General features: G+C 46.8%; 52 protein-coding genes, 3 rRNA genes and 1 riboswitch. Of the genes, 4 read left to right on the top strand and 51 right to left on the bottom strand.

Features of this window, described 5'->3' with window-relative positions; all coding sequences use genetic code 11:
* Positions 1–120 precede the first annotated feature (120 nt).
* The 13 genes from ACR32F_RS00275 to pth form a co-directional block, all read right to left on the bottom strand.
* Complete coding sequence (locus tag ACR32F_RS00275) at positions 121–651, bottom strand: S1 domain-containing RNA-binding protein (protein ID WP_053778917.1); 531 nt, start codon at positions 649–651, stop codon at positions 121–123.
* A gap of 198 nt (positions 652–849) precedes the next feature.
* On the bottom strand, positions 850–1,185 hold the full coding sequence (locus ACR32F_RS00270; protein ID WP_440115103.1) for an FtsB family cell division protein: 336 nt from the start codon (positions 1,183–1,185) through the stop codon (positions 850–852).
* Positions 1,186–1,197: 12 nt separating this feature from the next.
* A complete protein-coding gene (gene yabQ / locus ACR32F_RS00265) occupies positions 1,198–1,767 on the bottom strand; it encodes a spore cortex biosynthesis protein YabQ (RefSeq protein WP_440115101.1) in 570 nt (189 codons plus the stop codon).
* On the bottom strand, positions 1,764–2,048 hold the full coding sequence (yabP, locus tag ACR32F_RS00260; RefSeq protein WP_440115099.1) for a sporulation protein YabP: 285 nt from the start codon (positions 2,046–2,048) through the stop codon (positions 1,764–1,766). The genes yabQ and yabP overlap by 4 nt, the downstream gene beginning before the upstream one ends.
* A gap of 186 nt (positions 2,049–2,234) precedes the next feature.
* Positions 2,235–2,513, bottom strand: coding sequence for an RNA-binding S4 domain-containing protein (locus ACR32F_RS00255; RefSeq protein ID WP_440115097.1), 279 nt, complete (start codon positions 2,511–2,513; stop codon positions 2,235–2,237).
* Complete coding sequence (locus ACR32F_RS00250) at positions 2,513–2,785, bottom strand: HU family DNA-binding protein (protein WP_017691362.1); 273 nt, start codon at positions 2,783–2,785, stop codon at positions 2,513–2,515. Before ACR32F_RS00250 ends, ACR32F_RS00255 begins: the two co-directional genes overlap by 1 nt.
* Before the next feature lie 529 nt (positions 2,786–3,314).
* Positions 3,315–4,808, bottom strand: a complete 1,494-nt coding sequence (mazG, locus tag ACR32F_RS00245; RefSeq protein ID WP_440115094.1) for a nucleoside triphosphate pyrophosphohydrolase — start codon at positions 4,806–4,808, stop codon at positions 3,315–3,317.
* 246 nt (positions 4,809–5,054) lie between these two features.
* The gene (locus ACR32F_RS00240) at positions 5,055–6,836 is read right to left on the bottom strand and encodes a putative polysaccharide biosynthesis protein (RefSeq protein ID WP_440115092.1); all 1,782 of its coding nucleotides are present in this window, start codon (positions 6,834–6,836) and stop codon (positions 5,055–5,057) included.
* Positions 6,837–7,025: 189 nt separating this feature from the next.
* Entirely contained in the window at positions 7,026–7,568 is a 543-nt protein-coding gene (gene spoVT, locus ACR32F_RS00235) for a stage V sporulation protein T (protein WP_440115090.1), read from the bottom strand.
* Positions 7,569–7,894: 326 nt separating this feature from the next.
* Entirely contained in the window at positions 7,895–9,049 is a 1,155-nt protein-coding gene (locus tag ACR32F_RS00230; protein WP_440115088.1) for a peptidylprolyl isomerase, read from the bottom strand.
* The gene (gene mfd, locus ACR32F_RS00225) at positions 9,033–12,560 is read right to left on the bottom strand and encodes a transcription-repair coupling factor (protein WP_440115086.1); all 3,528 of its coding nucleotides are present in this window, start codon (positions 12,558–12,560) and stop codon (positions 9,033–9,035) included. The genes ACR32F_RS00230 and mfd overlap by 17 nt, the downstream gene beginning before the upstream one ends.
* Before the next feature lie 279 nt (positions 12,561–12,839).
* Entirely contained in the window at positions 12,840–13,070 is a 231-nt protein-coding gene (locus ACR32F_RS00220) for an anti-sigma-F factor Fin (protein WP_440115084.1), read from the bottom strand.
* A 96-nt stretch (positions 13,071–13,166) separates the two neighbouring features.
* Positions 13,167–13,727 carry an aminoacyl-tRNA hydrolase gene (gene pth / locus ACR32F_RS00215; protein ID WP_440115082.1) on the bottom strand — a complete coding sequence of 187 codons (561 nt, stop codon included), beginning with the start codon at positions 13,725–13,727 and terminating at the stop codon, positions 13,167–13,169.
* Positions 13,728–13,867: 140 nt separating this feature from the next.
* On the opposite strand from pth, the gene ACR32F_RS00210 reads away from it, so the two are divergent.
* Positions 13,868–14,068 (top strand): hypothetical protein, encoded by a 201-nt coding sequence (locus tag ACR32F_RS00210; protein WP_024633712.1) that lies wholly within the window; start codon positions 13,868–13,870, stop codon positions 14,066–14,068.
* 155 nt (positions 14,069–14,223) lie between these two features.
* On the opposite strand, the gene ACR32F_RS00205 is transcribed toward ACR32F_RS00210, so the two are convergent.
* The 13 genes from ACR32F_RS00205 to ACR32F_RS00145 form a co-directional block, all read right to left on the bottom strand.
* Positions 14,224–15,177, bottom strand: coding sequence for a ribose-phosphate diphosphokinase (locus ACR32F_RS00205; protein WP_440115080.1), 954 nt, complete (start codon positions 15,175–15,177; stop codon positions 14,224–14,226).
* Between the two features lie 100 nt (positions 15,178–15,277).
* Entirely contained in the window at positions 15,278–16,669 is a 1,392-nt protein-coding gene (gene glmU / locus ACR32F_RS00200) for a bifunctional UDP-N-acetylglucosamine diphosphorylase/glucosamine-1-phosphate N-acetyltransferase GlmU (RefSeq protein ID WP_440119625.1), read from the bottom strand.
* 356 nt (positions 16,670–17,025) lie between these two features.
* Positions 17,026–17,310, bottom strand: a complete 285-nt coding sequence (gene spoVG / locus ACR32F_RS00195) for a septation regulator SpoVG (RefSeq protein WP_017691372.1) — start codon at positions 17,308–17,310, stop codon at positions 17,026–17,028.
* 188 nt (positions 17,311–17,498) lie between these two features.
* Positions 17,499–18,326, bottom strand: coding sequence for a pur operon repressor (gene purR / locus ACR32F_RS00190; protein WP_440115078.1), 828 nt, complete (start codon positions 18,324–18,326; stop codon positions 17,499–17,501).
* 97 nt (positions 18,327–18,423) lie between these two features.
* The gene (gene ispE / locus ACR32F_RS00185) at positions 18,424–19,278 is read right to left on the bottom strand and encodes a 4-(cytidine 5'-diphospho)-2-C-methyl-D-erythritol kinase (protein ID WP_440119624.1); all 855 of its coding nucleotides are present in this window, start codon (positions 19,276–19,278) and stop codon (positions 18,424–18,426) included.
* A 149-nt stretch (positions 19,279–19,427) separates the two neighbouring features.
* A complete protein-coding gene (locus ACR32F_RS00180) occupies positions 19,428–19,601 on the bottom strand; it encodes a small, acid-soluble spore protein, alpha/beta type (protein ID WP_186328011.1) in 174 nt (57 codons plus the stop codon).
* A gap of 242 nt (positions 19,602–19,843) precedes the next feature.
* On the bottom strand, positions 19,844–20,119 hold the full coding sequence (gene veg / locus ACR32F_RS00175; RefSeq protein WP_053778931.1) for a biofilm formation stimulator Veg: 276 nt from the start codon (positions 20,117–20,119) through the stop codon (positions 19,844–19,846).
* A 153-nt stretch (positions 20,120–20,272) separates the two neighbouring features.
* Positions 20,273–21,169, bottom strand: a complete 897-nt coding sequence (gene yabG, locus ACR32F_RS00170) for a sporulation peptidase YabG (protein WP_440115075.1) — start codon at positions 21,167–21,169, stop codon at positions 20,273–20,275.
* Positions 21,170–21,228: 59 nt separating this feature from the next.
* Positions 21,229–22,131 carry a 16S rRNA (adenine(1518)-N(6)/adenine(1519)-N(6))-dimethyltransferase RsmA gene (rsmA, locus tag ACR32F_RS00165; RefSeq protein WP_440115073.1) on the bottom strand — a complete coding sequence of 301 codons (903 nt, stop codon included), beginning with the start codon at positions 22,129–22,131 and terminating at the stop codon, positions 21,229–21,231.
* Between the two features lie 4 nt (positions 22,132–22,135).
* Complete coding sequence (rnmV, locus tag ACR32F_RS00160) at positions 22,136–22,681, bottom strand: ribonuclease M5 (protein ID WP_440115071.1); 546 nt, start codon at positions 22,679–22,681, stop codon at positions 22,136–22,138.
* A 155-nt stretch (positions 22,682–22,836) separates the two neighbouring features.
* The gene (locus ACR32F_RS00155; RefSeq protein ID WP_440115068.1) at positions 22,837–24,021 is read right to left on the bottom strand and encodes a ubiquitin-like domain-containing protein; all 1,185 of its coding nucleotides are present in this window, start codon (positions 24,019–24,021) and stop codon (positions 22,837–22,839) included.
* A 272-nt stretch (positions 24,022–24,293) separates the two neighbouring features.
* Positions 24,294–24,546: riboswitch (cyclic di-AMP (ydaO/yuaA leader) on the bottom strand.
* Between the two features lie 241 nt (positions 24,547–24,787).
* Positions 24,788–25,558: a TatD family hydrolase gene (locus ACR32F_RS00150; protein WP_440115066.1), complete on the bottom strand. Its 771-nt coding sequence runs from the start codon at positions 25,556–25,558 to the stop codon at positions 24,788–24,790.
* Positions 25,559–25,895: 337 nt separating this feature from the next.
* Positions 25,896–27,173: an HD domain-containing protein gene (locus ACR32F_RS00145; protein ID WP_440115064.1), complete on the bottom strand. Its 1,278-nt coding sequence runs from the start codon at positions 27,171–27,173 to the stop codon at positions 25,896–25,898.
* A gap of 316 nt (positions 27,174–27,489) precedes the next feature.
* Between ACR32F_RS00145 and ACR32F_RS00140 the strand changes: the two genes are divergently transcribed.
* Entirely contained in the window at positions 27,490–27,744 is a 255-nt protein-coding gene (locus ACR32F_RS00140) for an AbrB/MazE/SpoVT family DNA-binding domain-containing protein (protein WP_024633700.1), read from the top strand.
* A gap of 241 nt (positions 27,745–27,985) precedes the next feature.
* On the opposite strand, the gene rsmI is transcribed toward ACR32F_RS00140, so the two are convergent.
* The 13 genes from rsmI to ACR32F_RS00075 all read right to left on the bottom strand — a co-directional run bounded on the left by rsmI (position 27,986) and on the right by ACR32F_RS00075 (position 38,312).
* Positions 27,986–28,870: a 16S rRNA (cytidine(1402)-2'-O)-methyltransferase gene (rsmI, locus tag ACR32F_RS00135; RefSeq protein WP_440115061.1), complete on the bottom strand. Its 885-nt coding sequence runs from the start codon at positions 28,868–28,870 to the stop codon at positions 27,986–27,988.
* Positions 28,871–29,638: a tRNA1(Val) (adenine(37)-N6)-methyltransferase gene (locus ACR32F_RS00130; protein WP_440115059.1), complete on the bottom strand. Its 768-nt coding sequence runs from the start codon at positions 29,636–29,638 to the stop codon at positions 28,871–28,873.
* Positions 29,639–29,735: 97 nt separating this feature from the next.
* Entirely contained in the window at positions 29,736–30,104 is a 369-nt protein-coding gene (yabA, locus tag ACR32F_RS00125) for a DNA replication initiation control protein YabA (protein ID WP_440115057.1), read from the bottom strand.
* 28 nt (positions 30,105–30,132) lie between these two features.
* Complete coding sequence (locus tag ACR32F_RS00120; RefSeq protein WP_440115055.1) at positions 30,133–30,933, bottom strand: PSP1 domain-containing protein; 801 nt, start codon at positions 30,931–30,933, stop codon at positions 30,133–30,135.
* A 117-nt stretch (positions 30,934–31,050) separates the two neighbouring features.
* Positions 31,051–32,022 carry a DNA polymerase III subunit delta' gene (gene holB / locus ACR32F_RS00115; protein ID WP_440115053.1) on the bottom strand — a complete coding sequence of 324 codons (972 nt, stop codon included), beginning with the start codon at positions 32,020–32,022 and terminating at the stop codon, positions 31,051–31,053.
* A 9-nt stretch (positions 32,023–32,031) separates the two neighbouring features.
* On the bottom strand, positions 32,032–32,475 hold the full coding sequence (locus ACR32F_RS00110; RefSeq protein ID WP_440115051.1) for a YaaR family protein: 444 nt from the start codon (positions 32,473–32,475) through the stop codon (positions 32,032–32,034).
* A 350-nt stretch (positions 32,476–32,825) separates the two neighbouring features.
* The gene (locus ACR32F_RS00105) at positions 32,826–33,155 is read right to left on the bottom strand and encodes a cyclic-di-AMP receptor (protein WP_017691391.1); all 330 of its coding nucleotides are present in this window, start codon (positions 33,153–33,155) and stop codon (positions 32,826–32,828) included.
* A 63-nt stretch (positions 33,156–33,218) separates the two neighbouring features.
* Complete coding sequence (gene tmk / locus ACR32F_RS00100; protein ID WP_440115049.1) at positions 33,219–33,866, bottom strand: dTMP kinase; 648 nt, start codon at positions 33,864–33,866, stop codon at positions 33,219–33,221.
* A 225-nt stretch (positions 33,867–34,091) separates the two neighbouring features.
* The gene (locus tag ACR32F_RS00095; protein WP_440115047.1) at positions 34,092–34,784 is read right to left on the bottom strand and encodes an LrgB family protein; all 693 of its coding nucleotides are present in this window, start codon (positions 34,782–34,784) and stop codon (positions 34,092–34,094) included.
* On the bottom strand, positions 34,754–35,104 hold the full coding sequence (locus ACR32F_RS00090; RefSeq protein ID WP_440115045.1) for a CidA/LrgA family protein: 351 nt from the start codon (positions 35,102–35,104) through the stop codon (positions 34,754–34,756). The genes ACR32F_RS00095 and ACR32F_RS00090 overlap by 31 nt, the downstream gene beginning before the upstream one ends.
* Before the next feature lie 477 nt (positions 35,105–35,581).
* The gene (locus ACR32F_RS00085; RefSeq protein WP_440115043.1) at positions 35,582–37,399 is read right to left on the bottom strand and encodes an aminotransferase class I/II-fold pyridoxal phosphate-dependent enzyme; all 1,818 of its coding nucleotides are present in this window, start codon (positions 37,397–37,399) and stop codon (positions 35,582–35,584) included.
* 465 nt (positions 37,400–37,864) lie between these two features.
* On the bottom strand, positions 37,865–38,050 hold the full coding sequence (locus ACR32F_RS00080; protein ID WP_440115041.1) for a sigma factor G inhibitor Gin: 186 nt from the start codon (positions 38,048–38,050) through the stop codon (positions 37,865–37,867).
* A 55-nt stretch (positions 38,051–38,105) separates the two neighbouring features.
* On the bottom strand, positions 38,106–38,312 hold the full coding sequence (locus ACR32F_RS00075; RefSeq protein WP_440115039.1) for a hypothetical protein: 207 nt from the start codon (positions 38,310–38,312) through the stop codon (positions 38,106–38,108).
* A gap of 329 nt (positions 38,313–38,641) precedes the next feature.
* On the opposite strand from ACR32F_RS00075, the gene ACR32F_RS00070 reads away from it, so the two are divergent.
* Positions 38,642–39,166, top strand: a complete 525-nt coding sequence (locus tag ACR32F_RS00070; protein WP_440115037.1) for a hypothetical protein — start codon at positions 38,642–38,644, stop codon at positions 39,164–39,166.
* Positions 39,167–39,784: 618 nt separating this feature from the next.
* On the opposite strand, the gene ACR32F_RS00065 is transcribed toward ACR32F_RS00070, so the two are convergent.
* The 6 genes from ACR32F_RS00065 to gyrA form a co-directional block, all read right to left on the bottom strand.
* Positions 39,785–40,222: a hypothetical protein gene (locus ACR32F_RS00065; protein WP_440115035.1), complete on the bottom strand. Its 438-nt coding sequence runs from the start codon at positions 40,220–40,222 to the stop codon at positions 39,785–39,787.
* 179 nt (positions 40,223–40,401) lie between these two features.
* Positions 40,402–40,518: ribosomal RNA gene (gene rrf / locus ACR32F_RS00060) — 5S ribosomal RNA — on the bottom strand.
* 84 nt (positions 40,519–40,602) lie between these two features.
* A 23S ribosomal RNA gene (locus ACR32F_RS00055) occupies positions 40,603–43,529 on the bottom strand.
* A 339-nt stretch (positions 43,530–43,868) separates the two neighbouring features.
* Positions 43,869–45,421: ribosomal RNA gene (locus ACR32F_RS00050) — 16S ribosomal RNA — on the bottom strand.
* The 16S, 23S and 5S rRNA genes sit together here, the layout of an rRNA operon.
* Before the next feature lie 495 nt (positions 45,422–45,916).
* Positions 45,917–47,032 carry an HD-GYP domain-containing protein gene (locus ACR32F_RS00045; protein WP_440115033.1) on the bottom strand — a complete coding sequence of 372 codons (1,116 nt, stop codon included), beginning with the start codon at positions 47,030–47,032 and terminating at the stop codon, positions 45,917–45,919.
* A gap of 221 nt (positions 47,033–47,253) precedes the next feature.
* Complete coding sequence (gene gyrA, locus ACR32F_RS00040; protein WP_440115031.1) at positions 47,254–49,806, bottom strand: DNA gyrase subunit A; 2,553 nt, start codon at positions 49,804–49,806, stop codon at positions 47,254–47,256.
* Between the two features lie 432 nt (positions 49,807–50,238).
* Here gyrA and ACR32F_RS00035 point away from each other — a divergent pair, with 432 nt between their 5' ends.
* Entirely contained in the window at positions 50,239–51,195 is a 957-nt protein-coding gene (locus ACR32F_RS00035) for a YheC/YheD family protein (RefSeq protein WP_440115029.1), read from the top strand.
* Between the two features lie 51 nt (positions 51,196–51,246).
* Here the strand turns inward: ACR32F_RS00035 and gyrB are convergent, their stop codons facing one another.
* The 6 genes from gyrB to dnaA all read right to left on the bottom strand — a co-directional run bounded on the left by gyrB (position 51,247) and on the right by dnaA (position 57,671).
* Complete coding sequence (gene gyrB / locus ACR32F_RS00030) at positions 51,247–53,157, bottom strand: DNA topoisomerase (ATP-hydrolyzing) subunit B (protein WP_440115027.1); 1,911 nt, start codon at positions 53,155–53,157, stop codon at positions 51,247–51,249.
* Positions 53,158–53,297: 140 nt separating this feature from the next.
* Positions 53,298–53,546: an extracellular matrix regulator RemB gene (gene remB, locus ACR32F_RS00025; protein ID WP_017691405.1), complete on the bottom strand. Its 249-nt coding sequence runs from the start codon at positions 53,544–53,546 to the stop codon at positions 53,298–53,300.
* A gap of 13 nt (positions 53,547–53,559) precedes the next feature.
* Positions 53,560–54,672: a DNA replication/repair protein RecF gene (gene recF, locus ACR32F_RS00020; RefSeq protein WP_440115025.1), complete on the bottom strand. Its 1,113-nt coding sequence runs from the start codon at positions 54,670–54,672 to the stop codon at positions 53,560–53,562.
* Between the two features lie 57 nt (positions 54,673–54,729).
* On the bottom strand, positions 54,730–54,945 hold the full coding sequence (gene yaaA / locus ACR32F_RS00015) for a S4 domain-containing protein YaaA (protein ID WP_440115023.1): 216 nt from the start codon (positions 54,943–54,945) through the stop codon (positions 54,730–54,732).
* Positions 54,946–54,961: 16 nt separating this feature from the next.
* A complete protein-coding gene (dnaN, locus tag ACR32F_RS00010) occupies positions 54,962–56,104 on the bottom strand; it encodes a DNA polymerase III subunit beta (protein WP_440115021.1) in 1,143 nt (380 codons plus the stop codon).
* Positions 56,105–56,324: 220 nt separating this feature from the next.
* A complete protein-coding gene (gene dnaA / locus ACR32F_RS00005; RefSeq protein ID WP_440115019.1) occupies positions 56,325–57,671 on the bottom strand; it encodes a chromosomal replication initiator protein DnaA in 1,347 nt (448 codons plus the stop codon).

Genomic DNA, 57,671 nt, shown 5'->3' with positions numbered 1-57,671 from the left:
CAAATCCGGTCTATAGTCTATATCTGAGCGGTAAACCCCACAAGTTGAAAACAAACGCAAAAAAACCGTCAGCCCAAAGGCTAACGGTTTTTCTTATATTTTATATCAGGTTGAGACAGATTAGACGCGCTTGGCACCACGGCCACCGCGTTTGCCTTCTGTATTCTTCTTGAGCGAGGAAATCCGCTCTTCGCTATCTTTCAGGAAGCGTGACATTTTATCCTCAAATGAAGGTTTGCCTGCTGCGGGCTTGAAAGAACGGCCTCCACGGTCACGGTTAAATCCACCACCACCGCCTCCGCCACGGCCTTGGCCGCCACTTGGGCCTCCACCGCTGAATCGTTCGCGATCTCCTCCACTGCGTTCCGGTCTAGGAGCTCTTGGGGGTCTAGACTGTGTTTGTTGCTCAACCGGTTTGTCAACAGCTTGCTTAATGGAAAGCCCAATCTTGCCATCCTTGTCAACGTTGATGACCTTAACAGTAACGAGGTCATTAAGCTTCAGGTGGTCGTTGACATCTTTGACATAATTGTCGGCGATTTCCGAGATGTGAACGAGACCCGTGACACCTCCTGACAGATCCACAAATGCTCCAAAATGCGTGATGCCTGTCACCTTGCCCTCTAACTTGGTGCCCACTTCAATTGCCATAGAATAAAATGATCCTCCCTTAAAAATATACAACCCGATTTTTTGAATGCCAAAATCAATGCTGTGCTAATTTAATTATACCTTATGCCGCAAACCAAGGTCAACTGAGCACTGCCCCTTAAGGCAGCCTATTTTTTCCGGTTTAACGGCTTTAGACATATAGATAACAATCCTTGCTCTGTAATGAGCCAAATTCCATCAGTTCCCTGACTCTTCAACCTGAATTGGTGTTTCCTCAGGCAGATAGTATCCTTTTTTTCGTGCCAGTTGTCCTATGTATTCGGGATCCTTCAACCGGCTGACTTCGTACTTCAACTGATCCAGCTTCTTCAATGTCTCTTTCTTTGAAGATTGCTGAGCAGCCAGATGAGAACTCTTGTCCGAAATTTGTGCATTCTGCACAAGGAACGTATATCCTGTCCAAATAATAAACACAATCATAAAAGTCATCCAGAGCATGAGACGCCTTTTTGCACCTGCAGATTTTCCTTGACCTGCTGGAGCCTTTGATTTACTCATAGATGTTTTACCCATTAACGGACCTCCTTAAAACCAGCGTTTCCACATCGCTGCAATACTTGAACCCGCACGGATCAAGAAGCGTGGCGTTACCCAATGCTTCAGGAGCGGCCTAAACATCCAGCGGAACAACTTGCCGAAAGGTACCAAACATTGCAACACCAGCTTACCCAGGAATATCAGTATTGCGAGTACAAATCCAAATAATACACGCAGTAGCTTGTAGAGCCCTTTAGACGGCATAACGATCAGGATGTTAAGGATATGTCCACACCAATGAATCAGCGTTCTTGCAAGTATTATTAACATTACCACAAAACGCTGGGTTGTAACACTTAAAAGCCAAAAATAGAAGCAAACCCCTATAATCAGCCCCAAAAAGACATAAAACCGCAGCTGTCCGTGGTTTCCAGCGTACAGCATCCGGAAGACGAACAGCGCGGAGGCAATCCAGTACAACAGATCGAGGGTATGGATGCTCCACCTCGGGAACCGCAGCTGACCGGACAGTACCCGGTAACTGTCATAGGCCATTCCCATCACGGCCCCCGAGATCAGCATCCACATCAATGTGATCCATTGAGTATCGGGGCTCATCGGAACATCTTGCCGAAGAGGCCCTTACCGTTCTTGGACTGTGAACCCGGGTCCAGGTATTGTAAAGAGCTGACTGTACCCTCGATGGATAACAGACCTTCTTCCAGGCTCAGGTTTTTGATATGTAAATTGTGCCCCCGGATGGTCAGATGCCCAAGTTCAGTCTGCAGCAAAAATTCTTCACTGTCGAAGCTCTCCACATTGGAGACACCCGTCAGATCCAGCAGTTTCCGATTCTGCATGTTCAGATGATGCTGTTTCGCCTTACCGTTCTCAACCATGGCATGTACCCCTCCTTCTTACACCTAGCTTATGGATCAGAAGTGTGGAATAGAACCAGCGTTAAGTGAAACGGGAAGGTCACTGTATATTCGGCACAAAAAAAACACCCTCCCCTATATGGGAAAGGCATTTCTCTTCATCTTACAATGAAAATGAATGGGTACAAAAGCATATCAGGCAGACTGTTACCAGTTCATCCCGTTATCCTTGGCGATCGGCTCTTCCTTAACCAAGGTGTAGAGGCTACTCGCCTCGTCCTTCTTGGTACTCTCAGCAAGACGTTCTACCTTCACAGTGACCAGCTTTTGACCGAACTGAACCGTCAGCTCGTCGCCCACTTTAACAGCGGCGCTGGGCTTTGCTTCACGTCCGTTCACCAGGACACGTCCTTGTTCGGAGACGTCCTTGGCCACAGTACGGCGTTTGATCAGCCGGGAGACCTTCAGGAATTTATCAAGACGCATTATTTTACGGCTTCTTTAAGTTTGTTGCCTGCTTTGAATGCAGGAACGGTGGACTCAGGAATCACAATTTCATTCCCTGTTTGTGGGTTACGTCCGGTACGACCGGAACGTTTGCGGGTCTCAAAAGTGCCAAAGCCGATCAGTTGTACTTTGTCTCCGCTGGCAAGTGCATCTGTAATTTCTCCCAAAAAGCCGTTTAATACGGACTCAACGTCTTTTTTAGTCAAACCGCTTTTGGTGGAGATGTTGTTAATCAGATCTGTTTTGTTCATTTTAAAAGCCTCCCAAATTGAAAAAAAAGTATCTGCGAATTCATGACAACAGATCTGCTGCCGCTGGCTTCGCGCAAGGTTACTACACATGTATTCTGGCTTGGCATCTGAATTCCTGCCTTAGGCTGCGACTTTTTTTCACTTTCTGCACGTCCTTGTTCAAGAACACTCTAAGTCCAGTACCCGAATCCGCCTATGTTTAATCACGAATATCCAACCACACAGATGAACACACGTTCGTATTAGCATAACACACCCAATGAAATCATGGAATACAATTAGCGTACGATTTAAGAACAAGAATCAATTATAGTGCGTGTTCAAAAAGTCTGTTTTTCAGTACCGAGAAGATGGAATAAAGCTAGAAATGGAGTAGCGGAGCGTAGGGAAAACGACGTGAGCAACTACAATGTTTCCGAAGGAAAAATACTTCGTAAGCATCCGCTTATTTCGGCTGAGTTTCATATTCGATGCTGATGATGCCGCTAGGCATGATTCGTAATCAAAAGCGGACTTTTTGAACAACCTCTTATAGTCCTGCTTTTTTGGCAGCCTGCCAGTACTGCTCCATCTCTTCCACATTGCTGTCAGCCGGAGTGCGACCCTGCTCATGAAGTCGTGCTTCGATATATTGGAATCGCTGAGTAAACTTCCGGTTGGTAGCGGCAAGCGCCTCTTCCGGGTCTGTATCAATAAATCGTGCTACATTCGCAGCTGCAAACAATAAGTCTCCCAATTCCAGCTTTCGTTCCTCAGCAGAGTGGTTATGCTGCACTGCTTCTTTCAACTCAGCTAGTTCTTCCTCAATCTTGGCAAAGACACCCTCCACATCATCCCAGTCAAAGCCAACCTTGGCCGCCTTCTTCTGTAACTTGTATCCCTTCATCAAGGCAGGCAAGTCGCGAGGAATGCCATCCAGCACGGAAACCTTCTGCGGATCCTGTCCCTTGCGCTTTTTCTCCTCTGCCTTCATCTGTTCCCAGTTTTGGAGTGCTTCATTCGCGTCTTCCGCCTGATTATCACCAAATACATGCGGATGACGGAAGATCAACTTGTCATTCAATCCTTCGATGACGTCGTACACGTTAAATGCGCCAACCTCTTCTTCCATCTGGGAGTGCAGCAAAATCTGCAACAGCAAGTCGCCCAGTTCTTCCTTCATGTGATCGGGATCATCCTCATCAATGGTCTCAATAACCTCATACGTCTCTTCGATCAGGTTTTTGCGAATCGACTGATGGGTCTGCTCTTGATCCCATGGGCAACCGCCCGGACTGCGAAGAATGTTCACGATCTCATGCAGGCGTGCAAAGGAGCGTCGACGCAGCGCATCATCCGTATTTTTGGGCACATAAATTAACGACAGATTACCGTATCCTTCGATCCGATCCAGGTCATGCAAAGGTACTTTTTGAATAATCTCTTGTCCCTGTACACCCAGGGCATGTCCGACAAATACTGGATAATCGTCAGGGTAAACATCCATCAGGCACAGCTTTACATCAGAAGCGGTAAACACATCGTACACTTGTCCAATCAAGGTATGAAGCTGTGGTTGGACCAACTCTGTGTTCAGGCTGCTGGCATCCAGAAGCTGAAACCCCTCAATGGGGTCAAATCCAAGACGAATGAAAGCTTCATCCAAAAAACTCTCTCCACCCATGACGCGTAATGAAATACCCATCTGTGGGCAGCGCTCTTTCAATAAGTGTACACTTGCTTCAGCCACCATGGGATGGCCTGGTACAGCGTAAACAATCTCGGTACCCGGTTCTCCCTTGCGTGTGGCCTCAATCAGCCGATTCGCGATCTCGTCGTATACCTCTGGAAACGACGCCTTCGCCTCATAGATGTCATCAAATGATGTCATCTCCAACCCTTCCTGCTTCAGATCATTCAATACGGGATGATCCAGTGTACGGACATACAGTGTGACCGCATGTTTCATTTTTTTGATAATCCCTACCGTCAGCTGGTCTGCATCCCCAGATCCGAGACCCACTACTGTCAAAGCTGCACTCATTAATTTTAAACCTCCATCCGAACCATCCTGTCCAAGCTCCATCCTCATCCTTAATACCATTGAAATGTGGATGATGCCGTGAGTAGAACAGCGCTCTATAATTACATGTATTATACCAGAATCAGACAATATCCTATAATTGCATGTTGCACTAAAGGCTCCGTCAGAAATATTTGCCCAGCTCCAAGCTGCACTAGCCTGGGATAAATGGGTGATGCGGGGATGGGTGTAGCCTCCCCGCAAGGTTTAGCGCAGAACACGCAGTCTGCGCAGCGCCTTGGCCAGGCGGGGCCCCAGCTTGGGCACAGCCGCCAGCTCCGCGGCGGTCAGCAGCCCTGTCCGGGCCGCGGCCAGCAAGAACACGGCCGAGCCTGCGGCTACGCCAAGCAGGCTCACGCCCACCGCGGCCAGCCTGCGATCGGCCGCGATTCCAATGCCGCCGAGCACCACTTCGGCGGCCCAGGCAGTGCCTATCGCCGCCAGACTCATGGCGGCGATGACCAGCGCCGGCTTCGCCAGGACGGCGCCAGGGGCCGGGCGCATGGCGGTGAGCCGCACCAGCAGCGCCACATTCAGGCCAGCCGCCAGCATATAGGCGACTGCGCCTGCAAGGGCCGCGCCGCTGATGCCCAGCGCCGGCACAAGCATGACGTTCAGCAGCGCCTTGACGCCTGCGGCGGCCAGCATGCTGAACGCGGGTGCGCGCACGGCGCCGAGGCCTTGCAGCAGCGCCGCCGCAATAATGCTGACGGTGCTGCCCGCAGCCGTCAGCGCCATGTACCGCAGAGCTTCGGTGCCTGCGGCATCTCCGTACAGCATGCGGTTAATCGGCTCTGCCAGCACCGCCAAACCTGCGGATGCCGCCAGGCCGATTAACCAGAACCAGCGCAGCGCGAGGCCCGCTTGCTGCCTGACGGCTTCCGGCCCGCCCTTCAGCCGGGCTTCGGCCATCGCCGGAATAAACAGTACAGACAGTGACGTAGCAAGCATCGTCACCAGCTGAACCAATGGCAAGCCCCGGTTGTAAATCCCGAACGAAACCATCGATTGAATTTCATCCAGCCCTTCGCGTCTTAACAATCGGGGTACCGTAAAGGTATCCACCAGATTCATCAGCGGCACGGCAAGCGAACCAAGACAGACCGGGATGGCATACATCAGCAGCGTCTTGATCCATTCACCGTTGGAGCGCTGCTGCGGTGGCAGAAGGTTAATCTCCATACTCTTGCGTCCTGTTATCTCCTCTTCTCGTATAACCTGCGGCCTTATTGTTTTCAATCCATGGTGACCTCTATCGTTGTAACGATGAGAGGATTCCGGGGTTCCTTCCCCAGCCCGCTCCGTTCTCGCACTAACCGATAGTTGTTCCCGATTTTTCCGCCGATGACGGTACACATAAACCAGCATGACAAGTAACCCTGCTAGCCCTCCAGCAACCGAACCGAACATAGCCCCTGCCGCAATCGTCTCCAAAGAAGCATCTCGCTCCATAAGCCATAACAGCAGAACAATCATAATGGTAACCCGGACCGTTTGCTCCACCACCTGGGATACCGCTGTAGGCACCATTTGCTGTAACCCTTGGAAATATCCGCGCAGCCCCGTCATCAAAGGTACAAATAGCAAGGCCAGGGAAGCTGCCCGAATGGACGGAATAACACTTCCGTTGCCGATCAGATTCCCGATAAGGGGTGCTCCTGTATACATCAATAAAGCCAATGCCAGTCCGATTCCACCAAGCAGCATGGAAGACAAACGGATAATCCGTCTGCCCTCCTCAGGTCTTCCAAGAGCGTTCTGTTCAGCTACGAATTTGGATACAGCAATGGGTAAGCCTGCAGCAGCAATGGTAATGACAAGCATGTAGAACGGGTAAACCGTATTATAGATACCAAAAACACCGTCTCCCCCGAGATTCTGTAACGGAATTTTTTGAAATGCACCAATGATTTTGGAAATAATGGCGGCAAGCCCAAGCACAAATGCGCCCTGCAGCAATCTTGAGCCTGTAGACGACTGTTGTTTCATATGTCCCTCCTGCGGTTGTCCGTGCGTTCAAGTCCTTATTTCATACCTTGTTATTATACCTGCCCGCAGGCGCTCAGACTAACTCCTCTAGGATAATCTTGTACAGGCTCATGAAATTCCCCTTGGATTATCTCCTAAAATGCAAAAAACTCCTGATTGCCCGCAGGGCACCAGGAGTTGATCTGCTGTCTATTGTTCCATCTGCTTGCCAAGGAAACCGGCAGCCGTCTCAGACATTTTAATTTCCATCTGAGACATCTTCACCGATTCATCCTTATTGAAGAGGATAACCGTTCCGATGGGGTCACCACCTGAAATAATCGGCGCAATAACGAAAGAGGATAACGTCTCGTCATGATCTTTGCTAAGCTCATAAGAACCATTGTTTGTCTCCAAAATGGTCTTTCTGTTTTCCATACAACTCTCCAGCAGTTGACCTACTTGCTTGTCCAAATATTCTTTCTTAGAACCACCTGCCACCGTAATGATTGTATCACGGTCAGAGATCATGGTTACATGACCTGTACTTTCATACAGGGATTCGGCATATTCTTTGGCAAAATCGCCAAGCTCGCCGATAGGCGAATATTTTTTTAGAATAACTTCTCCATCACGGTCCACGAAAATCTCCAGTGGATCACCTTCACGGATACGTAACGTACGGCGGATTTCTTTTGGAATGACCACACGGCCGAGGTCATCTATACGGCGGACAATACCAGTAGCTTTCATTTCACATGTTGCCCCACTTTCTCGAGAAGATTTTTCAACTACTGTTCCTTAATGGGTAGAGGAAAGTCCCAGAACGTTTAGTGTGATATCTTGACCATAGTATTCATCTGTTCCCATTTGCTTATACATACTTCAAAGAATATAGTTGTGTAACTTTTGCAGAAAGGCGACCATGTACCCAATAAGCTACATAATATACAAGGAGAAGCAAGAGGGAGGTCCTAAGTCCTCCCCTTGCTTCTCCTTGTATGGTTGTCCTTATTTTAAATAGCGCTTTGCATCCGTCTCCAGCGGATTATCCCCTGAACGTATGCCACTGCTCCTATTTACTTACCGCTTGTATCCGTACTTTCACCTGTGTTTGCATCTTTATCGGTTCCAGTGGTACCTTTTTCTGTCTTGGTATCCGTACCTGTGGAGCCATCCGTTTTGGGTTCGGTTGTTTTCTCTCCTTCAGTCCCTGTACCCTGTGTGCCTTCAGTCGTGCCTTCTTTAGGCTTGTCTGTTTTCGGCAGTTTAACTTCTTTCACGATTTTGTCCAGTTCACTCTTCATGAACGTATCAATCTCTGCAGCAGCCAGTTGGCTCTTAAGCGACCCTTTTTGCTCAGCTGTCAATTTGCTGTAATCCGCTTCTGTACGGGCTTCCACTTTCATGATGTGATAGCCATACTCTGTCTCTACAGGATCACTGATTTTATTCAGTGCCAATGTTTTGGCTGCTTCCTTGAAGGAATCCACCCAAGTAGCTACAGGTGTATCTTTATACAGTCCACCTTTATCTGCAGAACCTGGATCTTCAGAGTATTTCTTCGCAATTGCAGTAAAGTCTGCTCCGCCATCCAATTTGGCTTTGACTTCTTTCGCCAGTTTCAGAGCATCTTCTTTTTTACGCTCTTTTTGCGTTTTTGGATCCGTGAAGTTAATCAGTACATGACGAACGGAAGCTGTTGTGAACTGATCTTTATTTTTCTCAAATTCAGCCTTGATCGCATCTTCATTGATGCCCGTTTCTTTGTCCTTAATTACGGTCATAATGCGAGTCATGTAATCCTTGATGTTCTGATCCGTCAGGTTTTGAGCTTTCAACATCTCAGTCCATTGTTCTGGTTTAACTTGCGTTTTCATTTTGTCGAATTGTTCTGTTGCTGTTTTGGTACCTTCTGTTTTGGCTGCATCACTTGCTTTGCCGCTCAAATATTCATATGCAACTTCCTGTTTTACCAGGTATTCCTTGAAATCATCCATGTCCATCATTTGTGCATATTCCGGATAGAGGAATTTCATGACCCGTTGCTCCATGTCGAATTCATTAGCTGTAATTGTACCGCCATCATACGTAGCGACTACAGCACTTTTATCAGTCGATTCAGGTGCTTTTGCTTCTTCTTTCTTGCCACACGCAGCAAGCAGGGATAAGGACAGTACTGCAACCATACCCACAGATAGTACTTTCCCTACCTTTTTATACTTTGCTAACATCTTTTAGTTCCCCCTTTGATTTAAAAGCAATTTTCATGGACTCCAAACATTTCTCAACCAGCTCCATCAGTTGCTTGTCCCCAAGCCCTTTGCCCTTGACATGAATAAGCATATGGGGGCCTTGTTCAAATTGTACACGTCTTTCGAACTGATTTCCAATGTGTGCAATTTTCGAGAGCTCAAAGGCATGTTCACGACCTTCATAGAACTTCACCACAAGATCGTCTCCGCGTTGGGAAATGGACTCAATACCATAAATCTTCCCATACACTTTCAGCCTGGCAACCCCGAGCAAGTTGATCACGGCTTCCGGAAGATCACCAAATCGGTCAACCAATTCATCTTCCAGTCCCATTGCATCATCAAAGGAAGCAATAACAGCTACTTTTTTATATATTTCAATCTTCTGAATACTGTCATAGATGTAATCAGACGGCAAGTAGGCATCAATACTGAGATCCAGCGTTGTATTCCACTGATCAGAAGGCACCGGCTCTTCACCGAGCATCGTAACTTTGCGTTTGTTGATTTCTTCCGCCAGCATCTGTGAATAAAGATCGAATCCGACCGATGCAATGAAGCCGTGCTGCTCCGCTCCCAGCAGATTGCCCGCTCCGCGGATCGACAAGTCCCGCATCGCGATCTTGAAGCCCGAACCCAGTTCGGTAAATTCCTTGATCGATTGCAGACGTTTCTCGGCGACTTCGGTCAGCACTTTATCCCGTTGGTAGGTGAAATACGCATACGCAATCCGATTGGAACGACCCACACGTCCACGCAGCTGATACAGTTGTGAGAGCCCCATTTTGTCTGCATCATGCACAATCAGGGTGTTTACATTTGGAATGTCTACACCAGTCTCAATAATGCTTGTGCTGACGAGCACATCATATTCACCGTCGAGGAAGTCCAGAATGGTCTTCTCCAGCTCGGTTTCCGACATCTGACCATGCCCCACACCAACCTTGGCTTCAGGCACCAATTCAGAAATTTCTGCAGCCATCTCCTGAATGCCCTGAACACGGTTATACAAGTAATAGACCTGACCACCCCGTGCCAACTCACGCTCAATGGCCTCACGAACAAGGGCTTGGCTATGTTCAACCACATAGGTCTGTACCGGAAAACGATTCTCCGGTGGTGTCTCAATAACCGACAGATCCCGTACGCCCAGCATGGACATGTGAAGAGTACGCGGAATCGGCGTAGCTGTAAGTGTCAGCACGTCCACGTTTGTTTTCAGCTTTTTCAGTTTTTCCTTATGGGTTACACCAAAGCGTTGCTCTTCATCCACAATCAATAGTCCCAGATCCTTGAACACCAAATCCTGTGACAACAATCGATGCGTACCAATGACAATGTCTACCGTGCCTGTCTTGATACCTTTGGCTGTCTCGTTCTGTTCTTTGCGGGATCGGAACCGACTAAGTACATGAATGTTGAATGGATAACCGGAGAATCGCTCGCGGAACGTCTCATAATGCTGCTGTGCCAGAATCGTTGTAGGGACCAGTACAGCAACCTGTTTCCCCTCAATGGCGGCCTTAAATGCAGCCCGAATAGCGACCTCGGTTTTGCCATAGCCAACGTCTCCACACAATAAACGATCCATCGGACGGTTTTGTTCCATATCTTGCTTAATTTCTTCAATCGCACGTACCTGATCACGCGTCTCATCGTATGGGAACATGTCCTCGAATTCCTGCTGTTCAGCAGAATCCTTGTCGAACCCAAAACCTTTCGCAGTTTGGCGTTCCGCATAGAGCTTGATCAGATCATCAGCAATATCCTGAACGGATGTGCGGACTTTGTTTTTAACCCGTGTCCACTCATTGCCGCCCAGCTTATATATTTTCGGTTCTTTCTCTTCGGAACCAACGTATTTCTGAATCAGATCAATCTGCTCAATCGGTACAGACAGTTTGTCTCCACCCGCATAAAGAATATGCATGTAGTCTTTGTGAATGCCGCCAACCTCAAGTGTACCGATCCCTAGATACTTACCAATCCCGTGATTCTGGTGAACGACATAATCGCCCACTTTCAGCTCACTATAGGATTTGATCCGTTCGGCATTGTCCACATTACGAATCGGCTTACGCACTTTACGCTGCTTCTGAGAGAACATCTCGCCTTCCGTAACGACAGCCAGATGAATGGATGGCATCTCGAATCCAGTTTGCAGGTTACCAATAAGCATCTCGGGCTCAGGAATGTCATAATCCATGAGTACACGGCGCATCCGCTCAAGTCTTTCCTCACCGTTGGCCAACATAAGTACCTGAACTCCAGCCTTGTGCCAACGCTCCATCTCTGCCTTGAGCACGTTCATTTGTCCATGGAAATCCTGCATTCCACGGCTGATAAAATTCAGGATATTTTGCGGTTGGGTATGAGGAACCTGACGCAAAAAGATCGACATAAACAGCGTCTGGAAAGGACGCTCATATATCAGATCATCTCCATCCGCCGATAAATGCAGGTCCGGAAGAGTTTTTCCATTTTGCATCAAATGCAGATTCCATTCCGACTCGTCGCGGTCCAGTTGTTTTGATGTCTCTGCCAGCCTTGCAGGCTCATCGAGCACAAGCAGCGTATCTTCCGGCATATAGTCGTATATCGTCTTATTTTCCGGATAAAGCGGGGAAATGTATTTATACATTTCGGAGAAATAGACATGCTCACGCAGCAGCTCAATCTCCCGGTGAATTTCTTCACGCAGACGCAGCTTGGCCTGCCGATCGGTCATCTTCTCCAACTGTTGGTCCAGCAAAACAACGGCTGCATCTGCTGCCTTTTCCATGCGTTCACGGTCTGCGATTAGCTCTTTACATGGCAGAACTGTAACTTCCTCAATCCGTTCAATTGAACGCTGATCCGCTGGATCGAATGTGCGAATGGAGTCAATTTCATCATCGAATAACTCCACGCGATAAGCGATAGATGAAGTAACCGGATAGAAATCGATAATTCCCCCACGCACACTCATCTCGCCACGTGATTCCACACGCTCCACACGTTCATATCCAAGCTTCACCATCTCCAACAGGAAGGGATCCAATTGAAGTGTGTTGCCTTGTTTAATCATAATTTGAGCATTAGCCATGACTTCCGGAAGCGGAACATATCGTCTTACCCCGGAAAATGGAATAACAACAACGCCCCTGAATCCCTGGGCGCACCGGACCAACACATCAATACGCTGACCCAACGTTTCCGGACTGGAAACAGCAGCTTCAGCGGCAACAAGTTCGTTGGCAGGATAGAGCAACACCTGATCAAGTGAAAGCGCTTCCTGTAAATCTTCTGCAATTTTTTGTGCGGAAAACATATTATGTGTCACAACGAGCAGTGGCCGGTTCATCTCCTGATGTAGAGCAGCCAGCATAATCTGACGCGCTGACCCGGATAAACCCGAAACCAATTGCTCCTTCATGCCGGATTTAATGCCGGCCGTAATGGATCCGAAGTCTGGATCTTTGGAAAAAGCCTGTATAAGTGCTTGTAACAAAAGGGGCACCTCTCTTATAACTTACTTGAGTATCTCACGCAACGCGCAGGTTTATCATTTTAAAAATGGATACAAATTCCTTTTTGTCCTATTTCATCATAATAAAGGATTACTCGCAACATTGCCACATCCCATTGATGTAGCTAACTTTGATTTCAATATGTTTGTATTTTCATTCCAACTGAAAAGAAGCCTCAGCAGGCTGCCAAGGCTATAAAGGTGGAGCGGTATTCCGCAGCCGCCATCATCTGTCATCGGTTCTTGCTGCAGGCGAGAACCTTATTGAAGCGGACTCGCGAGCAGGCTGAGCTCGGGATTGTGCTCCAGAGCCTCCTTGCAATAATCACATGTAATCCGGACCGTAATATCGCCACCGGAATTATACGCTATTATATCCCTCCGCTCGTCGGGGGTCAAGAAATGAAAGCCCAGTTGTGCTTCCGTTATCCGGGCAGAATCGATTCGTCCAATAAAGGTACGGCAATGCCTACACACGTAATTCACTGACATGTTTATGCCTCCTGAACATGGTTTATACATCCAGTATGCCCAATAAGACTGAATCGAACCCGGGTGGTGACCATTCTTCCAGCTCCCGTATAAAGGTTACCCGTTGAATTTAGCCATCGTTTGTTCAAACGTGTGGGTTAAGCTATGCTCCAGTGAGTCACAGGTTTGTTCAATGGTCTGATCGAGTGCTTCCTTTTCTTTCTTCATAAATGTCGACAAAACATAATCAACAATGGCATGTCCTGGTTCTGGTCTTGATATTCCCATACGCACCCGGTTAAACTGCTGAGTACCCGTATGCTGAATAATCGATTTGATTCCGTTATGACCTCCAGCACTACCTTGGTAACGCAATCTGACTTTACCAAGCTCTGTATCCATATCATCATAGACAACAATAAGGTCATCCAGACTAACTTTATAAAAATCCATATATGCACGAACCGATTCACCAGACAGGTTCATAAACGTCATTGGTTTAATTAACACGGTCTTGACGCCGCCAATGTTTCCCTCTCCAATCAACGCCTTACATTTGCTCTGCGTAATGGAGATACTATGACGATCCGCTAATCGATCAAGTGCCATAAAACCTACATTATGACGTGTTTTGGCGTAGTTTGGGCCCGGATTCCCGAGGCCGACAATCCACTTCATCTCGTTCCCTCCTTAGGATCAGTTGAGGTGCAGCATAGACTTCGAATGTTATATTTCATATAATATCAGAAAAGTAAGGTTCCTATTTTACTGTAATTTTCACAGTTTTTATTTCATCAACCCAGGAAGGTGAGCGGGTTTTGCGCGAAGACAACGGACAACTGACTCAACATAGCGATTTTATCTATCACCTTGAATATCACGTACCTGTACAGGTATATGACCGCGATACCCATATTGAGATCGGACTTATCACACGTTTCGATAATCAATTTGTCGAAATTGCCGACACTCTTTTTCATCGGCGTCGGTTCCGTTTCATCTCCCGCCCCGGGTATTAACCATATAAGTTGAACGAGTGATTTGTGTAATTTAGTTCAACTTATATGGACTGACCAGCGTCTGTTTCACTTTTATTAAAACGGCACGCCGACAGGGGTTACATTTTCCATTGATCCGGAAAACGTAACCCCTCTACTACTTTATGCAGACATCCTTATTCAATTTCAAACAGCTTGCTAATTGACAATTCCTCATGAACACGGATAATGGCTTCTCCGAGCAAAGGCGCTACAGACAACACTTTGAGTTTGCTTGTCGGATTGGCATGCGTAATCGGAATGGTGTCCGTTACTATAACTTCCTTCAATGGTGAATTCTCCAAGCGTTCCATCGCAGGTCCGGACAATACCGGGTGAGTACAGCAAGCGTAGACTTCCTTCACGCCGCCTTCCATCAGAGCATTCGCTCCCAGCACAATCGTTCCCGCCGTATCAATGATGTCATCGATCAGAATAGCTGTCTTGCCTTCGATGTTACCGATAATGTTCATCACTTCGCTCACATTCGGCTCTGGACGACGTTTGTCGATAATCGCGAGAGGTGCATTCAGGAAGTCCGCCAGTTTACGAGCGCGCACTACGCCGCCGTGGTCAGGCGATACAACGACCGGATTTTCGATCTGTTTCGACCGGAAATATTGAGCCAGAATCGGCACACCGAGCAAATGATCGACCGGAATGTCGAAGAATCCCTGAATCTGCATGGCATGCAAGTCCATTGCAATTACACGGGTTGCACCGGCTTTTTCGATCAGGTTGGCAACCAGTTTCGCTGTAATCGGGTCACGCGAACGTGCCTTGCGATCCTGTCTTGCATAGCCATAGTACGGAATTACGACGTTAATCGTCTTGGCAGATGCTCGTTTGAGTGCATCAATCATTACGAGCATTTCCATCAGGTTGTCATTAACCGGCAAGCAAGTGGACTGCACGATATAAACGTGACAGCCCCGAACACTCTCGGAGAGTTTCACTTGGATCTCACCATCACTAAAGCTGGTCGTGTGAGATTCACCCATAGGAATTCCGATATAATCAGCAATTTGATGGGCGAGCTTGGGGTTAGAATTGCAAGTAAATATTTTTAATTTCGAATCAAAATAAGTCATAAAATAAAAACCCTCCGTGCTGGTTCATTGGAATCTATAAGCGTCTGCGACATGTCGGCACCTCCCGATATTCAGGAGGCAATCTTAATATCAATACCCCTTATTCGGGTTTGGCATTTTGTTTCTTGGCTTTGGCACGCCCGCGAATTTTCTCCGCATATCCAGGCTTATTCTCCTGGCGTGGACGAGCAATGGCAAGATCGTTCTCGGGAACAGAATGGGTAACGGTAGAGCCCGCAACAACATATGCGCCTTTTCCTACCGTAACGGGTGCAATCAGATTAACATTGCTGCCTACGAACGCATCATCTTCGATCGTCGTTACAGCTTTATTATATCCATCATAATTAACCGTTATTGCCCCACATCCAACATTTACGTTTTTTCCTATTTTAGCATCACCAATATAACTGAGATGAGCCACTTTGGAGCCTTCGTCAATTGTAGCATTTTTCACTTCGACAAAGTCGCCAATTTTTACGTTGCGACCCAGTTTGGTACCTGGACGTAAGTAAGCAAATGGACCTACAGTAGCATCAGTACCAACTTCGGCCTGGGACAATACGGAATGCTTGATCGTAACCCCATCCTGAATGATGCTGTCTTCCACATCTGCCTGAGGACCAATATGGCATGCTTCACCAATCGAAGTCGTACCTTTGAGGATAGTTCCCGGATACAATACGGTATCTGCTCCAATCGTAACATCCGCTCCGATATATGTCGATGACGGATCAATGATCGTAACACCGTTTAACATATGTCGTACAGCTAGGCGTTCACGCATGAAAGCTTCCGCTTGTGAAAGGGCGAGTCGATCATTAACTCCGATAGATTCAGCGATGTCATCCGACATGTACGCTTCAACTACTTCTCCATCATTACGGAAAATGCCAACGATGTCAGTGAGATAATACTCTCCCTGGGCATTCTGGTTCGTCACTTTCTCCAGTGCAGCGAACAATTTCGCATTATCGAAGCAGTACGTGCCTGTGTTAATCTCCTTCACAGCATCTTCCTGCTCCGTGCAGTCCTTCTGCTCCACAATCCGCTGTACCGAACCATCTTCTCCACGAATGACGCGACCGTATCCTTTGGGATTGTCCAAATGAGCCGTAAGTACCGTCGCTGCTGCTCCGCGACTCTCATGAAGCTTCATCAGACCTTCCAGCGTCTCACTGGTCACAAGTGGCGTATCTCCACAGACGACAATGGTAGAACCTGTTTCCCCGCCAAGCAGAGATTTAACCTGCTTCACTGCATGTCCTGTTCCCAGTTGTTCAGCTTGGAGAGCATACTCTGCTCTGGAACCCAAAAATGACTGCACCGCTTCGGCACCATGACCAACCACGACGACACTGCGTTCAACGCCTGCACGTAGAGCTGCATCCAGCACGTGACCCACCATAGGTTTACCACATACGGGATGCAGTACTTTGTACAATTTAGATTTCATCCGTTTGCCTTGCCCTGCAGCAAGAACAATTGCCATTCTTTTCAAAATTCACGACCTCCTATTCTGAATACCCCCATCGATAGACCTTACCTGTATATATCCGATGAGTATCGTTCAGCCGGCTCTACGCCGGTCTTGTTCATCGCCTGCTGTCTCTGTAATCACGCGTAACAACGCGGACACCATCGAATCGTGACCTATATGTATACGCCGTGTACCTGCGAGCTTAACCGAATCCCATGATTCTTAAGATGCCGCCCTGCCACCAAGCGCACGCTGCGCTTTTTTATTCTCTGCTAATAAACTCAATACTGAATATATCTTATTCCGGTCAAAAAGAAAAGAGAGCCATAAGACATGGCTCTCTTTTCCTTCGAACCCCAATAATGTTCTCAGGCACCTTCTTCAATGACTTCTTCCTCAGTTGCAGCGCGATCATACTCAGTCAATACTGCTGCCTGAATCTTTTCACGAGTACCGGAAGAGATCGGGTGGGCGATATCACGGAATTCTCCGTCAGGAGTCCGCTTGCTCGGCATAGCAACAAACATTCCGTTGTTCCCATCGATGACACGAATGTCATGAACGACGAATTCGTTATCGATGGTTATGGATGCGATAGCCTTCATTCTCCCCTCAGAGTTAACACGGCGGAGTCTGACATCCGTAATTTGCATGTGTGTGTTCACCACCTTTTTCCATCTGAACTTGGTGTATAATTCCACACAGCCTATACGAACTCCTTCTTTTTATAACCACAAAAATGTCCTAATTTCAGGAATTTTTTTATTTAATACACAATTCGACAACGTTAGTGCCAGGTCGATGGAATAGAACCTTTCCCGACATGTAATTCGTCATAATTCTACAGGTCAAAATAGTTGCCAGGTTTCACCGAAATCAGTCTGCTCTTCGCATCAACCGCTGTCAGTTTCGCGAGAGATACATAATCGGTCAACAGTCGTTCTTCAGAATCAACCGAACCCGATTCCACCAGAACCCCTACCCCGGCTACCGTTGCATTAAACTCAGCCAGTAGATCGATCATGCCTTGAACGGTACCTCCAGCTTTCATAAAGTCATCCACAATGAGTACTCTGGAGTGCTCACGCATTGCCCTGCGGGACAGGGACATGGTATGCAGACTTTTGTGGGACCCGGATACATAATTGATACTTACGGCTGATCCTTCTGTAGCCTGATGGTCCCTGCGAACGAGCACGACAGGCAGGTTTAGCTGGGCTCCAGTCGCATAAGCTAGCGGAATCCCCTTGGTCTCTACCGTCATGACCACATCAATATTCATATTGCCAAAGGCCGTCGCAAAAATCTTGCCGGCTTCATTCATCAGTGCGGGCTGTCCAAGCAAGTCGGACATGTACAGGTATTCTCCAGGCAGTATCCGATCCGGCTGCGCGAGCTGGGTCGAGAGTCGTTCGGCAAATGCCAATGCCAGTTCTCTGGATACCTTCGGAATCCATCTCACTCCCCCGGCTGCTCCGGCCAGTGTGTGCAGTTCTCCCGACCCACCTTCTTCGAACACTTCCTTGATAATCGCCAAATCTTCACTGATTGATGACTTCGCGGCTCCATAACGTTCGGCAAACGTGGTCAACGGAATAACCGTATGTGGTCTGGACAGTAAGTATTGCGTCATTTCAACCAGCCTTGCGCTTCGTTTTAATTTCTTCACAGAGATCCATCCTCACGATCACGGAAACGTCTAAATCCGAATAATTATTTAAGAATATACCACCTTTATACGTGTTTGTACATTATAAAAGCGAATTTTAAGTCAGCATGCGTACTGCATATACTTCCTTGCAGAAGCCACGCAGGCCATTGTAGATCCGTGCAACCTTAGACTCCTTCGAGATTAGTCCAAACACGGTAGGACCGCTGCCTGACATCAACACTCCATCTGCACCCAACCGAATCATTGCATCTTTCAGATGCTGAACTTCCGGATATAGCTTCAGCGTCACATCTTCAAGCACATTGCCCATCTGGTTGCATACTTCAGCAAAAGATTGGTTGCGAATGGCCTGCTCCATTTTGGCAGCACTCGGATGCCGAACAATCTTGTCACTGCGGAATCGTCCGTAGACATCCGCTGTAGACACATTAATTGGCGGCTTGGCCAAGATCACCCAGCATTGAGGAGGATTAGGCATCGGTGTCAGCTTTTCACCACGTCCTGTGGCAAGTGCTGTCCCTCCTGTAATACAGAAAGGAACATCAGAACCAAGCTCAGCTCCAAGCTCCTGCAATTCGTGATCCGGAATGTTCAGACGCCATAGGCGGTTCAATCCGCGTAGCGCCGCCGCTGCATCACTACTGCCCCCGGCAAGTCCGGCGGCCACCGGAATCTTTTTGTCGAGATGAATATGGACTCCAGTACGCACGTCATAACGATCTTTGATCAGTTTGGCTGCCTGAAAAGCCAGATTTTTCTCATCCAGCGGAATATAACCGGCCTGACTGGAGATGAAAATCGTGTCGCGTGGCAACTCCGATAGTTCCAGTCGATCCGCCAGATCGACCATCGTCATGATCATTTCGACTTCATGGAATCCATCTCTTCTTTTATGTAAAACGTCCAGCATCAAATTAATTTTAGCAGGCGCTTTTTCGTAAATTTTCAAGGCGTTCACCCGTCCTCACCTTTTCCCTAAGACAACTTAACATATTATATCAAAATGGGGCTGTCAAGTCATTTCTATTCCGTATCCATGGGGAAAAAGCGAGGGCATTCCTTACGGATTGCCCCGCTCTCCAAACCGATTGAAACGGATTACGATTTGCGTGCTGCTTGTTCGGCAAGTTGAATGGCGCGTTTCACCATGTTGCCTGCATCCTTGGCTTTAATCCCGCCCCAGCCTTCTTGCTGAACTGTATCATAGAAACCCAAGTCTTTCGCCAGCTCATTCTTGAGATCTTCCGACATCACACTTCTTCTTCGGCTCATGAACCATCCTCCTCCAAAATATATCAGTCATGATAAGTCCACTCATATCCGGGACTATATTGTCCCCAGGCCGGGCTCCATCCATTCGTTCGCGGAAAAACACCTTGGCCTGTTCAGATAGTATGCCGCTTCCTCTTCTGACTCATTCCTGATCATATATGGTTTCGTAATGAATCGAGCATTTAATCAGCCGAAAATAAAAAAGCGATCTGCCCAGGGGGCAGATCGCTGTAAAACGATGCTTACGTCTCCATGTAGGAGCTATGCGTCTGGCTGCCTGGATCAAATACCATGACTTCCACCGATTCCGTAAGTATATCAGCATAACTGTAAGATACTCGCTTGAAGGTTTCTTGCTCCTCGTCAAGCTTAACAATAAACACAGAAGGGTACGTTTCTTCCAATACACCCGTACGCTCTATGGTTTTACGGCGGCCACCATTAGCCCGCAGCATAATTTTCTGACCAATATGAGCATCGAGATTGCGTTTGATATCCAATAGCGTGTTTTTAGCCATTGTCGACGACCACCTCTTTTGTTGTCCATTATACCGGATTTTACAGTCATTGTCAAATCAAAACTAATTATTATAGCAGTATCAAAAAGTTGTTGTCAATGAATTTTTTCCAAACAAAAAAAAGCCCCTTATTAGGGCTTTTTTCTGCCATCATCAGACGGCTGATGGATTCACTTTTAACGTTGACAAATCATTTAACCCTGGCAGACCTACCCGGTAACTGCCCCGTGTCTCAACACCACCCACACCCTGGCTGCCACTGATCGTATTATGCAGAACGTCATTCATGTTCACCGTATCCCGAACCGAAGTGAAAGCCGCCTTGGCTGCCACATATACGGGATCAAGGGCATGAATAAGAATTCGTCCCGGCGAACTGGCAAAGTTTGCCCCAGCCCGCAGCAGCGCTTCAAAATGGGACTGACAGGCTCCAGCTACAATGGTGAGCGCGTCTAGGTGCCGCTCATACTGCCTTGCAACCTGAATAGCCGCCACAAAATTCTGGGAATTTTTATAGCTCCCCAAACTATATAAATCATAAGGCTGACGCGTCTTCAGCACCCCGTCGTGACCTGTAATGACCACGATATCAGGACGTACTTTAGGTAATAGACGGTATAAGGTATCTGCCATAGCCGACTCATGAACATATTGTCCTTCTGCGGGAACACGAAGCTGTTCATAGAGATTCATGCTTTTCTTCAGATAATTGGGATCGCCGTCCAAATGCAACACTTTGCCGGGCATCTCGAAATAAGCGGGGTCCTGCTGAGCAGACCATTCCTGAACCAGACCTGCGCGGTTGCGTTCAGCCTGTTCCATTCGATTCTGTTGCAAGCGCGAGAGGGTCTGATGTGCCTTCACATGCGCTTGCCTGGTCTTGGCACTTTGCGGCTCGTAGGGAACCTGTATCAAGTCGTCCATCGGGGAATCGGCTAACAGTCGGAACTCGGTCCCTTTAATGATCGCACCGTCCAACTGAAGGCCTTCTACCCGGAAAGTCACATCTCCGCCGTATGACTTCCGAACGACCAAGTCTCCGATATTCATCAACGTAATCACCTCTACCCCATCGTATGGGCAAAGACCCGGTTTGGTTCATTCGAATTTTACAGCGCTGCGCGTACCCCTGCTTCCCACAGTACGGTGCTGAGTGTAGCATACTCCTGCAGACTTAACGTCTCTCCGCGTCGGGACGGTTGAATTCCTGCCTGCTCCAGCAGTTGGTCTGCCTGTTCCCTGTTCTCCTTTGTAAAGAAGCGGGCTTTCAGGTTGTTGGAGATTGTTTTTCTCCGCTGGGCAAAAGAAGCCTGTACCACTTCAAAGTAGTGTGCTTCATCAGGAATCTCAACTGGTGGTTGCTCACGTACCTTGAGTTTAATAACAGCTGACTCCACATTAGGCTGCGGAATGAAGACCGTAGGAGGCACAATACACACGAGCTCAGGCATACTGTAGTACTGAACTGCGATGCTCAGACTGCCATAGTCTTTCGATCCCGGTGCAGCAGCCATACGTTCAGCCACTTCCTTTTGAATCATGACAACAATGCTGTCTACCGGCAGCTTCTCTTCCAGGAGCTTCATCATGATTGGCGTCGTTACATAGTAAGGCAGATTTGCTACTACACTTACTTTATCCACTGTTGCAAAATCCGTGCGGAACAGCTCGGCCAGATCAAGCTTCAGCACATCCCCATGATGCACACGTACATTCGGATATGGCTCCATCACTTCTCCTAGGATAGGGATCAAACGCTGGTCAATCTCTACGGCTGTGACAGGACCAGATACCCGAGCCAATCGCTCTGTGAGTGCTCCAATACCCGGCCCAATCTCCAGTGCCCCCTTGGACTCGTCCAAATCGGCTGCGTTAACGATTTTGTTTAATATATTTTGATCGATCAGAAAGTTCTGACCCAGACTTTTCTTGAATGAGAATCCATGTCTTTGAATAATCTCTTTGGTTCGTTTGGGCGTTGCAATTTCTATCGTTTCTTCCTTGTCCTTCATATGCTCACAATCCTTCACGTTCAATTTGCGCTAATGCTGCGGAGAACTCTTCCCGTGTAATTTGAAATACACTCAGACGTTTGTGAAACTGCTTGCCGTTACAATATCCAATACCCAGCAGATTGCCCATCTCCATGCGCCGTGCAGCCGCTTGCGGGTGTACGATAAGCCCTGCGGCAATCAGGTCCTCCCAATCGATCAGGCTCGGGGCACCCTCGTATGAAGTATGTACGCGCGCCAGAGCATGCCGAATCGCCTCCGGTGAGGCGTTCTCGATCCCAATGTCCCCTTTGCGCGTTGCATCGGCTTCCGGAATGAAGGCGTGCTTGCAGCCTGGGACTTTATTGGCAATAATTTTACGAATGCGTTCGCCGGCATGATCCGGGTCTGTCAGTATAATGACACCACGTCTCTCTTGAGCGAGCGCAATCCGCTTCAGAATGCGCTGGTTGATTGCAGATCCACCTGTCTCGATTGTATCTGCCTGGACCGCGCGACGAATGGCTACGGTGTCGTCACGTCCTTCCACCACGATGACTTCTTTTATCATGTTCCATTTCTTCCTTTCTAACGCAAAAAGAAGAGGAATATCCTCTTCTCTGCCAAACGGCGGGGGAGACTGCATTCAGACCCCTCCGCCGCATATTCCGCATGAATCAATCATGCAACTATTTTATAGCATTCCCATTTCAAAGTAAAACGAAATTAGTTCGCTTCCGGCTTCACCGGACCGATTACATAAACCGTCTTGCCTTTCTTACGTCCGAAATTCAGGGCATGCTTTACACTATCATAATACACATCAATTTTGTGGCCTTTAATCGCACCACCTGTGTCTTCCGCACGACGGAAGCCAAGGCCTTCGATATAGACCCACCAGCCAATTGGAATGATTTTAGGATCAACCGCAATGGTGCGCCCTTCCGTTACACGAGTACCGGAAGCTGTTTTAGTACCAATGCCAGGCTCTTCGGAAGAGTAGGCAGTCATGGATACGTTCTTAAGGACTTTGGAGTATTTAAAAGAAGTCCCCGATACGTTAACTACTTTGCTGCCCGAGGCAGATGTTTTCTTCGAGTTCGTTGTCGTTGCTTTTTTGGTTGTAGATGTTTTAGCCGATACCGTCTGAATCTTCGGTTCTTTCACGACTGGTTTAGCCTTGGTGCCAACAGCGATCACTTTATCAACTCGATTATTAGCAACCGATTTGCCAACCATTTTTTTGGAGACCAATTCTCCATCTTGGAACACCTTTTCAATATGCTGTACAATGGTGCCTTCTTTACCACTGACAACGACGCGATTGTCGCCTTTGTACAAGCTAGGGTCAGCCGTTTTGATCACTTTATAAGCAACCGGCTGTTTCACATCTACTGTACGCTTTGTTACACGCACTACACGGATTTTCATGTCCGCTTTAATGTTGGTCCCAAGTGCAGGATACACTTTATCTTTACTTGCAATCTGAATACCTGATTTTTGAATCGCATCTTGGACCGATGAATCGGTTGTATACAGAGTCTTGGTGTTTCCGTCTGCCGTAATATTAACTGGAACGGCCCGCTCAATAACGATGCGGTCTCCATCTGCAATGGCCCCGTTCAAGGGCATGGATACCTGATCGTGAGGGCTGACTGTGATTGACTGCTCCTCCAACATTTCTTGAAGCATTCCTGTACGAGTCTCTACCGCTTGAGCTTTGCCATCAATAACCAGTGAAATTTGCTTCCCGGCCTGACCGTAAACGACTAACAAGATCATGATTGTAAGCGCAATTGAGAAAATCGCGATCAATGCCATTTGACGCAAGTTCTCATGCTTCCACCGCAACGCGAAAGACTTACTGGATGATCGTGACTCATGGGTCTCTTCTGGTTGGAATGTGCCCACTTCTCCGTCCTCCTTCATAGCCTCGCCGTCTAAAGTAATGCATGATGTCTTTGACGTGACTATACCAAATTTTCTACAGAACACAGGTTAGACTAACATAACCGGTTCTGCACCATGAACCAATCTTCGCAACATGATGTCATCGTCCTGAATACTTACCGTATGATGACTGTCTTTCTTTTATTCAAAAACAAAAAAGCCAAAGAAAGAGTTTAAGAGGAACTCTTTCGTGGCTTCCGAATGATTTTGAATATCGGAAATTCATGCACGAGGTTGCCTCTCTTTTTCCGCTTGCGAGGTTAGCTGTCGGGTTCGGGCGAAAGAGAGCCGCCCTATCTCAGGTCATCCGCTCATGGCGGACGCCCTTGAATTCACCCCGAGACCCAAAGAAGAAATCAAATACGGCTTCGCAGATCCATTCGCTGTTTTGGGTCAGCGAATGTTGCGCATCGGTTACTTCCACCGATGTTTAAGCCCTATTGGTTCCCCCGCTCTCCGTTAACGGAGACTCAGCGAGACTGATTCATGAAAGTAATGTTGTTTCATCGGAAAGTGTCCCTTTGTTCATCCCCCGAACATCTGTCCAATTTTCCGCGCAACAATTCACTGAAAAGATGATATCCTGTTTTGATGCATGTTGTAAAGCATCGATCAAGTACGTTTTTCTGAATATTTGGTTAAAATATTGTAATATTCTTGATTTATTTGGATCAAAGAGCAAATTAACTCCGCTTAACTCCCTTTTTCACCTGATTTACTCGATATCTTAACGAATCCCAAATCGTTCCATGGCATTTTTGGTTGTTATTGCAGCAATTTCCTCTAAGGAAATACCTTTAATTTCCGCAGCTGCTGCCGCAACCAGACGTACATGCGCTGTCTCATTTCGTTTGCCACGATAAGGATGAGGTGTCAAATAAGGAGAGTCCGTTTCGAGAAAAAACCGATCCATAGGGACCTTCTCAAGTACCTCCTTGGGCTGCTTTGCATTTTTGAACGTGATTGGCCCACCAAAGGACAGATGAAAGCCCAGATCCAGGCACATTTTCGCCGTTTCCCAGCTCCCAGAGAACGAATGCATAACTCCGCCTACCTCGCCCGCCTTCTCTTCACGCAAAATCTTAACAATATCCTCGTGCGCATCCCGATTATGGATCACAATAGGCATATTCACTTCACGAGCCAGAGCAATTTGTTGTCGTAATACGCGGTGCTGCACTTCCTTCGGCGAAGTATCCCAATGATAATCCAATCCAATCTCACCGATGGCAACCACTTTTTCATGCTTGCATAAAGATGCAATCCATTCCAGATCGCCCTCCTGCATCGTGATCGCATCTACCGGGTGCCAACCTACAGCTGCGTATATAAAATCATAGGTCTCAGCCAGCTTCATCGTGGATGGAATGGTCTCCCGGTTAAAGCCAACATTGATCATACGGCCAATCCCTGCATCCACAGCACGCTGAATCATGTCCTCGCGGTCCTCGTCGAATTGCGGTGCATCCAAGTGAGTATGTGTGTCGAATAACATCATGTATATTGCTCCCTTCGTGTCGAATAAATATTATCCCTTTTCTCAACTAATCATTACCGAAATTAAATTCATATGAATTCCTAAGATTTAAATTTTAGTCCATTTTCATGACTTGATTCCTTTACTTGGCAGGCACATCATCAACATATGGAGATATCCTGCGATTTTAAATCTATATATAGCTAAATTCCGGCCAAATCAGATGTTTCCAAAATGCTCTGATTACAAAATTATGTCGATCTACATATACTCTCCATTAAAGCAGATTACTGTATCATGGAAAATAGCTCTTTTAGAAAGCCTTTTGCATGCATATTCATCATTAGAGTTGGACCTATTATGAGAAGTAGGGGCGAATATGGGACGGTAATTCATGAATAATCGGATCTACCTTATTTTGCGGATAATACAAGTGATGTTTTCCCCGATGAAGACCACTGATTGAACGGACAATATCGGAGACTTCCGACAACTCATGTAACTTATCCTGCCGATCAAGCAGGAGAATCTGCTTATCCGTCGACTCATTCGGGCGAAACACATCATACGGGTTATCTGTTGGAAAATCAATTTCAAGATCATACTCGGGATTGAGACCTGCTTTAATAAAGGCTTCCCGAATCTCTTCAATCATGCTTAAGTCGATCTGTTCAAGCTCAACATACTTATATAATTTGCGATCCATAAAACGTTCGCACAATTCACTCAGAACAGCATCGTCCTCTTTGCGCCACTGCATAAACGCCGTCTGAATCAAAGCCTCGTCCAGTTGCAAATATTCATCCACCGATAGTTCTCCTTGGAATAACTGAGGCAGAGGATCGATCAAGAAGCGGAATTGGAACCCTTGCTGTATAAGCTCTTTCGCCCGTTTAAATATTTGCCGCAATATAATTTCCGAACTTCGGGTAACCGGATGGAAATAAATTTGCCAGTACATCTGGTACCTGGACATTAAGTAATCCTCCACGGCGTGCATGCCCGACTCCTTAACCACGATTCGTCCGTGATATGGACGCAGCATACGCAGGATACGATCAAGGTCGATCGTTCCATAGTTTACACCTGTAAAGTAAGCATCCCTGAGCAGATAATCCATTCGGTCCGCATCAAGTGGACTCGTCACCAGATTAACAACAATCGGCTGCTCATACGTTTTTTGAATAACAGAAGCAACTTTCTCTGGAAAGTCGGGAGCATACCGTCTTAAGATCGCCCCTACTTCGGTATCGCCTGTAATGATACGGCAAGTCCAATCCTCATGATTCATGTCAAAAGCTTCTTCTATAGAGTGAGAGAACGGTCCATGTCCAAGATCATGCAGCAACGCTGCGCAAAGGGCTACGGTCTTTTCCTCCCTCGGCCAATCTGAATAATGACTTCTTTCAAATTGGGAAATAATCTTGCGCGTAATTTCGTAAACACCCAGGGAATGTGAGAAGCGGCTATGCTCTGCGCCGTGAAAAGTAAGATACGAAGTACCCAATTGACGAATACGACGTAAACGCTGAAATTCGGGCGTATTAATCAACTGCCAGATAATCGGATCTTGCACGTGGATATAATTATGTACCGGATCTTTAAACACCTTTTCTTCCGTTAAACGCTGTTCCATGTCTATTCACTCCTTTGATTTCCTTTGTGTTGTCGCTTCCTAGTATACTATCACCAAGGATTCGACATATTTTGACGAATCTTGTCGAATAAAGAAGTTTTGTTGTTTTCCAAATCGACAAAGCTTACATTGATGTTTAAATACGAAAAAATGCTGCCAATCCCTTACCGCCCCTAATCTTAACAAAAACACCCTTAATTTTAAGCTAATTTTAAGGTTGACTGTTTTGGGAATCGTTGGTATGATGGTTATCATAAAACATAAAATAATGTCGAATAATGACAAAGATAGTTAACTGAGAGGAGCACTGATTATAATGATGAAATCAACAGGTATTGTAAGAAAAGTGGACGAACTGGGACGGGTAGTTATTCCAATTGAATTGCGCCGTACGCTCGGTATTGGTGAAAAAGATGCTCTGGAGATCTATGTTGACGGCGAGCGCATCATGTTGAAAAAATACGAGCCAGCTTGTATCTTCTGTGGTAATGCAGAGAACGTTACTTACTTCAAAGGTAAAATTGTTTGTAACGAATGTATTTCCGAAATCCCTGCACCTGTGACAAAATAAGAAACTTCAGGTATAATGGACTTATTAAATTGTTATTTCTAACCTTTTTTTATATTCCTTATTGACCTTCCCGGTGTGAACCCCACCGCTGGAAGGTTATTTTTTTTCCTATTATTGGTTACATTAACCAAAAGGTCGATAATCGATTGTGTTCACTCCAACCAGAAGAGAGCGAGCGGTGAATGTTCGCTACATTTTTAATTCCGCTCTGCTCCTTTTCATATTCCATTAAGGTTGGGTGTTACTCAATTAAAGCATTATAGACGTCGCGCTTGGTCAAACCACGATCCGTTGCCGTTTTCTTCATTGCATCTTTGCGACTACGCCCTTCCGCCTCATAATGGCTCACATGATCCTCCAAAGATAACAATTGCCACCAAGCTTCACGCTCAGCCCTGCGCTCCTCTTCCCTAATGCCTTCGACCAAGAGACAATATTCACCAAGCGGCGGGTGTTCCTCAAGCCAATCTATGCACTCCTGTATAGTTCCTCTTGCGAATTCCTCATGACGTTTCGTCAGTTCACGCGCAAGCACAATAGATCGATCACCCAGAATCTCCTCAAGATAAGTTAATGTTTTTCGAATACGATGAGGTGATTCATAAAATAACAACGTACCGTTGGATTCATCAAACGCCTCCAGCACTTTTCGCATATCCTTTTTCTCCCGCGGCAAAAAACCGCCGAATGTGAAGCGTTCCGTCGGTAAACCGGATACGATCAGCGCAGACAATGCTGCATTGGCTCCAGGGATGGGAATAACCGTGATCCCAGCTTCAAGCGCAAGTTTGACAAGGTCAGAACCAGGGTCCGAAATAGCCGGCAGACCAGCATCACTGACGAGCGCCAAATTTTTTCCTTCTATTATATAGCGTATCAGTTCAGGTCCACTTGCTGCCTTATTATGCTCATGATAACTGAATAGCATGGATGGTGTAATTTCGAAATGGGTCAGCAACTTACGTGTCTGACGTGTATCTTCTGCTGCGATAATATCACAGCTCTGCAATGTCTTGACCGCTCTGAATGTCATATCCTCCAGATTACCAATTGGCGTTCCTACCAAATATAATTTCCCCGTGTCACCAGGTTGCTCCGCATAGCTTTTCTGAACATGCAATGTCACTTAAAGCCCTCCTTCCGCTGTACGTTGTGCCCCGTAATAAATGTCCATGATTTCCTCACAGTATTTCCCCTCATCATTGTAGACAATCAATGGTGGAAGCATCCGTACTTCAGGCTTTCCATCCTTCATTGCTTCAATCAACACCATATTAGCCTCCAGATGGGCACGGGGATGTACCATCCGAATCCGTTTTGGTTCCAGTTTATACTCGCGCATCAGGGAGATGATTTCGCCAAGACGCTGCGGACGATGAACCATGGATACTTTACCGCCATTGCGTACAAGACGATTACAAGCCTGAATTACCTCCTCCAGGGTACATCCGATTTCATGACGTGCCATCGCCTGATGTGTATTCATCTTGAGATCACTGCCATTCAGCGGCATATACGGGGGATTAACCGTTATGGCATCGTATACAGCGTGACCCGTCTCTTTCACCAGTTCTCTCAAGTCACCTTCACGAATCGTAATAGCCTCACCTAATGCATTCAGTTGTACGCTGCGTCGTGCCATATCAGCCAATCGAGGTTGAATCTCAATGCCTTCCAGGTTAGCCTGTGTACGTGTCGTCAGCAAAATGGGAACTACCCCATTACCTGTACATAAATCAAGTACACGACCACGCTTGGGTACCGAAGCAAATCGGGCCAATAATACGGCATCCATCGAAAAACTAAACACTTCATCACTTTGAATAATCTTCAAATCGTGAGAGAGCAGATCATCGATCCGCTCCGACTCATGTAATATTACTTCATCCGTCATTTGGTGCGCTCATCCTCCGGTAATCTATATCTTGTAAACATAGTTTGTTAAAGTTCGTAACCTTGAAAAAAAACCGTAGGGAGCCCCTACGGTCACTTCATTTATTCAGAAAAGACAGGCAGAACAGACAATCACCTTCCGTCCGCAAATGCCCATAATAGACATTGCAGATATGGAATCCTTCGTGATACAGCCGAGCCAAGTTATCATACCCTTCACCTACAACATCTTCACCCGTAGCTGGACCCGCTGGTCTTGCTACCGGTGCCAGTGCAGATGAGATGGGCAGATCTGCCGGAGCTTCACGCTTCAGCAACTTGCGTAACTGCTCATTCTCAATGGTAAGCCGCTGATTATCCTCAAGCAGCTCCTTAACAATCATTTTTAACTCTCCTAAATCACTGTGCAACTGACCCAATTGGGTTTCCATCTCATGAATGTGCGTAAACAGATTTTTCTTTTCCAAGTTTCCACCCCGAAGCAACCTTTATGGTTTACTTGATAACGACGTCATCCAGCGGAAGTTCTTTGACTTTACTGATGTCGAACAGTTGAACATGGACTGTGCGACTACCTGCATTGATTCCGACAACTTTTCCTTCACCCAAAGAGGTGACGACCAACTTGCCTACAGCCGGCAGTTCTTCTCTCACACTTTCATAGTTATCATGCTCAAATTTCAGACAGCACATGAGTCTTCCGCACAACCCGGATATTTTCGTCGGATTCAGTGACAGGCTCTGATCTTTAGCCATTTTGATTGATACCGGCTCAAAGTCTCCCAGCCAGGAAGAACAACATAAAACACGACCACATGGTCCAATTCCTCCAAGCATCTTCGCTTCATCGCGTACACCGATCTGTCTCAGTTCGATCCGTGTCCGGAAAATGCTTGCCAGATCCTTGACGAGCTCCCGGAAATCAACTCTTCCTTCAGCTGTAAAATAAAAAATAATTTTATTGCGATCAAACGTAAATTCCACATCGACCAGCTTCATTTTGAGGCCATGGTCTTTGATTTTATTTAAACAAGTACCGAATGCTTCTTTTGCTGCACGCTTATTCTCATCTACGACACGCGCATCTATCTCGCCCGCTACCCGGATGACTTTCTTAAGCGGCAACACCACATCGGACTCGCCTACTTCTTTCTTACCAACGACAACCTTACCGTACTCTACCCCCCGCGCTGTCTCCACGATAACGCAGTTTTCTTTCTCAATGGGAAGGTCCAAGGGATCGAAGTAATAAATTTTGCCCGCTTTTTTGAAACGGACACCCACTACACTGTACAAAAAATTAACCCCCTCGTAAGCCAATCCCACTTCGTCTGAAGCCCTGTCTTCTTAGGGAACCCACCGAAGTTATAACCGTTTGCATATGATTGGAACAAAATCAGTCCTCTCCCAGCCTTATGCTAAACCGATCAAAAATTGCTCCAGACAAAGCTGGCCATTGACGTTGAAACGCAATTTTTTTCTGCATGCCGCGGCCAAATCCATATAGGAGACCCACTGCTCTGTGCTGCGAGTATGTGCCAACTGAGACAGCATGTCCAACTGATCTATAAAAACGATATGTTCATGCCTACCGTACTGGACATACAGCATGTCCCTGAACCATAAATGGAAAAGACTAAGCATAATATCCAGGTGTTCTGAGAGTCCGGTTTTAAAAATCTTCTGCTGTGCAGAGATCAATGATGTACTTCCTCTACCCAGGGACTCCTTCCCCAATTGTAACATTACGTTTCTAATTTCTGCAAACCAATTCTGCTGGAGAATTTCTCTACATGCTTCCAGTCCTGACGCTAAATGGACGGCAGAGCGAGCCAGATTGGCAGGATGCCCTTCTACAATTAACGATTGCAGCATCTCTTCCGGATTCAGGGCACTGAAAGGAACCAGTTGTGATCGCGAACGAATGGTGGGCAGCATCGCCTGTCCATTATCCGTGATTAAAATACCAACTGCAGGTACCTGTGGTTCTTCCAGAAATTTCAGCAAACTGTTAGCTGCCTGTACAGTCATTTTCTCTGCTTGTTCTATGATATATACTTTAGGGTGACCCGCCTCTGAACGGTATGAAAAGATACGCTGCAGATCCCGAATTTGATCAATTTTAATGTTATTCCCATCTGGTGCGAGCATCGTTAGATCTGAATGATTACCATGTTCCACCTTGCGACATTCAAGGCAATGTCCGCAGGCATCATCTTCAAGTTCTGTACAGAATATTGCCTTGGCGAATGTAATCGCCGTCTGCAATTGTCCACTGCCCGTTGGTCCGCTAAATAAATAAGCATGACTTATGGCCTGACGTCTCAAGCTGCTCTGCAACATCTTCTTGGCAGCCTGCTGACCCATAATTTGTTGAAAGGACATACTTCCTCCTCAGAAGCTTAAATTAATAAGCATTCCCCGAATTTCTCCTACTTGTTGTAATAGCGTAATCTTGCCTTCCTCTGTCTCCAACAGATTATCAGCCATAGATAATAAGGCAGAGTCAATCTCATCGATTAACTTATACCGTTTCCCTCTTCCCCGGCGATCCCATCCTCTAGTCTCTTTCATGGACACACCGCGACGGACCGTTTCTTCCAAAAACCTTTTAACAAGTTGCTTGTATGCTTTCAGTTCACGAATCGTCATGGAGCGAGATAGTCGATCACCCTGCATCTGGATCTCACTTAAACGGCGGGTAAGTTCAGCCTGTGATGCCCTTTCACCCTGGTGATTCATCATATCAGAGAAATTTTTGGATTGAACCGGTTTGGAGCTGGAATCAGAAGAACTGAGCCCACTCTGCATCGGTCGGAATCCAGGGTTGATTTTCATGGAAACGCCTGCTTTCTATCTTAGTAGGCCAATCGCCCATCAGCACAGTGCGCGCTGCGCCTGTGCGTGGAGGAGACCTTAATGTATGACTGAATCACACTCTATATAATAGTAGATCATTATCATCATAACGGACTAATTGGTTAGTTAGTTAAACAATCTCTGTCCAGAGTGCAACTTCTCCCTGTTTTAGATAAATTGCTAATCCGAACAGAGAGCACCGATTTCTGTAAGCAAGAAGGGCGCATCATAAGTCCACCGAGGACTCCGAATAAATTATTTTTGTATCATTTGATTCCAAACGCTATCGGTAATGAAAAACGCTCATTGAATATATGCAAATTGCTCAATTAAAAGTGTTCGAAGCGATCTACCGGGAGAACAAACACGGTAGCTCCGCCTACTTGAACTTCAACAGGTAGCGGCAGGTAAGAGTCGGTTGTTCCACTCATCGGCGTGACCGGAGTCACGAGCTGTTCACGAACCTTACAGCTGCTGCGAATGACGTTCATAACGGACTCGACCTGACCATCATCGACACCGATCATAAACGTCGTGTTGCCTGCCTTCAAAAATCCACCGGTACTGGCCAATTTCGTTGCCCGAAAGTTTGCTTTGACCAATGCGCTGGATAATCGGTTGCTGTCTTTATCCTGTATAATCGCAACAATCAGTTTCATCCTGCATAACCTCCTTCAAATATTAAGCATTCTTGTGAATTGCTCTGTCTATATATTAGACAATTACTCGTCAAAATCCTTCAAAATCCCTGACTCTAACGACAAAATCATAGCTGCCAAGACATCCTCAGGCTTGTGAGAAGCATCAATGATCTTGATCCGTTCGGGAGACTGCTCCTTCAAGAGAAAATAGCCCTCGCGTACTTTACGGTGGAATTCCAGACTCTCCAGATCCAGACGATTAATCTCCCGTCCATCATGGGCATCAATCCGGGCGAGACCTACTTCCGGCTCGATATCCAGATAGAGTGTAACATCCGGCATCAGATCACCTATGGCAAACCGATTAATGGCCCATACGTCCTCGATTCCGAGTCCGCGTGCGTATCCTTGATAGGCCAGACTACTATCGACGAATCGGTCACAGATGACCATTTTCCCGGCCTTCAGGGCTGGCTCAACCCTTTCCGCAAGATGTTGGCTGCGTGCAGCTGCATAGAGCAGTGCTTCGGTTCGCGCATCCATTGCCGTGTGAAGAGGGTCAAGGATAATGGCTCGTATTTTTTCCGCAATCTCAATCCCACCAGGTTCACGAGTAACTACATGAGGTATACCCTGTTCTTCAAAGTAAGAACCCAGTTGGCTGATCATCGTTGTTTTGCCGGAACCCTCTCCTCCTTCCAACGTAATGAATTTACCTCTGCCTTGCATATGCTTCCCTGCTTTCTATGTCAATAATTGCATCTATTTCTGTTGCGATCCATATGATCTCGATCCTTTCATACTCCAGATTATGAAATAACCCGCCTAGAGGTGTATATTCATGAGTCTGGATAGATCAGTTCGAGTATTGTACAAGCTTCTTTCTATATTACTATACATGATCAGGCGTTAGCGGTCAGCTATTCCTGTGATTTTTTATACGAAGCGAAGCGTTCAACCGTAAATGATCCATACCCATAATGGAAGCATGACAGATCCGGCAATGGCACTGATGATCATGGATACGGAACTCAAGGCTACCGCGTTCTCACCATACTCAAAGGATCTTGCCATGCCGAGTGCATGAGAAGCCGAGCCAAGTCCGATGCCATACGCATTTTTGCTTTGAACTCTGGACCATTTCAAAAGCATCGGCCCCAGTAATATCCCCGAAAAACCGGCAATCATTACAAATAAAGAAGTAAAAGATGAATTTCCTCCCACTTGATCAGCAAGTTGAATGGCGACGGGTGTAGTAATGGACTTTGGCAATAATGCAATGACCGTCTCTTTCGGATAACCCAATGTAATAGCCAATAAGGCCCCTGTAGCCATACCAACAATACTGCCTCCAATCGTGCCACCGACAATCGGGATTACATTCCGCTTCAGCACATCGATATGTTTGGATAAGGGAAAAGCAAGAGATACAACCGCTGGACCCAGGAGTTCCTGTATCCATTTGCCACCAAGCATGTACGTATCAAGCTTTATACCGGATACCAGCAAGATCAACACAAGGACCGCAGTCGATGTTAACACAGGCATAAGTATGGGCCATTTCAACTTTTTATATAAATGAGTTGCTGGAGAATATATTAAAACGGTTAGAGCAATCATTCCAATTCCGAGGATGAATGTCGACATGCGATCGCCTCCTTCTTGCCTTGATGCGCCGCTCTCCACGCCATGAGCCATTCACTTATTTTGGCAGACAACAGACATGTGATTAATGTGCTGACGATCAATCCCAGAACAAGCAATAATGTATTAGCTCTGAAAAAATCAAAATGATTAATGATGCCCACAGTAGGAGGGATGAACAGCAATTGCAGATGAGCTTGAAGCCATGACGAACCTTCTTCGCCCCAGCTTATTTTGATCCATCCGAGTTGAATAATGACAAACAATAACAGCATACCAACAATGCTACCTGTTAAAGGCAAATCCAGTATGGCTTGAATCATGTTTCCTATCCAATAGAAGCCATACATCCATATGACTTGCAGGACTATTCCTGTATATTTTTTTAGCGGAATAACCAAAGATGTCCCTTCTTTCCTTATGTCTATCTATATAAGTTCAACAATGATTTTACACAGGACCACTTCGCGGTCAAAACCTTCTTCCGATCGCTGTTATCACCAGATTTTTTCATCCCTTTTTTAAGTGGAAAGCCAGGAAAGCGTATGTTTTCGATATAGCTTTCTTTCAGAAAGATTTTAGGCGAGCACTTCGCTTCTCCAGATTGGTTCTGACCTCTCCGTTATCGTATAAAAGTTTACTTCAAAATATATAACAGTATGTTGTGCGTCCATTATAACAGCAAGCAAGTAAATCAATGACCAAGAGACCCTCATGTGTAGGGTTCGATTAACTTTATCGTTCATAGCCTTCTGGACTCTCTCTTGCGTAGATAGAATCCCGATTTTTCATATTCTCATTTAATTCCTCAAGATTTTCAATGAATACAAAGAACTATCGGACACCCCATGAAACCTTGCACCTATATCCCGCAAAAGCTTGATACGTGCCACAATGGTTGGACTTATGTGTTCGCCAGGATATACGAGAGGAATCCCTGGAGGATACGGAATAACCATCTCGGCAGAAAGATGACCGGCACATTCTTCTAGCGGGAATTTTAACGTATCCTTCTCCAAAATGGGCTGTAATGTAAAAGAGATAGGCTCCGAGAAAGGATCACCTTCATGAGAATTGTTCCACGTGGAAATATATTGCGCTGAGCCTTTCGCAAGCTGCTGTGATGGCTCTGTATTGGATTGAACCTGCTCATACCCATTGGCAGAGCTGATATGGTCTAAAGCGCGCAACAGGTGCTGGGCATCCTGCACCGTAGAGCCCAGGCTGAAGAGCAAGACGACGTACCGTTCGTCGCTCATCTCGGGCACGCAGCCGCATGCTTCCAGCTGCTGCTGCAGCCCATAACCGCTCAGCACTCCTGTGCCGTCATAAATGACGGCCTTAAACGGGTCCTGAGCGGTATAACCCGCGGCCGATGGCATCGCCGCCACGGACAGTGCTTCGGGCCGCCCTGGCACAGCGGTGCCCGTGGCATGCCCGCCAGCCGGCTCCGCCCCGGCTGGCTGCTCTTGCTGCAGCGGCTGCGCAGGCTGCAGCAACTGAAAGCGCGGCAGCTCCGCGAGGCCGCACTTAAAGGCGCTCACGGCGGCAAGCCCCGCCGTGAAGGTGTCCGCGCCCTGCACATGCAGCAGACGGCGCGCCAAATCAAGCGAAGCCATCACAGGGTATGATGGGCTTGAGCTTTGCACCATGGCCAGGCGCTGCCGAAGCAGGGACCGGTTCAACCGTGGTCCCTGAATGTGCAGCATGGCACCCATGGTGAAAGCCGACAGCATCTTGTGCGTCGACTGCACTACACCGTCTGCTCCGCAGGACAGTGCAGAGACAGGCAGCTCCGGATGCTGTCCATAATGCGCGCCATGTGCTTCATCTACGAGCAATGGCATGCCAGCCTCGTGGCACACCTCGGCTATGGGCGTCAGATCAGCGCCCATACCGTAATAATTGGGCAGCGTGACGAGTATTCCCTTTGCCTCAGGATACGTCTGGACAGCAGCCTTCACCGTCTCCATCGACGGTATGACCGCAAGTCCACTCGCAGGATCAACCCATGGCTCCAGAAATACAGCTTTTGCACCAGCCAGCATCAATCCATGAATCACCGATTTATGTACATTGCGTTGCACCAGTACAATGCTATTCGGCTCATCGCACACCGTCAGGAGTAATGACAGATTGCCCGCCGTACTACCACCCACAAGAAAGAAACTCTCCTCAGCACCAAAGCAATCCGCCGCCAGCTCTTGCGCCTCCTGAATAACACCTTCGGGATGATGTAGATCATCTGTTCCTGTAATCTCCGTAACATCCATTTGCATCATCTCCAGGAAAGAACTCACGGGTACAAGCTCTGCTTCTGACTGTCCACCTTCCACGGCCGGAAATTCTCCAATCCCGATGTCCTTCCCTCGTCCCCAAATGGCTGTGTTGCTCTCTTCCTCTTCAGGGGCAGCCCGTCCCACCAGTGGATCAACCCATTCCATATCTTCGTGCTTATCCACTATTCGTTCCGTTGGACGCTGCTTCTCCATTCCCTCCATCAAACTTCGGTAGACTTGCCCATTCTTATGCCCAGGTACATGAAAAGAACGTTGCCCTGAATCACGATAAGTAAGCAACGCTTCATATAAAGGTGCGGTATTTGGTTTATGTTCCATAGCTTATCCATCCTGTACATTCATATATTATAATACTGGCTATACCATTCTCTTCCTATTATATAAGGTGTCCCTCACCCTGATCATTCTATCATGATCGGCTGCATCCGAAATCTGAATCATATTGAATAATTACACTTCATATTTTATTATATCAGGATTTCTCAGCCCACAATTACATTCGATCACACATTGATACAACATCCTCACTATCCTGTAACTTATCTAACCCCATGCTCATGCCTTCCTAATATAAATTGTCACAAGGCTTCTACCCTCGGATTCTTCCACCAGTTGTCGGTCAGCTACGAGACGACTTGGCTCATACCTCGACCAGACCTTCACTGACTAGTGTGGTGCCTAGCTTCCCGAAGCGCACAAAACAGAAAAAGGCCCCTCGGGCCTTTTTACACATCGACACCATTCCATGTGATGTTTTCACTGATATTATTTAACGTATGTTCTTTATGCGTTCTTCTGCACCCAAATCTGTTTCATCTGATGAATAAAATAATTGTACTTGGCATCCTGTGCATCGGTATGAACCATTTCTGCTTCGCAAGCGTCACATATAAATTCGGATACGATAAAAATACCTTCTCTTTTTCTCTGTTCGCAGATAATGCATGTGTGTTCGGCGTGTCCTTCCATCAACCATCCCACCTTGTTTTACGTTTACTATCAGTATTGCACAGTTTCTATTATTTTAAACCTTTTCATAGTGCTTTCTTTCTATAAAATATACATATTCGGTTACCACCCATTGGGTGTCTGTACCGAAACGAAACATAACAAAAATGCCTAAAGCTATATATTTCAGCCGGACAGACTGCATGTAGCGGCTTTCTTTTTTCTGCATCTCATAGTAGCAGCTCCATAGATTGTATCTTCCTCTACTATTAAAAACATCCATCTATGTACTCTCCCCGATAGTCTGAACTTGAATGCCTTTTTCCTGTGATGATCTCCACCCTCGCCCCCTCTGAAAACTTTATATTCTATAATCTTAAAAAATCTTGGATTTACAGCCGATATATAATACATCACCATCAGAACCTGACAGCCAGAGTGTTCAAAGGTATACTTGTATAAGATCCATCTACTCTCCATATCTTGTACATCATTCTGGAGTGGCATACAAGGTTCATATACACACATCTCTACATGATCTACCCCTTTATCAAAGTAAACGAATATCCCTTTACAAATGAACGTGATCCCAGAAGGAGGATTTGTAATCGTATGATCGCCGAACCGGAGAATAAAGCTACATTTTATCAATACCGGCTTCTGAAAAAAAAGACTATTGCTCGCAGTGTCATTTATAGTTATTTGTCTCTGCCTGTTATTATGCTTTTGTTTAACCTATTGGCATTCTCCTGGACCGGCCTCTTCTTTTTTATCCTGGCAGGCCCGATTACTCTTTGGATTCATTATGTCATTGCCAGAACCATATTACTTTTGGTGCGTACCTCCTATGCACGACGTTGGCGCTGGAATCTTCATATGCCATGGTTTGGATACATCCCAGACCAACATTTCAGCTATCGTATGTTCGTCCGGGTACATCTTAATATGAGCTGGATTGGTTTGTGCATCATTACGGTTTGTTTAATCTGGTCACCCTTGTCCTTCACGTTTTCACTGATTTTCTGGCATCTGTGGCTACTTGCCCCACGTCTGTATGTTGTCCTTGCTCTTTCCCGCGAACGTAAGGACGGATTGATCAAACTTAATGAGCAAGACGTCTCTTATTACTTGCAATAACTGTCTTAACCTTTATCCATAATCAATCTACATTTGATACCTGTAATACATAAATAGTTAATTTTGTTCATCCCTCCAGTAGGAACATGCATCGTATCTTGATTTCGGAATATTACGTAACTATTCAAATCTCAAAGGTTATCCACTGTGGATAACCTTTGTTTATTGTTTACTCCTATCCCTTATCCACAGCTTGAGTGTAGTCAAAACAGTTATCCACAATAGAATCGCTTTTTATTTTTTATTCTGTTGCTCAGTCAACTGGTTGAACGTACAACTCTCCCCTCTCCAAACGTATTAAAACCTCTCTACACTCCCTAACCGCTCAACATCCTAAGTAGATATATACAATACGCTGAAGACCTATGATGACTCTATAACGGGTCTAACGACGTTATCATCCCACCTATTGCCCCTACTCTTTTCCTACGACTCTACAACGAACAGAGGCTCTATGTAACGTATCTACAAACGGATCCATTGAAACGGCACCTTTCCCCTTCAACATTCAAACTACTTCATCGAATAGAATAAAAAAAGCCCCCGCCAATTTCAACAGGAGCTTTGCTATATAAGGACCATTACAGCGTTAATTAGTTAAACAATAACTCTCAACCTTCACTCATCGTCATCAAGCGACTTTACTGTCGTATTGGCAGCTTCGCTTTTTGGAACCATCAATGTAAAGAAACCATCATGTACAGCTAAATGTACCGTATGTCCCTCCTTAGCAAACACCCGTAGGGAACTTGAGTCTTTAGATGTACTCTTGGCTTGCTTCTCTGTCCAGCCCCAGCTTTTAATCTCGTCTAGATATACCTCAGGCAAGCTAGTGCTCTCACTGATACCAGAAAGCGTATATCGAACATAATCCAAATCCGAATTGTTCTCGGACTGATCAGATTTATTCGCTACTTTAGGAACCGGGAAACCTTTCTCGTTTACCGCTCCTTCATAAGAAGTCCATGCAGATCCTGCTTCACTACATCCTACAAGCACAGCCAACAGGCAGAGCAAAAGAAATGAATGAAGACCCAGTCTTCGCCAACTTAACACACACACCCTCCTTTTCACAGCTGCACATTCCAGCTCTGTGGTCAGGTACTTTTAGCATATTTAACATAGTCCTATTATACTGGTTTGGCACTAATTTTCCGTAACAAAACTGTTACCTTCCTTTTTACGCTCATAAACAAATAAAAACCACCACCGAATTACATCGGCAGTGGTTCTTTGCTTGGCGGCGTCCTACTCTCCCAGGACCCTGCGGTCCAAGTACCATCGGCGCTAGAGGGCTTAACGGTCGTGTTCGGGATGGGTACGTGTGGAACCCCTCCGCCATCGCCACCAAACGCATAGCTTATAGCTTACATTTCAGAGTATTTGTTCTCTGAAAACTAGATTCGAAACGAAATTTGCGTCTTACAACCTGCATATTGGATAAGCCCTCGACCGATTAGTACTGGTCAGCTCCATGCATTGCTGCACTTCCACCCCCAGCCTATCTACCTCGTCGTCTTCAAGGGGTCTTACATACTGGGAAATCTCATCTTGAGGGGGGCTTCACGCTTAGATGCTTTCAGCGCTTATCCCTTCCGTACATAGCTACCCAGCGGTGCTCCTGGCGGAACAACTGGTACACCAGCGGTACGTCCATCCCGGTCCTCTCGTACTAAGGACAGCTCCTCTCAAATTTCCTACGCCCACGACAGATAGGGACCGAACTGTCTCACGACGTTCTGAACCCAGCTCGCGTACCGCTTTAATGGGCGAACAGCCCAACCCTTGGGACCTACTTCAGCCCCAGGATGCGATGAGCCGACATCGAGGTGCCAAACCTCCCCGTCGATGTGGACTCTTGGGGGAGATAAGCCTGTTATCCCCAGGGTAGCTTTTATCCGTTGAGCGATGGCCCTTCCATGCGGTACCACCGGATCACTAAGCCCGACTTTCGTCCCTGCTCGACTTGTAGGTCTCGCAGTCAAGCTCCCTTATGCCTTTGCACTCTTCGAATGATTTCCAACCATTCTGAGGGAACCTTTGGGCGCCTCCGTTACTCTTTAGGAGGCGACCGCCCCAGTCAAACTGCCCACCTGACACTGTCCCCGCACCGGATTACGGTACCAGGTTAGAACCTAGATACGATCAGGGTGGTATCCCAACGGTGCCTCCACACAAGCTGGCGCTCATGCTTCAAAGGCTCCCACCTATCCTGTACAGATCGTACCCAAATTCAATATCAAGCTGCAGTAAAGCTCCATGGGGTCTTTCCGTCTTGTCGCGGGTAACCTGCATCTTCACAGGTATTAAAATTTCACCGGATCTCTCGTTGAGACAGCGCCCAAGTCGTTACGCCATTCGTGCGGGTCAGAATTTACCTGACAAGGAATTTCGCTACCTTAGGACCGTTATAGTTACGGCCGCCGTTTACTGGGGCTTCGGTTCACAGCTTCGGATTGCTCCTAACCACTCCCCTTAACCTTCCAGCACCGGGCAGGCGTCAGCCCGTATACTTCGCCTTACGGCTTCGCACAGACCTGTGTTTTTGCTAAACAGTCGCTTGGGCCTTTTCACTGCGGCCCCCTCGTGCTATTCACACTACCGGGGCACCCCTTCTCCCGAAGTTACGGGGTCATTTTGCCGAGTTCCTTAACGAGAGTTCTTCCGCGCGCCTTAGAATACTCTTCTCGCCTACCTGTGTCGGTTTGCGGTACGGGCACCATCACCTGGCTAGAGGCTTTTCTTGGCAGTGTGAGATCATGACCTTCGCTACTATAATTTTCGCTCCCCATCACAGCCCAGCCTTATCGATGTGCGGATTTGCCTACACATCAGCCTCACTGCTTAGACGGACATCCATCAGTCCGCGTCACTACCCTGCTGCGTCCCCCCATTGCTCATAACGGCTTACGGTGGTACAGGAATTTCGACCTGTTGTCCTTCGACTACGCCTTTCGGCCTCGCCTTAGGTCCCGACTTACCCTGAGCGGACGAGCCTTCCTCAGGAACCCTTAGGCTTTCGGCGGATCAGATTCTCACTGATCTTTTCGTTACTCATACCGGCATTCTCACTTGTATAATGTCCAGCGCTCCTTACGGTACACCTTCAACCCTTATACAACGCTCCCCTACCCCTGATGCAAAGCATCAAGCCATAGCTTCGGTGGTGTGTTTAGCCCCGTTACATTTTCGGCGCAGAGTCACTCGACCAGTGAGCTATTACGCACTCTTTCAATGGTGGCTGCTTCTAAGCCAACATCCTGGTTGTCTGGGCAACTCCACATCCTTTTCCACTTAACACACACTTGGGGACCTTAGCTGATGGTCTGGGCTGTTTCCCTTTTGACAATGGATCTTAGCACTCACTGTCTGACTCCCGGAAGTAAGTCTATGGCATTCGGAGTTTGACTGAGCTTGGTAACCCTTGCGGGCCCCGCACCCAATCAGTGCTCTACCTCCACGACTCTGTTTTCCGAGGCTAGCCCTAAAGCTATTTCGGGGAGAACCAGCTATCTCCGAGTTCGATTGGAATTTCTCCGCTACCCCCACCTCATCCCCGCATTTTTCAACATGCGTGGGTTCGGGCCTCCAGTGCGTGTTACCGCACCTTCACCCTGGACAGGGGTAGATCACCCGGTTTCGGGTCTACGTCCACGTACTAACTCGCCCTATTCAGACTCGCTTTCGCTGCGGCTCCGGCTCATCACCTTAACCTTGCACGGGAACGTAACTCGCCGGTTCATTCTACAAAAGGCACGCCATCACCCCTAAAACGGGCTCTGACTTTTTGTAAGCACACGGTTTCAGGTTCTATTTCACTCCCCTTCCGGGGTGCTTTTCACCTTTCCCTCACGGTACTGCTTCACTATCGGTCGCTAGGAAGTATTTAGCCTTGGCAGATGGTCCTGCCGGATTCATACGGGGTTTCACGTGCCCCGCACTACTCGGGATTGGTCTCGGAGAGAGCAGACTTTCAACTACAGGGCTTTTACCTTCTTTGGCGGGCCTTTCCAGACCTCTTCGCTTAATCGGCTCCTTTGTAACTCCATGTGAGACGTCCCACAACCCCAAAGAGCAAGCTCTCTGGTTTGGGCTTCTCCGCGTTCGCTCGCCGCTACTGACGGAATCACTATTGTTTTCTCTTCCTCAGGGTACTTAGATGTTTCAGTTCCCCTGGTATGCCTCTGCACAACCTATGTATTCAGTTGTGAGTAACTGGAAATTACCCCAGCTGGGTTTCCCCATTCGGACACCCCCGGATCAAAGCTTGCTTACAGCTCCCCGAGGCAGTTTCGTTGTTCGCCACGTCCTTCATCGGCTCCTAGCGCCTAGGCATCCTCCGTGTGCTCTTAGTAGCTTAACCATATCGCTCGTGTTCGAGCTGTCGCTCCGCTTGTTTTGGACTACGTCCAAAGCCAAAAGTCGCTCCATTTCGATCACTCGCTCATGCAATCTACCTTATAAACACTTCACTTGTTTACACAAGATCAGTTTAAAGGAATGTTCTAAATCGCAAAATTTCGTTTCGATATCTAGTTTTCAAAGAACAAGCTCCATGCAAAAGCAAGCTGTTTGAGAGTTTGAGCTCTCAAAACTGAGCAACGAGTGAGTTAAAAGCTTTACGAAGTAAAGCTCGCTTCGGAAGCATGCTTCCTGAAGACTTGGTTTTGAATGTTTCCACTCGGGAAACGATTCTCCATAGAAAGGAGGTGATCCAGCCGCACCTTCCGATACGGCTACCTTGTTACGACTTCACCCCAATCATCTATCCCACCTTCGGCGGCTGGCTCCTTGCGGTTACCCCACCGACTTCGGGTGTTATAAACTCTCGTGGTGTGACGGGCGGTGTGTACAAGACCCGGGAACGTATTCACCGCGGCATGCTGATCCGCGATTACTAGCAATTCCGACTTCATGCAGGCGAGTTGCAGCCTGCAATCCGAACTGAGACCGGCTTTGTTGGGATTCGCTCCATCTCGCGATTTCGCAGCCCGTTGTACCGGCCATTGTAGTACGTGTGTAGCCCAGGTCATAAGGGGCATGATGATTTGACGTCATCCCCACCTTCCTCCGGTTTGTCACCGGCAGTCTATCTAGAGTGCCCACCCGAAGTGCTGGCAACTAAATATAAGGGTTGCGCTCGTTGCGGGACTTAACCCAACATCTCACGACACGAGCTGACGACAACCATGCACCACCTGTCTCCTCTGTCCCGAAGGAAAGATACATCTCTGCATCGATCAGAGGGATGTCAAGACCTGGTAAGGTTCTTCGCGTTGCTTCGAATTAAACCACATACTCCACTGCTTGTGCGGGTCCCCGTCAATTCCTTTGAGTTTCAGTCTTGCGACCGTACTCCCCAGGCGGAGTGCTTAATGTGTTAACTTCGGCACCAAGGGTATCGAAACCCCTAACACCTAGCACTCATCGTTTACGGCGTGGACTACCAGGGTATCTAATCCTGTTTGCTCCCCACGCTTTCGCGCCTCAGCGTCAGTTACAGCCCAGAGAGTCGCCTTCGCCACTGGTGTTCCTCCACATATCTACGCATTTCACCGCTACACGTGGAATTCCACTCTCCTCTTCTGCACTCAAGTCACCCAGTTTCCAGTGCGATCCGGGGTTGAGCCCCGGGATTAAACACCAGACTTAAATGACCGCCTGCGCGCGCTTTACGCCCAATAATTCCGGACAACGCTTGCCCCCTACGTATTACCGCGGCTGCTGGCACGTAGTTAGCCGGGGCTTTCTTCTCAGGTACCGTCACTCCTTGAGCAGTTACTCTCAAGGACGTTCTTCCCTGGCAACAGAGCTTTACGATCCGAAAACCTTCATCACTCACGCGGCATTGCTCCGTCAGGCTTTCGCCCATTGCGGAAGATTCCCTACTGCTGCCTCCCGTAGGAGTCTGGGCCGTGTCTCAGTCCCAGTGTGGCCGATCACCCTCTCAGGTCGGCTACGCATCGTCGCCTTGGTGAGCCGTTACCTCACCAACTAGCTAATGCGCCGCAGGCCCATCCCCAAGTGACAGATTGCTCCGTCTTTCCAGTTTCCTTCAGGAGAAGGAAACAAGTATTCGGTATTAGCTACCGTTTCCGGTAGTTGTCCCAAGCTTGAGGGCAGGTTGCCTACGTGTTACTCACCCGTCCGCCGCTAACCATCAGAGAAGCAAGCTTCTCATCAAGTCCGCTCGACTTGCATGTATTAGGCATGCCGCCAGCGTTCGTCCTGAGCCAGGATCAAACTCTCCAATAAAGTATTGAAAAGAGCGATAAGCTCATTTTGAATCTGACGAGATTAAAAATCTCATTTGTGCTCCAGCTGATCCAAGCCAAGGCTTGTCTCAAACTTTCGCGTTCATTCTGCAAGCAGAATGTTTACTCACTCGTTGTTCAGTTTTCAAAGATCAAACTTGTTTCTCGTCGCCGTCGTTGTTCTCTCTGGCAACTCTTATATCCTATCATGTCCGAACCAACTTTGCAAGCTCTTTTTTTAAGTTTCTTTCGAAGCTTCATCATTTGCTTGCCGCACCGTGTTTCTCGTGTTTTCTTGGCCGGAATTAGAATATACCATGTACAGTTTTTGAATGCAAGTCTTTTTTTTGAACAAAGGTTATTATCATCATAGAACTAAACAAAATGCCTTCATTATCCCCTATGCTAGACATACTTCTTCCGCGTTTGGTCTCACGAACTTCAGAAGCCACTCCATATGAAGAGGCTTCTTCTCTTCTATACAAGCAAATAGATCCTAGCCTATAACTTCCTGAATGTGGAGCTGTCTTTGCTGCATCAGATTAATGATGGTTCCCTCAATGGATACCATTGGTCGTGTAGGATGATCCCGATCTGAGAAAATGATTTCACCTATCTGATTATCACTGAGTTTCACTCGAATGCCATTATGGATTTGAGTAGAACGTTGAACAAATACATTTACAATGGCAGGATCCAGCTTGCCAAAAGCTTCACTTTGAATTTGTTCCAATACCAGATACGGTGACTGTGCCTTGCGATAGATCTTCTCTAACGTCATGGCGTGGAAAATATCAGCGATGGCTACAATTTTGGCATAGATATGAATCTGAGTGCCGCTAAGTTGTAGCGGGTAGCCCGATCCATCGACTTTTTCATGATGCTGTAAAGCCGCAAGTCTGGCACCTTCATTAATTGCCTTTGCCTGCTTCAAGACCTGATAGCCATATTTCGTATGCTGCCGGATCTCTTCCTGTTCTGATGTAGTTAGCGTGGATGGCTTATGGAGGATCTGTGGATCAACTTTGCTGTTACCGATATCATGGAACAATCCCGCAAAAGCAACCTGCATCCAGTCCTTGGAGGGCAGATCTATCCACTGAGCCAACTGATAGGAAGTCATCGCGCTTAATACAGCATGGTGATATACATAATCATGTTCCTTCATTAGTCGTGGACTGAAAGTCAGCACATTATACTGTTTGAGATATGTAAACAATGCCTCAAGCTGCGTGCGCAGCTCGTATACAGGCAATTCAGCCGCCAGAGAGGAGAGAAATGCGTTTTTGGTCAATCCAACCATCTTCTCGTATTCTTCATGTAAAGATGATATTACGGGAGCTGAAACAGTTCCGCCTCCCTTAACTGTTTGTTCGTTCTTGTCAGTCCCTGGACTTCCTGCGGACGTAGATGAAGCCTTAGAACCAGCACTGCTTGTCCCTGCTCTCTCCTGTTCGATAACCACCTGGTGAATCATGAAGGCACGAAGCACTTCCACATCTTTTGGCAAAATGACTTTGCCTTTCTGAAACAAAACGTTACCGCGAATTGTATGTACGTCATTTCCCAGTTTAAGTCCTGGTTTGACTTCTGACAGGGCGATCAATCCCATGTTTATTCCCCTCACTCATTGTTCTTCTATGATGATAACAAGACTATAGTCCCGACTTTTCACGATATTTCCCATTATATTACTCAAGAATCAGGCTGTACATCCCAGATTTTGAGGATAGTTGTGATGCAACAGTCAAAATAACAAAGGGCCCCCTTACGGGAGCCCTCCAGTTTTATTCCAACAACTCATTCATGCGTTGATTTAAAGAAAAATCTAGACTATGCTTCCGAACCCGAGTCATCGCCTTCAACCTCAGCATCGGAAACAGTCTCCTCATCCAGACTTACCACTGGACCTTCTGACTCTCCGGCTTCTAGCCCTTCAAGCAACTCTTCATCTGGCTCTTCTTCATTCTTGTCTATCCGGCTAACTGTAGCTACAGAATCTTCGTCACGTATATGAATCAGCTTCACACCTTGCGTGTATCGACCCATAGTGGAGATGCCTTCCATACTCATCCGAATTAATGTACCACTAGAAGTAATAATCATCAGATCTTCTTCCGTTTTAACCATTTTGAGGCTGACTACCGACCCGTTCTTCTCTGTGACGTTAATGGTTTTGATCCCTTTACCGCCACGAGTCTGCATCCGATAATCGCTGACAGGTGTACGTTTACCGTAACCTTTGGCTGTAACAATCAGAACATCAAGTTCTTTATCAACTACATCCATACCGATAACCTCATCCTGCTTATCCAGCGTTATCCCTTTAACCCCGGTTGCATTTCGTCCCATGGAACGAACATTTCCTTCCGAGAAACGGATGGACATTCCGTGAGCTGTACCCATGATGATCTCCTGCTGTCCGTCCGTCAGCTTAACGTCAATGAGGATATCATCATCACGCAGGGAAATCCCGATCAGACCACCTTTGCGAATATTGGTGTAATCCTCAAGCGGCGTCTTTTTCACAACCCCTTGACGGGTAGCAAAGAATAGATACATGTCGCTCTCAAATTCCTGGACTGGAATAACGGCATTAACCGATTCACCCTGCTCGATTTGAATCAGGTTGATAATCGGCGTTCCTCGTGCTGTACGTCCAAGCTCAGGAATCTCATAGGCTTTGAGACGGTACACTTTACCTTTGTCGGTAAAGAACATGAGGTAATTGTGAGAGTTGGTCACGAACAGATGCTCAACAAAGTCGGTATCTTTCGTGTCCATTCCCACAACTCCACGTCCACCACGTTTCTGGCTGCGGTATGTCGATACCGGCAAACGTTTCACATAGCCTGTATGAGTAATCGTGATGATGACCTCTTCACGTGGGATCAGATCCTCATCCAAAATGCTCTCTTCACCTACAGTGATCTCGGTACGACGATCATCACTGAAGCGATCACGAATTTCTTGCAGCTCCGTGCTGATAATCTCAAGCACGAGATGCTCGTTGGCCAGAATTTCGCGATACTCTGCAATTTTGACCATCAATTCGTTATATTCATTTTCGATACGTTCGCGTTCCAAACCTGTGAGGCGTTGCAAACGCATATCGAGAATGGCTTGCGCCTGATCATGACTGAGTGAAAAACGCTCAATCAAACCTTCTCTGGCTGCATCTGCATTACTGGATGAACGAATCAATGTAATAATCTCGTCGATATGATCCAGCGCAATACGCAAACCTTCTAGAATGTGTGCACGAGCTTCAGCCTTTTTCAGTTCAAACTGCGTACGTCTGCGAATAACCTCAATCTGATGCTGCAGGTAGTGATACAACACTTCACGCAAGTTCAGAATTTTAGGTTCTTTATTCACAATCGCAAGCATGTTAATCCCAAAAGTGGACTGCATCGATGTATGTTTGTACAGGTTGTTCAGAACAACCCCTGGATTTACGTCTCTGCGGAGCTCGATCACAACCCGCATACCGTTACGGTCAGACTCATCACGAAGGTCTGTAATCCCATCAATCTTTTTATCACGTACCAACTCGGCGATTTTCTCAACGAGTCTCGCCTTGTTCACCTGATAAGGGAGCTCTGTAACGATAATTTTCGCTTTGTTGTTATTCTCTTCGATGTTCGTTTTGGCCCTCATCGTTACCGAGCCGCGTCCAGTTTGATACGCCTGCCGAATTCCAGAGCGTCCCAAAATATAACCGGAAGTTGGGAAGTCAGGTCCATGAATGTAATCCATCAATTCCATGGATGTAATATCAGGATTTTGGATCATAGCCTGTACGCCATCAATCACTTCGCCCAGATTATGAGGAGGAATGTTGGTTGCCATACCTACCGCAATCCCACCGACACCATTGACAAGCAAGTTAGGAAAACGAGCCGGAAGAACAATAGGCTCACTTTCCTCACCGTCATAGTTCGGCTGGAAATCAATCGTATCTTTGTTAATATCTCTGAGCATTTCCATTGCAATCTTGGACAAACGGGCCTCTGTGTAACGCATGGCTGCTGCCATATCGCCATCCACCGATCCAAAGTTACCATGTCCATCTACATGCATGTAGCGCAGGGAGAAATCCTGAGCCATCCGTACCATCGTTTCGTATACAGCAGAGTCACCGTGTGGGTGATACTTACCGATAACTTCGCCGACGATTCTGGCTGATTTTTTATGTGGTTTATCGGGTGTCATGCCGAGCTCCGACATTGCGTACAGAATACGCCGGTGAACCGGCTTCAATCCATCACGCACGTCAGGTAAGGCACGGCTAACAATGATGCTCATCGCGTAATCCATAAACGATTCACGCATCTCGACGCCAATATCCCGATCTTTAATCTGTGAGTTCATTTCTTCCGCCATGCTGGACCTCCTTCTTGTCCTTCAACAAACATTCATTCAGTCATTAAAATTAATTATATGTGTTATATGTGAAAAGCCTAACAAGGCTAAGACCGCGCAAGAACGCTACCCTTTATTATATTACTTTCACAAAAGTTACACAATTAAACGTCCGCTGGGCAATAGCCTTTCTTCCGGGAACTTTGGAGAGTCTGGGGGTTAGCCCTGCCTTCCTCACCATCTGCACATACAATGCTAGAAAAAGCGGCAAATGGACTATCCCTATCTTAGGATGAAGCCGTTCCCGTTCTACGATCAAACTACAAATTGTGCAACAATAGCACAAAACGCCATATTTCTCTATTATACCACTGAAATCATCTCTTGTCCTTTGATTTCTCCATGCCTGTCACTCTTAGAGAACCCAACAAAACTTGAAAGGACTGATGGCTCTTGGGTATCCAGCGTGTCTCCAGCAAATGGACCAAGACAGTTGTGTTACAACGCAGCCGTAGTGTAAATGGATATATACCAGTTACACGAAAATATAGTCGCCAAACCCTGGAACGGATGACTGAATTATTTGAGTCAAACTATATCAAACCGGATCGGGGGACTTATGGAAATGGAGTCATGCGGGTAAAAACCACTTGGATATCTACACTCCCTATCACTGCGGACGATTCGGCTACCGGTGAAGGTACACTCGATCAAGAAACAATCGATGAAGCCGATAAATGCCCCTCCCCTGTCGCAAATGAAACAGAGGTCCAGGCATCTCCAGCGATCGATATAACGACGTACGAACTTCGATACGGTACAGATGAGTTCATCTTTCATTCCCTGGATGAATTGGAAATAGCTCTCAATGAACGCATTGAGAACCGGGAATACATCATTCAACAGGGTATTCCGCTGATGAAGCATGATGGATTGCCTTTCGACTTGCGGGTATTAACCCAGAAAAATCTACAGCACAGTTGGGAAACGACAGGCATTCTGGGCAGAATAGCTGCACCGGGTAAAATTATTACCAACATCCATGGAGGCGGACGGTTGGCCTCATTTGAAGAAGTCGTGCGGCCCCATTTTAACAATCATGAATTTGATCAACTCCGTAGTGAACTATATCGGTTAGGCATTCATATGGCGGTGCAGCTGCAAAGGTCATTTCCCAGACTCAAAGAAATCGGTATCGATATCGCACTGGACGAGAGCGGACGGCCCTGGATTCTTGAAGTTAATACACTGCCGGGTATTTATGCTTTTGCTCTGCTGCCAGACAAGCAAACGTATCGGAAGATCAGACGTTATGCGATAGCATACGGCAGATTGCCCTCCAAAAGAAGGAAATCCTCTCGGCCATCTCATAAGGCTCAGGCCTCCTCTGCCAAGAAACGCACACGTTGATTATAGGAATATAAAAAAGGCGCCCTCACAGGCGCCTCTGTTGGATATCGTTTAAATATCTAGGTTTTTCACGTATTTAGCATTTTCCTGAATAAAGTCACGACGAGGTTCAACGTTATCCCCCATCAGTGTGTCGAACATAGCATCGGCAAGTATAGCATCGTTGATGGATACTTGCAGCATTGTCCGGCTCTCAGGGTCCATCGTCGTTTCCCACAATTGTCCGGCATTCATCTCACCGAGACCTTTGTAACGCTGGATATTAAACTTCGCATTTTCACCGAGCGTAGCAATAATTTCATCGCGTTCTTTCTCGGAACCCGCATAGCGAATAACTTTGTTACGCTCAATCTTGAACAATGGAGGCTGAGCAATGTATACATAGCCTGCCTCGATGATTTTGCGCATGTACCGATACAGGAATGTCAGCAACAGTGTTCGGATATGGGCACCATCGACATCGGCATCCGTCATCAAAATGATTTTGTGATAGCGGGCTTTGGCAATATCGAAGTCATCGCCAATTCCCGTACCCATCGCCGTAATAATGGCTCTAATCTCCGCATTACCCAAGATCCGGTCAAGACGAGCTTTTTCCACGTTCAGAATTTTACCGCGCAGCGGCAAAATCGCTTGGAAATGACGATCCCGACCTTGCTTCGCCGATCCACCGGCAGAGTCACCTTCGACGATGTACAATTCACTGATGGAAGCATCCTTGGATGAACAGTCAGCCAGTTTACCTGGAAGTGAGCTTACTTCAAGTGCACCTTTACGACGTGTCAGTTCCCGTGCTTTACGGGCAGCTTCACGAGCACGTGCTGCTTGCAGTCCTTTTTCCAAAATGCGACGGGATACGGAAGGATTCTCTTCCAGGAACTCCTGCAGTTTCTCGGCAAACAAGGATTCGACAATACCACGCACTTCACTGTTTCCCAGCTTGGTTTTCGTCTGTCCTTCAAATTGCGGTTCCGGAATTTTGACCGAAATAATGGCCGTGAGTCCTTCCCTAACATCATCGCCGGACAAGTTACCCGTACTGTCCTTAATTACCCCCGCCTTGCGGGCATAGTCATTGATAATCCGTGTAAGGGCACTCTTGAATCCTGATTCATGCGTTCCGCCCTCATGTGTGTTGATATTGTTGGCGAAGGAATAGATATTCTCGGTGTAGTTGTCATTGTATTGCAGAGCAACTTCCACCTGGATGTTGTCTCTGGAACCTTCGACGTAAATTGGATTTTCATGCAGTACTTCGCGCTTCTGGTTAAGGAAGGAGACGTATTCGATAATACCACCTTCGTACATGAACGAGTTGGTTGCACCCGTACGCTCATCCGTCAATGTAAGACCGATGCCCTTGTTCAGGAACGCCAGCTCACGAATACGGGCGAGCAAGATATCGTAGTCGTACACTCTCGTTTCCGTGAAAATTTCAGGATCCGGATGGAACCTAACCGTTGTTCCCGTTTCTTCGGTTGTTCCGATCACTTTCAGGTCATACTGTGGAGCTCCACGGCGGTATTCCTGTTGATACACTTGGCCGTCAACCTTAACTGTAACAACAACTTTCTCTGATAGAGCATTGACGACCGATACACCCACCCCATGAAGACCACCAGATACTTTGTAACCGCCACCGCCAAATTTACCACCTGCATGCAGAACAGTCATAACAACCTCAAGCGCAGGACGTTTCATTTTGGCATGTTCACCGACAGGAATCCCCCGCCCATTATCGACTACAGTGACGCTGTTATCTTCATGAATAGTAACTTCGATATGATCACAATAACCTGCGAGTGCTTCGTCAATACTGTTGTCCACTACTTCCCAAACGAGATGATGCAGACCTTTGGCACTGGTGGAACCAATATACATCCCCGGTCGTTTACGTACGGCTTCCAGCCCTTCAAGTACCTGAATTTCATCTGCACCATATGACGGTTGATTCATAGACATGCTTTCACCTACTTCTATAGATTCAATATCGTAAATATGCGTTAACTAAGAATGTTTGCTGAAATAGGCGACGTTCATTTCAGCAAGCTGTCGAAATTAAAACAAGCAGCAAAAGGCACAATTTTTATGCCACAAAAACGCTAGAGATCAGGAAAAATGTGTGCCCGCTTCTTCAGCGTGGCTGAGGAAATAGGCGAGTAGTACACAATGTTTTTGGTCACCACAATGGACTTGGCTTCCTCTTCGCCGATGTGCTCCACTGTTTTTTCCTGCTCCGCATGAGTGACATACTGCTTGGAGATTTTTGAGGATTTTTCAATCGATATATCAAAAATAGCGACCAATTCGGAAGAACGGATGATCTTCTCACCGCCCAGATGAATGTACATAAGCCCTCACTCCTTAGCGTTCAACCTGTCCGGCATGAACGTGATAAATACTGGCATCTTTGAGCTTGTCAACGTTCAGGCTCTCGATCCCCGTAGCCGTAATAAAGGTTTGCACCTTGCTCTGGAACGTTTCGATCAGCTGCGTCTGACGAAATGGGTCCAGTTCAGACAGTACATCGTCCAGCAGCAGGACCGGATATTCTCCGATTTCTTCGTGAATCAGTTCAATTTCCGCAAGTTTAAGGGACAACGCCGTTGTGCGCTGCTGCCCCTGCGAGCCATAGGTTTGTACTTCCCGATCGTTAATGAAAAAGGACAGGTCATCCCGATGCGGCCCACTAAGGGTTGTGCCTCGGCGAATCTCCTGCTCTTTCATTTGTGATAATTTTATCATAAATTGGTCCATTAAGACAGCTTCATCTTCCTCAGCAGCTTCGCTGAAGGAAGGAAGATAGGCCAGCCGCAAGACTTCTCCGCCTCCGGTGATCCCTTGATGAATCGTTTCAGCCCACTTTTGAAGTTTCTTTATGAATTGTTTCCTTTTTTTGACGATTTTAACACCGTGCTCCACCAACTGTTCGTTCCATACCTCAAGCATGGTCTGGGCTGAGGCACCTTGTCCCCATAACTGCTTGAGCAAATTGTTACGTTGCACGAGCACTTTCTGATACTGCTGTAGATGATACAGATATCCTGGGGCAACTTGTCCGATCTCCATGTCAAGAAACCGGCGGCGGACCCCCGGTGTGCCTTTGACTATCTCCAGATCCTCCGGTGCAAACATGACGACATTGAGCGCTCCGACAAAATCACTTAGCTTGCGCTGTTCCAGGCCGTTAATCTTCGCTTTTTTGCCTTGTTGTGACAAAGATATTTCAAGCTTGACCGATCCGTACTTTTTGTCGACCTCTGCTGCAATCCGGGCACGTTCCTCACCAAAACGGATTAACTCCTTGTCACGGGATGTACGGTGGCTCTTTGTGAGCGCAAGTACAAAAATAGCCTCTGCAAGATTGGTTTTGCCCTGGGCATTTTGCCCAATCAACAGGTTTACAGGACCAAAAGAGTCCAGTCTCAGATGTTCATAATTGCGGAATTGATGCAGATCAATGCTGTTGACAAACACGCGGTAACCTCCCTTTTATCCCGTCCGTCAGGAGGCAGCAGGATCGAACTGGTCTTCTTATTCTGCGGCAACTTCGAATGTGCCTTCTCCTTGCACTTCAACGATATCCCCAGGGTATAACTTGCGTCCCCGGCGTTCCTCAGGCTCTTTATTCACACGTACAAGTCCTTCCTGAAGCAGAGCTTTGGCCATACCTCCGGTTGGTACACAAGCAGCTAATTTCAAAAATTGATCAAGCTTGATATATTCCGTTCGAATCGTAACTTGGTTCACTATGATCTTCCTTTCGTTAGTTGGTCGTCCGGTAAGGCAATATGACGTACAGGCTGTGACTGTCGTCCAGCGGTTTCAAGATGATCGGGCTCATAACGCCAGTGAAAGCAATCATCAGCTGCTCGCTTTCCACCACTTTCAGTACATCCAGCATATATTTGGAGTTGAATGAGATTTTCAGAGGTTCACCGTTAAAATCGGCAGGTTCGATTTCTTCTCGTACCTTACCCAGCTCAGAAGAGCTTGATGAAATTTCGATCGTACCAGAATCCATGGTCTGCATTCGCACAATGTTTGTTTTTTCTTCACGCGACAGCAAATAAGCCCTGTCGATGGATTCACTTAATTTTTTTGTATCTAAAACCAGTTCTGTTTTGTACGAAGTTGGAATAATTCTAGAAGTATCCGGATAAGTTCCATCCAAAATGCGTGAATAGAAGAGAACACGGTCGATTTTGAACAGGACCTGATTGTCAGCGACAACGATATCCACAAGTGTATTTTGATCCGGCACAATTTTGCTGAGTTCGTTCAGCGTTTTACCCGAAATCACCACATTGTTGAAACGTACACCCTCTGCATTATCCAGCATTGCTGAACGAGTAGCAAGACGGTGACGGTCTGTTGCCACAAATTTCAGTTCATTGTCACCCAGACTCCAGAGTACTCCCGTCAAAATTGGAGTGGTTTCATGTGTGGAAATGGAAAACACGGTTTGCTTAATCATATTTTTCAGCAAATCGCCTGGAATGGATACGGTTTGGTTTTCTTCGATGCTTGGAAGTACAGGGAATTCTTCAGGATCAAGTCCAACCAGCTGAATCTCGGTGGCACCTGCAGAGATAAAGGTGTTGAAGTTTTCTTTAACCTCCATGTGCACTTCCTGTGATGGCAGCTTCTTGATGATCTCGACAAAAAACTTGGCTGGCAGTACAACACTACCTGGTTGTTCTATCTGAACAACACTTTTATCTCCATCTTCAAGCGGGATGAAGGATTGAATGGATATGTCCGTGTCGCTTGCTGTCAACGTTACACCTTGATGATTCACGTCGAATTTGATACCGCTCAGGATCGGAATGGTCGTACGGCTCGAGATCGCTTTGGATACTTGCTGTATGGAATCGTTTAAGTAGTTTTTCATTATGCTGATTTTCATGGTTTCACTCCTAGCTGATTTTTTGGGTATTGAGGTGTTGAAAGGTGTTTTTCAAAGGCCGGAGGCTTAGCTTCGAAATGGCTATTTTGGAGATGATATCTTTTAGATCTTTATAGTAATAATAGTAATAGGGGCACTGAATATGTGGATAAGTGGGTATAAACCCGTACACCCAAGCCTATCCACATGTGTATACGTTGTGCATAGGCTTGGGACTTGTTCAGGTTGGATTCTTTATTTTTTCGGTTAAGTTGTTGATAACTTTATAGAGATCCTGATCGATTTTAATCGCTTGGGAGATTTTTTCGTGCGCATGAATGACAGTGGTGTGATCTCGTCCTCCGAATGCTTCTCCGATTTTGGGCAGAGAAAAGTCTGTCAGTTCACGAGAGAGATACATGGCAATCTGTCTTGGAAAGGCAACTGCCTTGGTCCGTTTCCGTGCTTTGAAATCTTCAAGCTTAAGGCTGTAGTACTCGCCGACCTTTTGTTGGATGTCATGGATAGTGATCATTTTGGGACGACTGGAAGGAATAATATCCTTCAGTGCTTCAGCTGCCAGATGAGTGGTTACATCCTGATTCGTCAGCGAAGAATAAGCAACGACCCGAATCAGGGCACCTTCCAGTTCACGAATGTTGGTGTCAATCTGGTTGGCAATGTACATCATCGCTTCATTCGGAATATCCAGGTTTTCCGCACGTGCCTTTTTACGCAAAATAGCGATCCGTGTCTCCAAATCTGGAGGCTGGATATCTGTAATTAACCCCCATTCAAAGCGAGAACGAAGTCGTTCTTCCAGGGTCGGAATTTCCTTCGGTGGTCTGTCGCTGGAGATGATGATCTGTTTCCGTTCCTCATGCAGCGCATTAAACGTATGGAAAAATTCCTCTTGTGTCGATTCTTTTCCCGCCAAGAACTGAATATCATCAATGAGCAGAATGTCGACGCTCCGGTATTTGTTACGGAAGCTCTCCCCGCGGTTGTCACGGATGGAGTTAATGAATTCATTCGTGAATTTCTCAGAAGACAAATAAACAACTTTGCTGCCCGGATCATGCTCCAGTACATAATGACCGATTGCATGCATCAAGTGAGTTTTACCGAGACCTACTCCCCCATATAAGAACAGAGGATTGTATGCTTTGGCGGGCGCTTCAGCGACCGCCAGCGATGCGGCGTGGGCAAAACGGTTGCCCGGCCCGATGACAAATGTATCGAACGTATATTTCGGATTCAGCATGCTGAGTACCGCTTCTTCCTGTACAACTTTGGGCTTAGGCGCCGGCAGTTGCGGGTCTGGTTCAGCAGGCTTGCTCTCTTCGATGACAAATTTCACATCGACCTGTTTGCCAAGCAGCTCATATACCGTTGATCCAACCAGTTTGGTGTAACGGCTCTCCAGCCATTCGACGGCAAACGTGGTAGGCGCGGAAATGATGATCGAACGATCATTTAGCTTGGTTGCTTTGGTTGCTTTGAACCAAGTGTCAAAGCTGGGTTTGCTGAGTTTGTTTTGAATAATTGATAAAATTTGCTGCCATAAATCAGAAGTATGGCTGTCCAC

The organism is Paenibacillus hebaui (assembly GCF_051934385.1).
Lineage (GTDB): Bacteria > Bacillota > Bacilli > Paenibacillales > Paenibacillaceae > Paenibacillus.
The sequence above is the reverse complement of the archived record's forward strand: the minus strand, read 5'-3'. Positions and strand labels throughout refer to the sequence as shown.

Bases quoted from the DNA above. Each gene is read 5' to 3' on its own strand.
- gyrA (WP_440115031.1), bottom strand. From the start codon at position 49,806: ATGGCGGAAGAAATGAACTCACAGATTAAAGATCGGGATATTGGCGTC.
- ACR32F_RS00250 (WP_017691362.1), bottom strand. From the start codon at position 2,785: ATGAACAAAACAGATCTGATTAACAACATCTCCACCAAAAGCGGTTTG.
- ACR32F_RS00110 (WP_440115051.1), bottom strand. From the start codon at position 32,475: ATGAAAATCAACCCTGGATTCCGACCGATGCAGAGTGGGCTCAGTTCT.
- yabG (WP_440115075.1), bottom strand. From the start codon at position 21,169: ATGAATATCGGAGACTTGGTCGTTCGGAAGTCATACGGCGGAGATGTG.
- yabQ (WP_440115101.1), bottom strand. From the start codon at position 1,767: ATGAGCCCCGATACTCAATGGATCACATTGATGTGGATGCTGATCTCG.
- ACR32F_RS00270 (WP_440115103.1), bottom strand. From the start codon at position 1,185: ATGGGTAAAACATCTATGAGTAAATCAAAGGCTCCAGCAGGTCAAGGA.
- yabP (WP_440115099.1), bottom strand. From the start codon at position 2,048: ATGGTTGAGAACGGTAAGGCGAAACAGCATCATCTGAACATGCAGAAT.
- tmk (WP_440115049.1), bottom strand. From the start codon at position 33,866: ATGCAAGGCAGAGGTAAATTCATTACGTTGGAAGGAGGAGAGGGTTCC.
- remB (WP_017691405.1), bottom strand. From the start codon at position 53,546: ATGTACATTCATCTGGGCGGTGAGAAGATCATCCGTTCTTCCGAATTG.
- ACR32F_RS00045 (WP_440115033.1), bottom strand. From the start codon at position 47,032: ATGGGATTGATCGCCCTGTCAGAAGTCAAACCAGGACTTAAACTGGGA.
- ACR32F_RS00075 (WP_440115039.1), bottom strand. From the start codon at position 38,312: ATGGATGTTTTTAATAGTAGAGGAAGATACAATCTATGGAGCTGCTAC.
- ACR32F_RS00130 (WP_440115059.1), bottom strand. From the start codon at position 29,638: ATGACGGATGAAGTAATATTACATGAGTCGGAGCGGATCGATGATCTG.
- ACR32F_RS00275 (WP_053778917.1), bottom strand. From the start codon at position 651: ATGGCAATTGAAGTGGGCACCAAGTTAGAGGGCAAGGTGACAGGCATC.
- ACR32F_RS00230 (WP_440115088.1), bottom strand. From the start codon at position 9,049: ATGTTAGCAAAGTATAAAAAGGTAGGGAAAGTACTATCTGTGGGTATG.
- spoVT (WP_440115090.1), bottom strand. From the start codon at position 7,568: ATGAAAGCTACTGGTATTGTCCGCCGTATAGATGACCTCGGCCGTGTG.
- holB (WP_440115053.1), bottom strand. From the start codon at position 32,022: ATGTCCTTTCAACAAATTATGGGTCAGCAGGCTGCCAAGAAGATGTTG.
- ACR32F_RS00255 (WP_440115097.1), bottom strand. From the start codon at position 2,513: ATGCGTCTTGATAAATTCCTGAAGGTCTCCCGGCTGATCAAACGCCGT.
- ACR32F_RS00105 (WP_017691391.1), bottom strand. From the start codon at position 33,155: ATGAAACTGATTGTTGCGATTATACAGGATAAAGACAGCAACCGATTA.
- spoVG (WP_017691372.1), bottom strand. From the start codon at position 17,310: ATGCAAATTACGGATGTCAGACTCCGCCGTGTTAACTCTGAGGGGAGA.
- ACR32F_RS00145 (WP_440115064.1), bottom strand. From the start codon at position 27,173: ATGGAACAGCGTTTAACGGAAGAAAAGGTGTTTAAAGATCCGGTACAT.
- rnmV (WP_440115071.1), bottom strand. From the start codon at position 22,681: ATGATAAAAGAAGTCATCGTGGTGGAAGGACGTGACGACACCGTAGCC.
- ACR32F_RS00205 (WP_440115080.1), bottom strand. From the start codon at position 15,177: ATGACTTATTTTGATTCGAAATTAAAAATATTTACTTGCAATTCTAAC.
- dnaN (WP_440115021.1), bottom strand. From the start codon at position 56,104: ATGAAAATCAGCATAATGAAAAACTACTTAAACGATTCCATACAGCAA.
- ACR32F_RS00085 (WP_440115043.1), bottom strand. From the start codon at position 37,399: ATGGAACATAAACCAAATACCGCACCTTTATATGAAGCGTTGCTTACT.
- ACR32F_RS00095 (WP_440115047.1), bottom strand. From the start codon at position 34,784: ATGTCGACATTCATCCTCGGAATTGGAATGATTGCTCTAACCGTTTTA.
- ACR32F_RS00240 (WP_440115092.1), bottom strand. From the start codon at position 6,836: ATGAAACAACAGTCGTCTACAGGCTCAAGATTGCTGCAGGGCGCATTT.
- ACR32F_RS00090 (WP_440115045.1), bottom strand. From the start codon at position 35,104: ATGATTCAAGCCATACTGGATTTGCCTTTAACAGGTAGCATTGTTGGT.
- ACR32F_RS00080 (WP_440115041.1), bottom strand. From the start codon at position 38,050: ATGGAAGGACACGCCGAACACACATGCATTATCTGCGAACAGAGAAAA.
- ACR32F_RS00070 (WP_440115037.1), top strand. From the start codon at position 38,642: ATGATCGCCGAACCGGAGAATAAAGCTACATTTTATCAATACCGGCTT.
- ACR32F_RS00150 (WP_440115066.1), bottom strand. From the start codon at position 25,558: ATGATGTTATTCGACACACATACTCACTTGGATGCACCGCAATTCGAC.
- ACR32F_RS00220 (WP_440115084.1), bottom strand. From the start codon at position 13,070: ATGTCAGTGAATTACGTGTGTAGGCATTGCCGTACCTTTATTGGACGA.
- mazG (WP_440115094.1), bottom strand. From the start codon at position 4,808: ATGAGTGCAGCTTTGACAGTAGTGGGTCTCGGATCTGGGGATGCAGAC.
- gyrB (WP_440115027.1), bottom strand. From the start codon at position 53,157: ATGTCTATGAATCAACCGTCATATGGTGCAGATGAAATTCAGGTACTT.
- veg (WP_053778931.1), bottom strand. From the start codon at position 20,119: ATGGCTAAAAACACGCTATTGGATATCAAACGCAATCTCGATGCTCAT.
- pth (WP_440115082.1), bottom strand. From the start codon at position 13,727: ATGAAGTGGATTGTCGGCCTCGGGAATCCGGGCCCAAACTACGCCAAA.
- ACR32F_RS00180 (WP_186328011.1), bottom strand. From the start codon at position 19,601: ATGAGCCGAAGAAGAAGTGTGATGTCGGAAGATCTCAAGAATGAGCTG.
- glmU (WP_440119625.1), bottom strand. From the start codon at position 16,669: ATGGCAATTGTTCTTGCTGCAGGGCAAGGCAAACGGATGAAATCTAAA.
- rsmA (WP_440115073.1), bottom strand. From the start codon at position 22,131: ATGAAGGACAAGGAAGAAACGATAGAAATTGCAACGCCCAAACGAACC.
- ACR32F_RS00140 (WP_024633700.1), top strand. From the start codon at position 27,490: ATGATGAAATCAACAGGTATTGTAAGAAAAGTGGACGAACTGGGACGG.